This window comes from Halomonas sp. 3F2F (genome assembly GCF_014897805.1).
Taxonomy (GTDB): domain Bacteria; phylum Pseudomonadota; class Gammaproteobacteria; order Pseudomonadales; family Halomonadaceae; genus Vreelandella.
Genome location: NZ_JABUZE010000066.1, coordinates 1 through 57,671, shown reverse-complemented (window position 1 = coordinate 57,671; position 57,671 = coordinate 1). Strand labels below are relative to the sequence as shown.

Here is a 57,671-nt window from a genome sequence, read left to right as displayed (position 1 = left end):
TTGCCTGCGACATAGGCACCAATCCCAGCACCGATCAACATCGCCGGAACCAGCCACCAGTAGCCGCCAATACCTGGCCCGAGGGAGGTAAAGAACACCGCTACGGCCATACCCACAATGCCGTACCATACGGCACGCTTGGCTTTCTCCTGATTACTCAGGCCGCCTAGCGATAAAATAAATAGCACACTTGCCGCAATTGCCGCGGCAGATACGAATCCTTGTCCTAACATCTCGTTTCTCCGCCGCTTAGGATTTTTGGAACATGGCAAGCATCCGGCGTGTCACCAGGAAGCCACCCACGATATTAATCGATGCAATCAGTACCGAAATGGCCGCCAGCACGATAACGACGCCACTGCCTGAACCGATTTGCAAAATTGCCCCTAAAATAATGATGCCGGAGATAGCGTTAGTGACCGCCATTAACGGCGTGTGCAGCGAATGACTCACCTTCCAAATCACCTGGAAGCCAATGAAGCACGCCAACACAAACACAATGAAGTGCTGCATAAATGAGGCTGGGGCTATTTGGCCCAACAGCAGCATTAGCGCGCCACCAACGGCGAGCAAGCCTACTTGACGCTTGGTTTGCGCTTTAAACGCCGCGTGTTCAGTAGCCTTCTTCTCTTCAGGCGTTGGTTCTTTCTCTTTTTTCTTTGGCTTCGCCGCAGCGATAGCTTTTACTTTGGGTGGCGGCGGCGGGAAGGTGACTTCGCCCTGGTGCGTGACCGTAGCACCGCGAATGACATCATCTTCCATATTGTGATGGATGACGCCGTCTTTCTCAGGCGTGAGGTCGGCTAGCATGTGGCGAATGTTGGTGGCGTAAAGCAGCGACGCTTGGGTGGCCATGCGTGAGGGGAAGTCGGTATAGCCGACCACCACGACGCCGTTATCAGATACCACACGCTCGTCCGGCTTGGTTAAATCGCAGTTACCGCCTTTTTCAGCGGCTAAGTCGACAATCACCGAGCCAGGTTTCATGGCTGCCACCATATCTTCCAGCCACAGCTTTGGCGCGGGCCTGCCAGGAATCAGCGCCGTGGTGATGACAATGTCGACATCCGGTGCTTGTTCGCGGAAACACTCTAGCTGCTTCTCGCGAAACTCTGGGCTAGAGGGTGAGGCATAGCCACCGCTTTCTGAACCGTCCTGACTATCTTCAAAATCGAGAAACAGGAATTCAGCGCCCATGGATTCAATCTGCTCGGACACCTCTGGGCGCACATCAAATGCACGCACCACAGCGCCAAGGCTAGCCGCGGTACCAATCGCCGACAAGCCCGCCACACCCGCGCCGATCACCAATACTTTGGCAGGGGGAACTTTACCGGCGGCGGTTACCTGGCCAGTAAAGAAGCGGCCAAAGTTATTGCCCGCCTCAATCACCGCACGGTAGCCCGCGATATTGGCCATTGAGGAGAGCGCATCCATTTTCTGCGCTCTGGAAATACGTGGCACCATGTCCATCGCAATAACAGACGCGCCCTGAGCTTTACAGGTTTCCAACAGTGCTTCGTTTTGTGCTGGCCAGAAGAACGCAATCAGCGTCTGACCTTCACGTAAATAGTGAGCCTCAGTTTCCGAAGGTTCACGGACTTTAATCACCACGTCCGCATCACGCCACAGCGCTTCCGCGCTTTCCACAACGCTGACACCCGCGTCGCGATACGTGTCGTCATTAAAGCCCGCAGCAGCCCCTGCGCTGGCTTCCACCAAGCACTCATGGCCTAGCTTTTGAAGCTGTTTTGCGCTCTCAGGAGTAAGCGCTACACGCGCTTCTCCTTGAGCTGTCTCTTTCGGTGCGCCTATTTTCACACGCTTTCTCCCTTGGTTAGCCCATTTCCAGCGTCATGACCAAAACAGTCATATTTTCACCCTTGGTTATTGGACGCTGGGCATTATTACTGACATGCGTCGTCGCGCCAGATAGCAGTTTAGGATCTAACGCGGCGACCGCCAGTTACTATTCAACCTTCGATTCAATTGGGTTGTTTAACTACAACACTACCCTTTTTAACAACGATTCCCCACCAAAAGTTAGAGAAAACTACTTCCAAAGTACCGCATTCAATTCGTCCTACCCATGATTAACTGAAGTAGTGGGTATGGCAATAATGATTAACCTCCAAAAACGCCCACAACAGTACTTATAACGACATTTGTCACGACGTTTGTAACGACACTCACAACAACATGCTTAACAACGCAGGAGAGTCACTTATGTGGACTAAACCGACGTATCAGGACATGCGCCTTGGCTTTGAAGTAACGCTGTATATCTCTACCCGCTAATCGCTAGCGACTGAACCGCGGCCCCTACCTGCCTTATTGGGTTTATATCAGGTAGGGGCTTTCACCCGGGATTCATAGCACATCCACAGCACTCACGTAGGAGGTCAGTCTATGCAGATTTTAGTTCTTGGGGCTGCCGCAGGCGGCGGCTTTCCCCAATGGAATTGCAACTGCCCTAACTGCTACCACGCTCGCCTGGGCAGTGCCAATCATCAACCTCGCACTCAATCATCGATTGCGTTAAGCGTGGATGGCAAGCAGTGGTTGCTATGCAATGCGTCCCCAGATATTCGCGCTCAGCTCAATACCAACCCGGAATTATGGCCAAGTGATCTGCGTGGTAGCGGTATTCGTGGCGTGCTACTGGTAGATGCCCAAATCGACCACGTCACCGGGCTACTCTCCCTAAGAGAAGGCTGCCCGTTAGAGGTGTGGTGCACGCCTAATGTGCATCGCGATTTATCGACTGGTTTTCCGCTATTCCCGATGCTGGAACACTGGGGCGGACTACGCTGGCAGCCGATTGAGTTGGAAGATCATCAGGAAGTTGTCGAGTTTTCGATTCCCTTTCTGCCAGATATCGCGCTCACCGCCTTTGCACTACACAGCAATGCCCCGCCCTACTCACCACGGCGCGGCGCGCCCTCCTGTGGCGATAATTTAGGGCTATATATTGTTGACCGTCGCAGTGGCAAATCGCTGTGCTACGCCCCTGGGCTTGGCAACCCGACACCGCTGGCCATGCGTTTCTTAAACGCCGCAGATGTAGTGATGGTGGATGGCACCCTGTGGGAAGACGACGAAATGCAGGCACTTGGCGTGGGCACCTCCACAGGCCAACAGATGGGTCACCTCGCGCTCAATGGCAGCAGCGGTATGTGTGCGCTATTGAACGAGCTACCCAGCAGCACGCAGCGTATTTTGATTCATATCAACAACACCAATCCGATTTTGGACGGCGCTAGCGATGCAGCGAAAACATTGCAGGCCGCAGGCATCGAAACAGCTTACGACGGAATGAAACTGACGTTTTAGGTCGACGTTCACAGACCTTAAACACTCTCTTATCTTAGAATTATTGAGTATTAATCTATTAACATCCAGACCTAAATCTTAGATTAAAAAAGCACTAGGTTAGTAGAATTTAAAAGATAGTAGGTCGATAAAAGGTGCAAAAACAGGTCCTGACAAAATTAAACCAAAATAAGCATATAACTTTATAAAATAATTCAAACAGAGCGAGCTATAACCAAATAACCTGTTTCATTAAATAAATTCTATGCATAAAAAATGGCTAAAAATAAAAGCCATTTAAATCAGCAATATATACATTAGATATTACAAAAATAACCAGGAAATCGACTATGGCGATGACAGCGATAACGCCCAGTGCTTCTGCCACCCCGCTCAGTCGGGAGGCGTTTCGTGAAACGCTAATGGGTAAAGGGCAGTACTACCATCTTAATCACCCCTTTCAACAGGCGATGGCCAACGGCGAGCTTACCCAGGAACAACTGCAAGGCTGGGTGGCTAATCGCTTTTACTACCAGTTGATGATTCCCCAAAAAGACGCCGCGCTGCTGGCCAACTGCCCAGATGCTGCTACCCGCAGGCGATGGGTGCAGCGCCTGCTTGACCATGATGGCCACGCCGGAGATGAAGGCGGGATTGAGGCCTGGTTAGCCCTAGGTGAAGCCGTAGGGCTACACCGTCATACACTGCTTTCCCAGGAGCGTGTGCTACCCGGGGTGCGCTTTGCGGTGGATGCCTACCGCCACTTTGTCGCCCGAGCCCCCTGGCAGGAAGCGGCGATCTCATCGCTTACCGAGCTATTTGCGCCGCTTGCCCACCAAAACCGCCTGGTCACCTGGCCTCAGCACTACCCGTGGATTAACGAGCAAGGCTATCGCTATTTTCGGAAGCGGCTCAGCGAAGCCCGCCGAGACGTCGAGCACGGCCTGGAAATCGCTTTAGGCGTATGTACCACGGTGGCGCTGCAGCAGCGCGCGCTGGATATTCTGCAATTTAAGCTCGATGTGCTATGGAGCATGTTGGATGCCATGACCATGGCCTATCAGTTAGACCGCCCGCCTTACCACACCGTCACCCGCGAAGCGGTGTATCACCGTGGGCTTGAGCAGTCACTTTACTAGGCAATGATCGACTAGCGTTGGGGAATTCACCATGTCACAGCAACTCGTCATATCACATCAAGATATTTACCAGCTGCGACGCGGTTGGCGCTTACAGTGGGAAGCCATTCAGGGCTGCCACGTCATTCTTTATCCCGAAGGCATGGTCAAGCTCAGCGCGACTGCCGGTGCGATTCTTGAGCAGGTTGATGGCCATCACTCCATCGCCGATATTATCGCCACCCTACAGCAGCGCTACCCAAGCGCGGAGTCCTTAGCAGACGATGTCGTGCAGTTTATCGAGGAAGCCCGCGGTAACGGCTGGCTAGCCGTGAAGGAGGTTCATTGTGGTTAATAAAACGACCTCACCGCCCTTATGGCTGCTGGCGGAACTCACCTACCGCTGCCCACTGCAGTGCGCTTACTGCTCTAACCCGTTGGAATTTACCCGTTACCAAAACGAGCTGGATACCGACGCGTGGTTTAGCGTGCTGCGCCAAGCCAGGGCGATGGGGGCGGCACAGCTTGGCTTTTCCGGCGGCGAACCGCTGATTCGTCAAGACCTGGAAGCGCTGGTAAGCGAAGCACGCCAGCTAGGCTTTTACACCAACCTGCTGACCTCCGGCGTGGGCCTCACTGCCCAGCGGGTAGACGCCCTGGCAGAAGCGGGCCTGGATCATATCCAGATTAGCCTGCAAGCCGCCGACCCCGAACTTGCTCAAGCGCTGGCAGGCTCTACCAAGGCCCACGCCAACAAGCTAGCCATGGCCAAAGCGGTCAAGGCCGCTGGCTACCCCATGGTATTAAACGTGGTCTTGCATCGGCACAATATCGATCAAATTGGCGACCTGATTGCCCTCTGCGATGAGCTAGGCGCGGATGCGGTTGAACTGGCCAACTGCCAGTATTACGGCTGGGCGTTTTTGAACCGCCAGGCGTTGATGCCTACCCGTGAACAGCTGGTACGCGCCGAGGCGGAAACCAATCGCTGGCGTGAAACACTCGCGGCACGTGGCCGCGATATGTCATTACTATTTGTGGTGCCGGACTACTTTGAGCAAGCGCCTAAAGCGTGCATGGGTGGTTGGGGCAGTATCTTTATGACCGTTGCCCCAGATGGCGCCGTGTTGCCCTGTCACAGCGCCAGGGAGCTACCGATGGCATTTCCGAACGTCAAAGAGACGTCGCTGCAGGACATTTGGTACCAAAGCGATGCGTTCAACCGTTTTCGCGGCACCCAGTGGATGCCTACGCTCTGCCAACAGTGCGACGACCGCGACAAAGACCATGGCGGCTGCCGCTGCCAAGCCTATTTATTAACCGGTGATATGAACGCCACCGACCCGGTGTGCCAGCACTCTCCCCAGCATGGGTTGTTAGAGAGCCTAATCGCAGAAAACAGCCATAACACACCCGATCAAGCGACGCTGATTCCCCGCAATGCCCGCCAGTCAAAGCAGTTGCAGGGTCAGGCTGAAATTCAAAGCGGCTTGAGACAGAATGGCTTGGCAGCGCCTTCGCCCCGCCAACCACTTGAGCTGATTTACCGGCAATAAGCCTGTTTATCCGTAATAAATCTATTGATTAGTAATCAACCTGGCTATCAGCAACAAACCGATTAAGGCTCGCAGGTAGCTCGCTCAGCATGAGCGGGCAGCTGCGGGCAAACGGCTGCTAACGAATGTCCACTCGCTTGCCAGCCATCCACCCCATTTGGGTACCAATAGAGCTCTTCATAGCCCATTGCCTCAGCGCGCCGTGCAGCGTTCCAGGAAAGCCAGCAGTCAGCACGGCAGAAGAACACTAGCGGCGCGGCTTCAGCGTGCTTACGCTGCGCATCCAGTGCTGTGGTGAAATAATCAATCCACTCCTCTTCCAAACTAGCTGCGCCCACATTAGGCAGCCAAATACTGCCTGGAATCGTTAAGTGCGCACTGTCCTGAAGAAAAAGACCGTTATGCCAGGGCAGCGCGTAGACATCCACCAGAATCACTGGCGGTGACGCCAGCAGCGCTTGAAAAGCATGGTCATCTAACGTGGTCACCCCTGGAAGCGGTGCGGTAACAGGCGCTTTAAAAGGCGGCAAACGATAGCCTTCTTGGTTAAATGTCGCGGTGGGCGCTTCAGCGTGTACCGCTCCACTGAATACACCCGCTGCCCACACCACACAGAGCATATAGCGGCGCACAGAGTACGCCGAAGGTTGTGTCGACATGGTGACATTACTCCCAATCAAACGGGCAGGCGGTACAACCCTCCATTTGGGCCATTTGGAAGTTGCCGTAGTGGATGCGTGCACCGGTCATATCAGCATCATTGAGCCGCGTGATGTTCATTTTTGCTTCTTGCAGATTAGCATCGCGCAGGTCCGCACCGATCAGGTTGACCTTATTCATCCAGGCCATTTCCAGATTACTGCCCATCAACGTTGCTCCTTGCATGCTGGCCCCGGAAAGCCGGGCAAACTCAAGGTTAGCGCCGGTCAAATCGGCATAATCAAATGTCGCGCCCTGGGCATAAATACTCCAGCTATCCAATCCAACCAAACTGGCATGGGAAAGATCGGCGCCGCGTAAATGCGTGTTGGGCATGCGTGCACGATTGAGGTTGGCATGTCTCAGCGATGCCCCTTCAAAATCAACGCTGCGTAGGTTGCTGTGGCGGAAATCCGAGCCTTCTAGGTTACTGCCCGCAAAGTTAGCACCCTGTAGGTCAAGATTGGAAAAGTCGCCGCCGGATAAATCCATATTGGCGCACTGAGTACCTGGCACCAACTCACAGCCGTTATGCACTGGCGGTTGATACGCTTCAACATAATCGTCGGCTACAACGCTGCCTATCGCGCTAAGGCAGAGAAAAACCGCCGTTGCTTGACGGCTCCATAAAGGCAGAGCATTGCGAGTTATCATTGTTATTCTCTCCATTACCGTTAACGTTATTCAAAAAAGGGCGGCAAAAGCCGCCCAAGAGGGGTCGATAACTTAACGGTTAGCCAAATCTTGAACGAAAGACGGCAGCTTAAAGACCCAGAACGAACCGCCCTGAGCAATCGGCCGCGTCAGTTCAGCCATATCACCGCCCCATAGCGGAACCGCGCCGCCATAACCTGCGGTAACACCAATGTACTGTTCACCGTCCATCTCCCAAGTAACCGGTGGTGAAATGATGCCGGTACCTACCTGGAACTTCCAAAGCTCTTCACCGGTTTCTGCATGGAATGCTTTTAAGTAACCATCGCCAGTACCGGTAAACACCAGATCACCGTGGGTAGCTAGCACGCCTGCCCACAGCGGCATAGGCTCTTTATGCTCCCAAGCGTACTCACCGGTGACCGGATCAACAGCGCGTAGAATACCGACGTGGTCGTCGTACATACGCTTAATGCGGAAGCCCATACCCAGGTAAGCTGCGCCTTCCACGTACTCAACTTCCTCGGTCCAGTAATCTTCTTTCCAGTGGTTACCCGGTACGTAGAACAGGCCTGTGTCTTCGCTGTAAGCCATTGGGTTCCAGTTTTTACCACCAAGGAAAGGTGGTGAAACTTCAACAGGCTCAGAACGGGTTTGTCCCTCTTCCAAGCGCGGTGGGCGCTGGCCTTCAGCCTCAACCGGGCGACCAGTTTCCAGGTCAATATGGGTAGCCCAGGTAATGTTATCGACAAACGGGAAGGCGTTGATGAGCTCGCCGTTGGTGCGGTCAGTGACATAGAAGAAGCCATTACGGTCAGCGTGGGCTCCTGCATTCACCGTTCGGCCATTCTCATCTTCGTACTCAAACAAGACGATTTCGTTATTGCCTGAGAAGTCCCAGGTGTCGTTGGGCGTGTGCTGATAGAACCACTTCACTTCGCCAGTCGAAGGGTCGATCCCTAGCTGGCCAGAGGTGTAAAGGCTGTCGTAGTCAGACGGGTCGCCGTCTTCCGAGGTGCGTGCCCAGCCATTCCAGGGAGCAGGATTACCGGCACCAATGATGATGGTATTGGTATCAGGGTCGAAACTGGCGCTCTGCCACGGCGCACCGCCACCTTGGCTCCAGGCTTGTACTTTGCCGGTTTCGCTGTCTGGGTCATCGGGCCAGGAGGGCGCGCTAGCATCACCCGTTGGGGTACTCTCTTCACCGTTCAGACGCCCCATATGGCCTTCAACAAAGGGCCGCATCCAAATCTCTTCACCGGTATCAGGGTCACGGGCATACAGCTTACCCACAATGCCGAACTCATCTCCCGAAGAGCCATGAATCAGCAACACGCGACCTGTTTCGCTATCTTCTACAATCGTTGGCGCACCGGTCATGGTGTAGCCCGCGCGGTGGTCACCAAAGCGCTCGCGCCACACCACCTCACCGGTGTCTTTGTTCAGCGCCACGATGCCAGCATCCAGCGTGCCGAAGAATACCTTATCGCCGTAAATGGCCGCACCGCGGTTCACTACGTCACAGCAGGGGCGAATATCGCTGGGCAGGCGATGGTTGTATGACCACAGCCGCTGGCCAGTGCGCGCATCAATAGCAAAAATACGTGAATAGGAGCCAGTGACATAAATAACGCCTTCATGAATCAGCGCCTGAGACTCCTGGCCACGCTGCATTTCATCGCCAAACGAGTGAGACCACGCTGGGGTCAGCATCTCGACGTTATCTGCGTTAATTTGATTAAGCGGGCTATAGCGCTGTGCTTTCACGCCCATGCCGTACATCAACACCGTTTCAGTGTTGTTATGGTCATTGAGAATATCGTCCCAGGTCACCTCGCTGGCGTGGGCTGTCAGCGCAATGCCCCCGACGCCTAAGGCAGAAGCGTAAGCAACGGCGGCGGTGAGTGTACGCAGGCGAAAGGGCCACGAAATTTTGCGGGCTGACGTGTTGTTATTGATAGCGTCTGTCATGGGTTTTCCATCCGAGTAATGATCACAATGCAATGGCTGCAAAGCGGCCAAGCTGCTGCTTGCGTGGTGCCAGCAAGACTAAGTCCAGCTTAGAAGCTCAGATAACAAACCAATCTACCCCTCCAGTCGCGTTCTCATCCTGATTTAGCACTACTTCCAAAGGAGGAGCCTAGCGATGCCTAAGGTGCTATAGGTTCGGAAGGCCTGCCTGCCTAAGCTCACTCAAGTGACGATACATTGATCCTCTGAGGAGCATTTCCCATGACTATTACAAAAACCGTACTGACAAAAACAACCTCCGCAAAACTGCCCTTACGCCTCAGCAGCCAAGTGGGTGCTATCGCCCTTGCCGCGTTGCTGGCTTCGCCGCTGGCCTGGTCTCACGGCAGCGTGACCCCTCAAGCCGTTGATATTAAAGACCTCGAGCGCTTAGGCGACGAATGGCGGGAAGAGAACCCCTACCGGGATCATCCCCAGCAAGAGCTCGCCATCGATATTGGTGCCCGCGCTTACAACAGCAACTGTGCCGCTTGCCACGGACTAGAAGCGAAATCCGGCGGCATCGCTCCCGACCTGCGCGAGTTGGAAAACGGCGCATGGGGCGATGAGTGGTTCAAAGAGCTAGTCACCAATGGCGCCGAGCGCAACGGCCGTGTGCTAATGCCGCGCATGTCCGATTACGTTAGCCAAGAAGGGCTGTGGGCCATTCGCACATGGTTAGAAACGGTAAGTATGGAAACGACTGGACAATAATCCCAACGCTGGGAGGCACCATGGCAACCCTAACCTCCATCATCACGTTACAACGGCTCGCCGCGACGTTCGCCGCACCCCTTACCCCCGCACTCGCCGTGCTTTGCTGGCTACTGCTCGCGCTGCCGACCACCGCATTGGCCACAGCGAGCACGGCTGAACAGGATCCGCTTAACTCCTTTATGTGGCCTGTGTACCGCGAGCGCTTTCTGGGCGATGCCCCCGTGGTGTTTGATGAGCGCGTCACCGTTAGAGCGCCGGGGTTCGCCGAAGACTCAGGACAAGTACCCATTGCGCTAGATGCCAGCGCCTTAGAAGCCAGCGGCGAGCCAATCACTGACATTATTGCCTGGGTGGACCTCAACCCGATTCCCCGCCTGTTCCACTACTCACCTATGAGCCATGGAATAGCCAAGCTATCGTTAAATATTCGCTTGGAACAAGCCTCCGCGGTGCGTGTAGCAGTGAAACAGGGGGATACCTGGCATGTGGGTGGCACCTACATTGAAGCGGAAGGCGGTGGCTGCACCACCCCCGGTATTGCCAGCGCTGACACCGACTGGGAAACCACCTTCGGCGAGCTCCAGGGTCGGCTGTTTGCCAATGAGGACGAACAGCGCCTGCGGGTGCGCCTTTCTCACCCCATGGACAGCGGCTTAATCCCCAGCCAGCCCGCCTTTTATGTGCAGTCGTTTGAACTGTTGGATCAGCAGGGCCAGCAAGTGGCCGCCCTGGATATCGATGCATCAGTGAGCGCCAACCCCACCTTAGGGCTGCATATGCGCCCCTCTCCAGGCGGTTATGTGATTGGCGCGCGGGATAACAACGGCAACCGCTTTTCTATTGGTCTGCAGCCATGAAAGCTGGTTTTCTGGCCACCTTCAGTACACTGCTGATCACGCCGCTGGCAGCCAGCGAACCGGTGATGTTCTGCGAACGTCCGCTAACCGCCCAATCGATCGCGGAAAACACCTGGATGGTGGAAGGTGTAAAAGAGGAGCTCTCCACCAGCAACTGCGGCCATATAGGCAACCAAGCGTTTATTGCTACGCCCAGTGGTGTCATCCTTATCGACAGCGGCAGCAGCCCACACTTTGGCGAAGCACTCAAAACACTCATTGCTCAGCACACCGCTCAACCCGTTCGCTGGGTGTTGAATACCCATCACCACCCTGACCACTTTTTTGGTAATGCCGCCTTCGACGAGGCACAGCACCTCACCTTAGCCAGCACTCGTACGTTGATGGCCCGCGACCGGGACGCACTGATCGATAACGTAGAGCGACTAACCGGACGCAGCTTGGAGCGCTTGCCTATTGCCCTACCCAACGTGATCGAGGCCGGCGAGATAACCCTTGGCAACTACCCGCTCACGCTTTTCGCCATGAGCGGCCATAGCGGTGGAGACCTAGTGATTATGGATCATGCCACCGACGTGCTGTTTTTGGGCGACATGGGGTTCTACCAACGTGCTGCTGCCACTGCTCACAGCCCAAGCCTGCAACAGTGGCTGGAAGAACTGAATGATCTGCGCGCGCTCAACGCCAGTATCGCAGTACCGGGTCATGGCCCCAGTGCGCCGCCCGAAACGATCATTGGCCAAACCACGCATTACCTGGAATGGCTGGACCAACGTCTCAGTGATGTGGCTAGCGAAGGGCTAGGTGCCAATCATGCCTTGGCCGTTGAAATTCCCAGCATGTTTAGCACCATGGCACTCAGCGAATATGAGTTCACCCGCAGCGTAATGCAGCTTTACCCACACTACGAAGCACGGTTGCTGTGGGGCGCCCCACACTAAGGAGCACATCTATGCTGCTTACCCTGGCAGATGCTGCCGAACCTACTGACACCTTGGCCGAGTTACACAGCGACGCCCAATCTATTTATTGGCTCGCTCGTTGCCCGCAAACGGGCGGCATGCAACTTTGGCAGTGGCGCGCCGACAGCAACGAGACGCCGCGCTGTGTAATAGAAGAGGCGCTGGGTAGCCGCGTGAACCAGTACGGCGGCGGCAGCTACACGCCCCTGCTAGGGGGCGTCGTATGGGTGCGCCAGCACGATCAAGCCATCATGCAGCTCGACCGCCACGGTGCAAGCTACTGCTGGCAACAGCGCCCACAAACAGCCTACGGTGGGCTGTGCGCCGACTCTAAACGTCAGCGAATGATTGCGGTAGAAGAGGATCAACAAGGTCAACGGCTGGTCGCCATTACTAACAGCAGCAGAATGGGCGATAACAGGCAAGTGTTGGTTGAAGGCGCTGACTTCTATGGCGCAGCGGTATTAAGCGATGATGGCAACTACCTCGCCTGGGTCAGTTGGTCGCTGCCGCACATGCCTTGGCAACGCAGCCAGCTACATCTCGCGCGGGTGACCAGCACAGGTCAGCTTGAAATACTGGAGCATTGGGATTTCGGCGCAGCGATTAGCCAGCCACAGTTTGGCCCCCACAACGCGCTGGTCTGCATGAGCGATCACGCTGGCTGGTGGCAACCCTGGCAGGTAAACCTGGCTACCCCTGTGTGCCTGAGCAATGCCCCGGTGGACCACATCACCACACCGTGGCAGTTGGGTGAGCGCCAGCACCTATGGCGAGACAATCGGCAGGTTTACTGCCAACTGTACCAGGGGGCAGCTCAGCTTTATCGCCGTTGCGGCGAGCAGGTTGAAGTACTGCTACCAGACCCCGGCCGCGTGGCAAGCATCACACTAGCAAGGCACGGTGACTACGCCATTGTGCAAAGCGCTACCAGCGGCGCCCAGCTTATACGCTTCAACAAAAATGGCTCGCGTAACTGTCTAGTAGGTAAGGTCGAGGGTAACGTAACGCAAAACCTAGTGACTGAAAATTCCGCCACCGCACAATGGCTGGAAACCCCTGTTGGCAACGAAGGCGAAACGGTTCACGGCTTTTTCTACTCAGCCTTAGCCAACCGTGCTGCGCCGCTGATTGTGCGCGTTCATGGCGGGCCCACCGCCGCCGCCTACCCTATTTATGACCCGCTAGTAGCCTATTGGCAACAGCAGGGCTTTCACGTATTGGATATCAACCCACGGGGCAGCGGCAACTTTGGCCGCCGCTACCGCGAATGTTTAGCCGGCCGGTGGGGCATCAGCGATACTGACGATGTCATCGCCTTGGTCAACGCCGCCTGCGCACGCTTTGCGATCGATACAGCGCGCTGCTTTATTCGTGGCCAAAGCGCTGGCGGGTTTACCGCCCTTAATGCCTTGGCGGCCACGCCGCTGTTTGCTGCGGCCACTAGCCTGTACGGGGTAACCGATGCATTAACGCTAGCGGCAAAAACACACCGCTTTGAATCCGGCTACCTGGGCTGGCTAATCGGAGACGAGACCCTGCTCGCCCAGCGCAGCCCTAGCTACCACGTCACCCGTTGCCAGCGACCATTACGGGCACTGTTTATTCAGGGTGGCAAAGACGCCATCGTGGTGCCAGAGCAAACTCATGCCATGGCGCGGCATATCGAACTCCACGGTGGCGAGGCACAAACACTGCTGTTTGATAACGAATACCACGGCATTCGCCACCCCAAAGCTCGCCAAACCATGCTGGCCCGCGAGCTAGCCTTTTATCAATCTAGCCACCTAACGACAGCACCAAGGTCGTAGCGCAACAATCCCTGAAGGTGCTTAAGATAATGGTTAACAACGATAAACGAGACCGCCCCATGACTTCGCCGCTCACACAACTTCGTAAGTTTGTCGCTCCTGAAATTATTTTTGGCGACGGGGCACGCCACGCAGCGGGCAACTACGCCACGACATTCGGGGCAGAAAAGGTACTCCTGGTCTCCGATCCCGGCGTGCTGTTAGCAGGCTGGGTCGCCGATATTGAAGCCAAGCTGTTGGAAGCCAATATTGCCGTTGAGCGCTTTACCGCCGTATCACCTAACCCGCGGGTCGATGAGATTATGGCCGGTGCCGAGGTCTACCGTGAAACCGGCTGCAAAGCAATTGTGGCAGTGGGCGGCGGCAGCCCCATGGACTGCGCCAAAGGGATTGGCATTGTCACCGCCCACGGTGGCCACATTCTTGATTTCGAAGGTGTGGATACGATTCGCGTGCCCATTCCGCCGCTAATTTTTATTCCCTCAACAGCGGGTACTTCGGCGGATATTTCCCAGTTTGCGATTATTTCCGACCAGCAGCGACGCATGAAATTCTCAATCATCAGCAAAGCCGTAGTGCCTGATGTGTCGCTGATCGACCCTGAAGTCACTATGACCATGTCGCCCTATCTCACCGCGTGTACCGGGGTCGACGCGCTGGTGCATGCCATCGAAGCGTTTGTTTCAACCGGTAGTGGCCCGCTTACCGATGCTCATGCCTTAGAAGCCATGCGCTTAATCAGTAGCCATCTTGAGGCACTGGTGGCGAACCCAGCCGACGGCGAGCTGCGTGCCCAAGTAATGTTGGGCAGTATGCAAGCGGGGCTGGCGTTTTCAAACGCCATTTTGGGCGCGGTACACGCAATGTCGCATAGTTTAGGCGGCTTCCTGGATTTACCCCACGGCTTATGCAATGCCATGCTGCTAGAGCACGTGGTGGCTTATAACTACGAAGCCGCCCCAGACCGCTTTAAGCGGGTTGCCGAGGCCGTGGGTATCGACTGTCGGGGGTTGTCACAGCAGCAGATCAAAAAAGCGCTGTTTCAGTACTTAGTCGACTTAAAACATGCCGTTGGCCTGGGCGGAACCCTTGGCGTGATGGGCGTCTCACGCAGCGACGTGCCTTTTCTCACTAACCATGCGTTAGGTGATCCCTGCATCCTGACCAATCCACGCCGTTCCAGCTCAAGAGACGTGGCGGTGGTTTACGAAGAGGCACTATGAAAAAAGCCAGCGATCCCTCGGGCTTTTCGGTCAGCGACCTACTCGGGCTTGGCCAGCAGTCGGCGCGTAAAAGCTACTATCGCGAGCTTTCCGTACGCTTAGAAGAGCTTGAGGTGGAGCGCAACCGCTACAAATGGCTGTTCGAAAACGCGCTGCACGGTATTTTTCAAGCATCGCTGTCCGGCAAACTGCGCGCCGCTAACCCGGCGCTTGCCGCCATGCTTGATGATAGTAGCGTGGTGCATACACTCGAGCGCTGCGCGCGCTTTGACGCACTGTTTGTTAATGCATCTACAGGGCAACAACTGCGCGACCTGCTGCTCGCGCAAGGCCACGTAACGGGCCAAACCACCTGGTTGCAAGGTGCATCCGGGCATCAGGTACCCGTGGCAATTACACTAATACGTAAGCCCGCCGAGCTTGCCGGGGACGAAGACCTGATCGAAGGCTTTGTGGCGGATATTACCGAGCGTGAGCGCGCTCGCCAGCATTTAGAAACCCTCAACACCCACTTGGAAGCACGGGTAGTTGACCGCACCCAAGCGCTTGAACGGCTCAACGAGGAGCTTAGAAGCACTCGCGATGCCGCAGAGTTTGCTAACCAAAGTAAAGACCGCTACCTAGCCGCCGCTAGCCATGACCTGCTACAACCCATGAACGCTGCACGCTTATTGGTGGCCTCGCTACAGGAGCGACTGACCGACAGCGAGAACCTGGCTTTGATTGAGAGTGTGCAAAACTCATTGGAAGGCGCCGAAGCGATTCTTTCCGATCTGTTGGATATTTCACGGCTGGATCACGGCCAGGTACAGCCACAACTACGCCACTTTAAACTCGACGATATCCTCAGCAATCTGGTTGATGAATTTTCCCCGGTGGCGCAACGTAAAGGACTAACGCTGCGCTACGTGCCTTCTCATCAAGCGGTGACCAGCGACCCTTATCTACTCAGCCGCATTGTGCGCAACTTTCTTGCTAACGCCTGCCGCTATACCCAGCGTGGCGGTATCTGCCTGGGTGTCCGCCGTCATGGCGACGACAGCCTAGCCGTGCAGGTTGTCGATAGCGGTATTGGTATTCCCGAAAGTGACTACCAGCTTATTTTTCGCGAGTTTCACCAACTTAACGCTACCCGTGCGCGGGACCGCCAGGGCGTTGGCCTGGGGCTTGCCATTGTAGAACGGATTAGCCAGCGCCTTGAGCATCCGCTCACTGTGCGTTCTGCACCCGGCCAAGGCTCCTGTTTTGCTGTTACGGTGCCGCGTGCCGGCGGTATTTCCTTTAGCCAAGCCCCCGCTCCCAGCGCGCCGCCCTCCGCTGACGATGAGTTTGAAGGTCTTCGCGTGCTGATCCTGGATAATGAGCCAACAATTTTGCAAGGCATGGCGCTGCTGTTAACTGAATGGCAGATCAGTTGCGATACTGCCCTGGATATCGATACCGCTAAAGCCTGCCAGGAAGCACCGGATATGCTACTGGTCGACCTGCACTTAGATGACAATATGACTGGCCTGGAGGCTATTCGCCAACTTCGCCAGCACTGGCACGACCCGCATCTGCCAGCCGCTATTCTCAGCGCCGACCGCTCTGACCACTGGCAGCGCCGCCTGCGTCATGCCAGCGTGCCGCAGTTAAACAAACCCGTTCGCCCCGGCAAACTGCGCGCGTTGCTGCGTAGCCTGCTCAATGGCTAGCCTAAGTTTCCAACAAACCTGTATCTCCCTGCCTAACGGGGCGCAGGGAGTGCTGGCCCAGGCGCCCCACTTAACCCGCGCTCACGTTAGTATCGCCATTGCGGCGGGCTATTTGGATGAGCCGCGCACCCTGCCAGGGCTGGCTCATCTGCTCGAGCACGTGCTCACTACCGCGCCGTTGGAAGCGTTTTCTAACATCAGCCTACTTACTTGGTTTTCCCAACACCAAGGCAGCCTGAACGCCCATACCGATGACTACGTCACCGATGTACATTTCTCGATACCAGCAGAGACCCTAGAAGCAGCGGCGCTCACTGTTGCCAGCCAGCTCGCCAGGCCTGCGTTTTCGCCATCCGTCATTTGTGCCGAAGTCGCCGCCATCGACGCCGAGTGGCAGGCCCGCCAGCACAGTTCGGCAATGCAACGGCTGTCGGCCATCGCCACGCTCAGCGATTCACAGCATATTGGTGCAGACTGCCGTCACGGTAACGCGCAAACCCTAGGCAGCGACACGGCACTATTACTTGATGCGCTCACCGCGTTTCACCGCGATCACTACCACGACGGCCGCGTTAGCATCGCCATTATTAGCCCTTGGGCCACGGAAACGATGACCCGCCTGGTAAAACGCATGGCAACGCTGTTTAGCCCACCCACACCCAGCGCTCCTTCGCTTGCCATTACGTCCCGTTGGAGCCGCCTGCCACACGCGAAGATAGCCAGGACGGGCAACGCCATTGAGCTACTGTGGCCGCTGCCTTCGGCCGTCGCTCGTCATCAACTTACCGCCCTTGGCGACACTGCTGATCGGTTAAATCAAGGCTTCCTAGTGGAGCAGTTACCTGGCTCGATTACCGACTACCGCGCAACGCTGGCCCCTAGTGGGACGACAGACGCCTTTAGCTTGACGCTAAGCGGCACTGCGACACAGGAGCAGGTGAAAGCCCTTGCGGCAGCCCTAAGTGAGCGCTTAGCAGCCCTGCTCGGCACAATACCTAACGATCATAACAACCGTTGGCAGCCACCCGCTGATACGGTGCAGTTGGCCCCGGCTTGGTTTGCACACGCCCGCCACCAAGCGCTAGCTCGTCGCTTTACTGCGCAGCCCTCTGAACATCAGCCAGACGCAAGCCCGTTTGCCGCTAACAATGCCCGTTGGCTATTAGATAACGCGTCTCCATCGCCCTCACCACCCGCTTTTGATAGACAACCAGCGGCTTACCCCGCCGTGCAGCACTGGTGCGGGCTGTACGGTGTTAACGATGATTTTGCGGCACTTGTCACCACTGCCTGGGCGGCCTGCTTTGTGCCCGAGGCGATCATCGTATCCAGTCCGCTCACAGCTCAGCGGCTGGCGCTTCAGGCTATTGTCTTCAAGCAAGAGAACTCGCCCCACGGCAGTTGGGTGATAACGGTGGGTAGTCAAGCCAACCACGCCATGGTAGCGCTGTTGGAAGATGCCGTACTGGCTGTTTCTAAGGCTCAACAAGGGCTGCAGGCTCAGCAGTTGATACAGCGCTTAACACCATTGCCTGCCACGCCTGCGGTGTGGGTTTCCCATAGCACAGGCGCCGCTGCCGTTTGCCACGCGCTAGCAAACCTGGCGAGCCACGTCGCAATACGCGCGGAGCAGCCTCCCCCTGCTAGCCTACCGACCAGTACCGCCATCATGCGGACACTAAGCCTACCGGGCACCCCCAGCCAACGATTACTCTTAGCACTTGCGGAGCAGCATCACAGCGCGGCTTTTTTTCAGCAGGCACGCTATGACCATCACTTGGGGTATGTAGCAGCGGTTCGCAGGGGCGACGGCGCGCCCTGCTCACTTGGCTATGTCGTGCAAGCGAGCAATGCAGGGCAAGTCAGCAAAGACGCGGGCTCGGCAGGGAGGAAGCCGATAGAGGAAAAACTACGGTCGATCACCGACGCCCTCTGGCAAGAGTCTGATAGCGTTCTGCAGGCGCAACTGCCAACGCTAACACCGCCTGAAACGCCACTCGCAGCGCTGACTCTTCAGTGGCAAAGTCTCTTGGCAGGTACCCATCAGCCACTGCATCGCCTTGGACAACAACGCATCGATTCACAGGCACTTACCAATTTACTTTCTCAGATAAACACCTTGGGCCACTGGCAAACCCACTGGCTGGATAGCGCTGGCCACTATTTTGTCAGCGATTGAGGAACTGGGAAAAATCGATATCGTTGGCTGATAAAATCGCCTGTACTCGGCTAGTCACACCCAGCTTGCGCAAGATCGCTGACACGTGGGCTTTCACCGTGGTTTCTGCAATATTAAGGTGATAGGCAATCATCTTGTTAGATTCACCGCGCGTCATATGCTCCAACACTTGTAGCTGCTTGCGGGTCAGCAGGCGCAGTTGTTCCGCGGTAAACCCTTGGTCCTGATGGCGACGCTTGCGGATACTGTCCGGTGCGCGCATGGCATCGGCAGGTAGAAAGATATTGCCTTCCAACACCTGGGCAATGGCGTGGCGCATTTGATCACGGGGCAGTGACTTGGTGATAAACCCCGCCGCACCACAAGAGACTGCCTGCAGAATAATCTGCTTATCCTCTTCCGCAGACACGATCACCACCGGAATCGTAGGCTGCTCATTACGCAACTGCAAAAGCCCTGTTAACCCGTTCATGCCGGGCATATTTAAATCTAGCAATATCAAATCAAGATCAGGATCTTGCTGGGCATGGGCGAGGGCCGAATCAAAGTCTTCTACTTCGATAACCTCAGCATCTGCGTAAGCTTCACGGATCACTCGCGCCATGGCATCGCGCACCAGGGGATGATCGTCGGCAATCAGGAGTTTATATGTCGCTGTCATTATTATGGTTGCCTGTAGTTTAGCTAAATCCCGCTTACTGTGTCTTTTATAACACTCTACTAAGTCATCTCGACTAAGTCACCTCGACTAAATCACCACTACGGAGTCATCCGCCTTTAGTGAAGCAACTTCCCACCACCAAGCGGAGCCCGGCTACTGCTCAGCGGCTTTCTGCTTAAAGGTGCTAGCGAATTCGATCAGCGATTGCGTCAACCAAATGAGGGCAGGATCGTTGGCATGCAGCCCATGCTGAATCAGCGTCATATTAAGGGCAGGTAACTCTTTAGGCGGCGCGACGATCCGCACCGGCAGCATGGTGATAAATCGCTCGGCCATTTGGCGTGGCAACGTCATGATCGCATCAGTGAGCGCAACGACCCGCGCTGCCGCAATATAATTTAAGTTCTTTGAAATCACTCGGCGGTTTAAGTCGTGCTGCACTAAACAATTATCGATATTACTGGGTCTTAAACCGCTGATATCAGACAGTGCCACATGGGACTCACAGGCAAACTGCTGAATATTCAGTGCATCACCTACGCGCTCATTGTCAGTCGCAGCCAAGCAAACCAACTCCTCATCCATCCAAAGATGCTGTATGACACCACTGGGCAGCACACTTTGGCTATCCAGCCCGACCACCATATCCACTTGGCGCTGTTCCAGCCCTTCACTCAGTACGTTGGGGGTGATCAGCTCAATGGAAAAGCTGATATCCGGCGCGTAAGCCAGCAATTGGCTAAGAAACGCCGGATACATCACCTCTTCAAAATAATCCGTGGTGGCCAGGGTGAAATGCCGCTCGCTGGTGGAGGGTAAGAAGTTGATCGGCGGGGCGAGGCCTTCCTGCAACATGGCCAGTGCCTGCTGCACGACTGGCAACAGCGCCAGCGCACGAGGCGTTGGCTGTAGACCATTGTTGGTACGTATTAATAATGGGTCATCCAACGCGTCCCGCAGCCGTTTTAAGGCATGACTAAGGGCGGGCTGGCTTAAATGTAGCTTTTCCGCTGCTCGTGTCACGTGACGCTCACGCATTAGCGCTTCAAATACCAGCAGAAGATTCAAATCAAAATGACGAAGCGAACGCATAGCGCCTCACTATTTATCCAACGAATGGTTTCATTCTAAACATTCATTTCATTCATCGCTAAAAATTCCTTATCGTCGCGCTACTTCAAGCCCTATCCCCCTGTTTTATTTCTACTGCACGCCATAGGAGTACACGCTCGGTGACCCCATCTCAGATCATGCCAAGCCTGTTTGGTGATGTTATCTCTACCTTTATGGGCGTGCCGAAGGCCACGGATCCTAAAACGACCGATGCTGAGGTCGTGGTCAGCGGTGTGCCCTTTGATCTAGCGTGTTCAGGACGATCAGGCACCCGCATGGGGCCAAACGCCATTCGTCAAAGCACTGCTAACCTGATCTGGGAAGGCAAACGCTGGCCTTGGGACTTCGCCCTGGAAGAGCGGCTGCGGGTATGTGACGCGGGCAATCTGGACTACGCCTACGGTGAGCCGGAAAGCCTAGTCGATAACCTTGAGACCCACGCATTGCGGTGGCTAAAAGCCGATAAAAAAATGCTGACACTGGGCGGCGACCACTATATCAGCCTGCCCCTGCTACGCGCTCATGCTCGGGTGCATGGCCCACTGGCACTGATTCATTTTGATGCCCACACCGACACCTACGAGCAAGGCACGCGCTTTGACCATGGCACTATTTTCCACCATGCCCTAAAAGAGGGCTTGGTAGTGCCTGAGCACTCGCTGCAAATTGGTATTCGCACCAGCTATGATCGTCATAACCACCCTTATGAAGTGCTGGATGCAGACTGGGTAAATGATCACGGCCCTGCCGCCGTACTGGAACGCATTCGTGCCCGTGTTGGCCATCATCCAGCTTATATCAGCCTGGACATTGATGGCTTAGACCCTGCCTACGCGCCAGGCACCGGGACACCGGTATGTGGCGGTATGTCTACCGACCTGATGCTAAAAGTGATCCGTGGCATGGTCGGCATGCCGTTAATAGGCATGGATGTTGTTGAAGTAAACCCCGCTTACGACCATGGCGATATCACATCACTCGCCGCAGCCACGTTAGGGCTAGAGTTTTTATATACGCTGGCCGCGTCTAAGCGTGTTGAAAGGTTAAGCGTGTAAATCTCGCTTCACGTTGCCGCCTCTTCACTCACAGTGTTGAGGCGGAACAAGGTTGAGAAGTAGTTGAGCAGTAGACGGCTCCTGCTGATCATTACTCTTCACGCACCAACGTCGCATCAAAAGACACATCAATATCCATGGTATTGCTGTGATCATAGTCGTCTGACATAGACGCCAAATAGGCAAGCGACGTTGCAACACGCCCTTTTACTCGGCCAGTGTCACCATCGACATCCAGCAGCTCTATATCAATGGGCACATCTTGTTCTGTGCCGTAATGGGGCAACATTCCACTTTCAGGAAAATAGCTCACTGAGGCAGCACCCGCGTTGCCATTCATCACTATAAAGCTAATGCTAAGCGTGCCCTGGGTTTCAAATCGCGGTTCTCGATGCCCTTGGACAGTGACATTCATCATGCCCGGCATCAGCTCAGAAAAATTAGCCGTAGAACCTTCCGAGTGCGTAACGACATGCCACTCCTTAGACTCTCCATCTAGCGTGCCGCTGATCTCATCGGCAACGGCGTGCCCGCCCACCCACATAAGCCCACCCAGTAACAGTGCACCGCTCACGTATCGCTGTGGATTTATCATTTATTTTTCTCCTGTTTAATCACTTGTCTAATTCGGCGCCACTGATTTTATTGCTGGTTATTATGCTGGCTGAAACGGGGTGAGTTCGCCTTAGTGCACAGCTAGCGCACTGCTTCTTTTATTATAAAATTCAGCAGATTACTGTCTCGGCCAGGGCTGTTGATCACTGGTAGAGAACATTAGCGCAGTATCGCCTGCACCGAGGACAATCAGCCGCTCCCAGAGCGCACGGGTATGATCATCCATCAACTGGTCGTGGTGAATGACGAGGTCTAATGCGTCGTCCTGCCCCAGCCCCCTTTCTATATAAACCTCAATAAAGGGTTCCCCTGCTGCAACACTTTCCGGCCACTCTGGGATACGCCAGCCAGCGTGACCCTGCTCATCGCGTAGGCTCAGCTTCTCTAGGCCTACCTGTAGCACCGATAGCTCCAGCGGCCCCTGGTCGAACAGAGGCTCGATCGGCTCGAATTCTGGCCAATCACGCACTGCTTCGTTGAGCGAGTCGACGTCACGACAAGAAAACTCGAAGCAGTCAGCATCGTGCTGTTGTGACAGCTCGCGTCGGGCCACATGAACGAGACCTGCAACCTGCCCCATAATAGGTCGAGTAACCAGCCGCCAAGCAACGTCCGGCGTCTGACCAAATTCTGCAGCAGGAGCCACCTGCTTCTCGCCATATATCTCGATAAGCTCGGCGCGACGCGACGGCCCAAGGTTAAAACGCGAAATCTCGACCAGTTCAGCTATCAGTGGCGAACTCAACTCAGGGGTCACATTGGCCTGAGCATAGCGTAGCCGATAGCGGACGTGTGGAAGCACAGGCTCTTCGTTGAGCACTACCAGCAGCGCCTTACCCAATGGGCCAATATCAGCGTCGGCCAAGAACACACTGTCGCTGCCGCCATTATCGGTTAGCGCCTCACGCAGTTGCTCCTCTAACGCCGCCGCCTTCTGGCGCTGCCATGTGTCTTCTGGAATAAAAACCGCCGCGACATCCTCCAGCGAGGCGGCTTTTTCCAGCCGTTGATCTGCCGCCATTTCACCGCCATAGACAACACCACAGGCACCAAATGCAGCACAAAAAGCCAAAGGACGCAGACTCAACATTCAGCTCTCCTCACTCAATCGCTCAGAGCGGCGACGTTAACGAGCACTTTGCTCACGCACAGCGGCAAGATCCCAGTCACGCATTAAGTCGACGGCGACATCCTGGGATTCCAGGTTTTCACCCTTCACCTGCATCATAATTCGACCATCGAGTAATAGCGTCACTTCTGCACGGGAGCGTTCAGGCTCCCACTTCACCACTGCCGCTTCACGCCCTAAACGAACACGCTCCATATTAGGCTGCGCGGCGATCATTGCCGGATTATTAAACATTGCCCCCATGCTTTGTATCAGCGGGCTATCAAGCATCATGCTCGCGGTTATCTGACCATCGCCGTCATCTTGTTGATAAGTGCGCTCAAGCGACGTACCACCAGCGCCAAACATGGCAGCGGCTCCCCCTCCTGCGCTACCGGAGGACGCTTCATGTGCCGTCCAACCATCTGGTGCATCAGGGAACGTTTGGGCAATCAGGCCTGACATCATCTTGCGCATGTCTTCAATAGCAAATTCCAACTCGGTAATTGCCGCGCCGTACTCTTGCTCTTGATAGAGCTCAAGACCTAGCTCGATCTGTTCAACGACCTCATCCGCTAATACGCTTTGTGCGGCTGGAAGCATTAGGACGCTAGCCAGTGCAACAGCCTTGAGACGATGTGTCGACAAGATAATATTAGATTTCATGCCTCTTCCCTCTTAGTAGATATTGTTGGTTATTTCGAAGCCGTTTTACGATTTATCTGACGCTACTTTCTTATGCCTGCCCCCTATCGAATGCGCTCGCTTCATTTGTTTGTGTTGTTTGCTCAGAGGCAACTTTCTGTTTTAACTCACGGAATTTTTTTGACATACCATCCAGTTTAGCTTCCCATTCAGGGTCTGGGGTTTGGCCTTCGATGACGTTGAAGTAGACCTGCATCATGCAGGTCACAGCCAGCGGCTCGAATACCGCCGCTTTAACGCTCCAGGCAAACAACAGAGCAATCAATAGGCCCGTCGCTGACCAGCCTCCAGGAATCAGATACGCTACCAGCGCAGCCGGTGCCAGCATTACCAGAAAGACCAAGAACGACAGCAGATAGATGATTAATGTTAGCCAGGCGGCATTCTTCATCATTGGCTTTAGGTTCTGCCCATAAAGTACTAACGCATCTCGCGAGCTTGCCCATGTATTGGTTGACCGCGTCCGGATGCAATACGCCAGAATCACTTCATCGATAAAGCCTATGGCAACACGTAAAAAGGCTTGCACAATGCGTAAAAACTGCTGCGCCCCTGGAATTGGCAGAATCCGAAACACTGTCCTGACGATGCCAACCAGTGACCTGAGTACTCCCTTGATCAATTGATCCACCACAAACAGGGCACTAGCCTGGCCGAACCGCTGCTTAACCACCTGGCTGGCATGCTGAATTTGTCCACGTCCTTCGGGTAGCGACTGCCCCGCCAACAACTCGACCAATACCGCAATATGCCCTGCTTTAACGACATACAAGAGGTACTCACGCAGCACATACATCACCGCACCAACAATCCCAAAACCAATGGCACCACCCCAAAAAGTTGAAGCCGCGCGAAAACCTTCGTCACCAAAGCCGCCAACGCCCCAGCCGACACCAGCGCCAACGCCCGTCATCAGTACATAGGCCAGCGCAACGCCAAAATAGACCACTAAGCGAAAGATAATAAAAGGTAACGTTCTGAGCATCAGGCCAATGGCCTGACCAAGCCGAAAATCCCACATAAGCATGTATCTCTATTAGTGAAGACGTTAAATAACGTGTCGTCATCAATAACGTTAAAACATGCACAGCAGTGGCGCCCCCTTCGTTTGAAGAGGGTTAACGTGGTGACGGCATGTTATTGCGTCAACACTTTGCTAAGGTGAATGAATAAAGCAGCTCTCTAATAAGAAACATTAACCAAGCGATGGCGAGTGCTCCCATGCCCCTACTCTATTTTTTATCAAGTTTGCTGGCTGCCATACTCGCTCCTTCAATGCTGTACGCCGATAGCCATCATTCAGCGGCGATAGAACGCCTGCTGCCTCCCCCCTCTGGGCCAGTGCTGCTGACCATTGACGGAGCAATCAGCCACACCAATATCGACAATAGCGCCCAGTTCGACGCACTAATGCTTAGCTCGCTAAATTCCTATACGCTCGCCACAGAGACGTCGGTCTCCGACGGCGTTAGCTACTTTGAGGGCTTTCTATTGCGCGACCTGCTGGAATGGGTAGGCGCCGACGGTGAACAGGTCATTGCTACCGCGCTGAATGACTATATTGTTGAAATTCCACTGAACGACTTCTATCAATATGATGTGCTGGCTGCCACCCATATGAATGGCGAAGCACTAACCCCTCGCGATAAGGGACCGCTATGGATTGTCTATCCGCGCAACGATCATCCAGAGCTGCAAGATATCCGCTACGACTACCGCTGGGTGTGGCAACTTAACGGGCTGACCGTGGAATGATCCGTTTTCCGGCTCGGGCACGTATTTACTGGTTGCCGCTGGTGGCCATTGGCCTGTTCATCACTCTTTTATTTTTCTCTCTGCTACGCCTGTCTGGGGTCGAGAAAGATATGCGCAGCAACGTTGATGAGAACATGCTGTGGGTGATCACTCAGTCCCAGTTAGCAAGCCATCGCCTGCAGGAAGCGGTACATCGCCATGCCATGGGGCATACTGATGCTCAGCCAGAACAACGCCTAGATGTGCTCTACAGCCGCCTAATCCTTATGGATCAAGGCCCCCAGCGTCGTTATATTCAAGCCTTAGGCTTTGAACCGCTACTGGATGACACCCTTGAGCAGTTAGCGCACATTGACAGCCTGCTACCGCTATTCTTGCTGGACGAACTACCCTCTGACGATATGTACCGCAATATTCAGCCGCTGCTTACCACATTAAACCGCATGGCCAATGCGGTCATGATGGAAGAGTGGGAAGCTACCGGTGAGCGGCTGGACGACTATCGCGATAGCCTAATGCAGGTGATTTACTCAGCCGTGGGCATACTGGTCACTGGCCTACTGTTAGCCCTGTTATTGCTATGGGCGCTTAGCAAACGCCGGCAGGCACAAGAAGCGCTTACCCAGCACCTTGATCACTTGGAAGACGTCGTCAGCGCTCGCACTCAGGATCTGGAAGATCAGCGTCGCAGGCTGGCAGATTCAATAAACACAGCGCCTGATGGCTTTGCGGCCTTTGATGCCACCGGGCAGTTACAGTTAATCAACGCGCGTTTAGCGCAGTTACTCCCTGAGACAGAATGCATCTTCTCTCCTGGCTCTCCCTTACATGATGTTGTAACGAAGCTCTGCCAAACCTGCGTTAGCACGTCGGCAGTACTGCCTCTTCACCAAGCCAGCGCACAATGCGATATCGAACTTGCTGGCGGCGAGTGGCGACAGTTGACGTTGCGCAGAACGCAATCCGGTGGACACGTCATGCGCCTTGCTGACATTACCTCTTATAAAGCAACAGCGATTGCCTTGGAAAACGCCCTGGAGCGTGAGCGAGGCATAAGTGATTTCTACCGTAGCTTCGCTGCCATGGTGTCCCATCAGTTTCGCACCTCACTGGCAGTGATTGATTCAGGCCTGCAGCGCTTGATGCGCCACCACTCGGGCTACTCGGCAGAAGAGCGGGCTGCCCGCTATCAACGCTTGCGTGATACCGTCGCCCATATGACTGAATTGGTTGATGCCTCGCTGCTGACTGCACAGCTAGACGCGGGGCAGGTAAGTAGCCATCAACAGCCCCACGACCTGATTAAGCTGGTCAGAAAGGCATGCCACTTACATCAGGAAGCGCTCGGCACTACTCGGCTACTCATTAACGTGGAGATTCCGCCGGGATTAAAAACGTTGCAGGTAAGCTGTGACAAAGCGCTAACCGAACACATTATTGATAACTTGCTGACCAACGCCTGCAAATATTCACGCCTGGGAAGCCCCATCAATGTCGAACTATCACGTGATGCAAACGGGGCTTACTGTCGTGTCAGTAATCAGGGAGATGCCATTCCTGATGCCGAGCAGTCGCATATCTTTGAACGTTTCTATCGTGGTGCCAATAGCACCGGCCAGCAAGGGCTTGGGCTAGGACTCAACATTGCCCGCACGCTGGCACATATTCAACAGGGCGAGCTGACATTGCTCCGTTCAACATCTGAGACGACTACCTTCCAACTCACCCTGCCCCAAGTACAGACACAGGCAGATCAATGCGGTACTCAAGTTGATAAGGAGTTAGCACGATGAATGAACGTGCGCCGTTGGTGCTATGTGCTGAAGATCATGAAGAGCTGCGCCGCGATTTATGCGACGAGCTGCGCGAGGCGGGCTACCGCGTTGTGGAAGCTAGCGACGGAGAGGAAGCGCTGGCACATTTGAAGGCGATGCCCGATGTAATTCTGTGCGATATCACCATGCCGCGCCTGAACGGCTATAACCTGCTACAGCAGGTGCGAAATGAATTCCCAGAACTTGCGGATACACCGTTTATCTTTTTGACCGCGCTTTCAGACCGTTTTGACATTATCGAAGGCAAACGCCTGGGTGCCGACGATTATCTGGTTAAACCGATTGACTACGATCTGCTGCTGGCCACGCTAGAAGCGCGACTGCGACAGGTAAGCCGTATGCGCGCCAAAAGCACGCGAGAGCTCGACCATTTGCGCCAAGGTATCCACCACTTACGCAGTGAAATCAGTGAGCACGCCTTTGCTGCAGCCAAGAGTGCACTCGACCTGATGGCCGCCGGTGTGGTGCTGTTGGATAACCGCGGCCAGCCACTGTTGACCAACCGAGCGGCCTTAAGGCTAAACCTCGACAAGCCGCCATTAAGCGGCATTCCTAGCCTGGAAGGCATTAGCGACACGTCCAGCCAACAACTACATCAAGCCGTGCGCAGAAGCCTAGCCGCCAATCGGCTTAGTGCTGAAAGCACTGATTGCCTACGCCTTTCCCGCTTGGGCGGGCACAGCGACCTGATGCTGTTTATCTGCTCACTCGCCAACGGTGCGGCAAACGCTGATAGCCCCGCGGTAGCTGTCATGCTGATTGACCCGAATCAGCGCGTCCAACTACCGGAGCCACTGCTTGCCGAGCTATTCGGGTTCACCCCCACCGAAGCGACTATCGCCACACACTTAGCCGAGGGGCAACGCAAGGAAGATATTGCCGAGCTGTTGGGCGTTTCCTCGACAACGGTGGCCTTCCACTTACGCAACCTGTTCCAAAAAACCGACACTCGGCGGCAGGCGGAATTGATCGCGGTGATTCTGGCCGGCTCAATGAGTCTATCTATTCAACGTTAAGGTCAGCGTATTGAAACCATGATTAATCGTGAAGGCATTTTCCAAAGACCAGACCAAGTGATCGACATCACGGGTTGGGATGTTCACAGAGATTATGAAGTTTTCCCAGTCGGCGCTCGTGATAAATCGCTCCGCGTCTGCCCTGCCTCCCCCCCATATGATTTCTGCCTGCCTGGGCATCGATATTTATTCAAAGAAGCTATAAAAAGTGCGAAAAATTCAGACAAGCCCCGTTATCCAAATCAATACTGGGCTGAAGTGATCGCTTTTCATATCGGTCGATTAATGGGTCTTACACTGCCACCCGTTTTTATTGCAATTGACTCTGTTCGAAACGAACCAGGCACCGTTAACGAGTGGTTTATTGGCTATGCAGATAGTAAGGAGGCTCGCTACTTTCCAGGCGGAGATTACTTGCAACGTCGCATATCAGGGTTCGATAGAGATAAAGGTAGACAGCACAACTTAACCACTATTATTGAGTTAAGTCGCTTGTTAGAGAGAGGCGGGTGGCTGGCTGATGACTGGAGAGAGTACTGGGGACTTTGCCTATGTTTCGATGCGTTAATTGGCAATACTGATCGCCATCAGGAGAACTGGGGAGTCATTTGGGGAGAAAATGGCCCATCCGCACGCTATACGCCTTACTTTGATAATGGCACTAGCTTGGGACATGAATTACAGCCGCGTAAAATGCATAGCATGATGCATGATTCCCACCAGCTAAATGCTTACCTTAGAAGAGGCCGACACCACATGCGATGGGCTAAAGAAGACCAAAACCGTCTACCGCTAATCCAGGGTGTTGCACAATATTGCCAACAGTTCCCTATCGCGCGTCCAATACTGATAGAACGATTGCAGCGTTGGTGCGATGATGACCTTAGAAAAATTCTGAATTACCTAACTTGCTTTGACCTCCCACACCCCTTTACCCAACAGCGTGCTGACTTCGTAGCGTTTTTGACTCTGACAAGGAGAGAGCGCCTGCTGCAGGCCCTGGAGAAATAGTATGACCCGCTTAATCGAACATCTAGTGGAACCACACCGGCTGCTGCTTTATTGGCAGGCGCGTGAGAGCACAAGCCGCTCTCGCTATTTAGTGGGGGAACTGATCAAGCGGGACGGTAAAGTGGTTCTCCTGTACGACCTAAATAGTTCTGAGATGGTCGAAGCAAAACGTATGGGCTTTAGAGGCTACCCGGCATTTCCTCTAAAGAAAACTGAGTACAGCAACCAAGTGCTGGAAGCATTCACTCGCCGCTTGCCGCCACGCAGTCGCCGTGACTTTGGGCGCTATCTCGAGCTACGCGCCATTCCAGCGAATGCTACTATTAGCGACTTCGCCTTGCTGGGCTACAGTGGCGCAAAACTACCCAATGACGGTTTTGAAGTTGTTCACCCTTTCGACAACCCACCTGAGGCCTTCGAGGTATTAATCGAAATCGCTGGGTTCCGTCATGAGTCACAGCTTGAGATAACTGATTTACAGGTAGGTGGCAGTATCCAATTTCTTCCCGAACCTGAAAACCCTGTAGACACTGGTGCCATTTGCATCGCAAGCGCCGGGCACAAGCTGGGCTATGTGCCCAGAGGACACCTCGACATGCTTCACCGTATGTTAGCAGAGGGCGCAATCCTTGAAGGGGAAGTATTCCGTACCAACGGAACATCAGAACGCCCGCTTGTCTATGTTTTGACGCGTATTTTAAAGGGCGACCTACCTATCCAAGCACTAAAAATGCAGGCTTAGTTCAACTCATCTGTTCTACCTAAGGCCCCCACCTCTTGGCTTATGAAGCGGTGGGGGCAAACAGAACTACCCTTGAGAAGCCGCCAGTGCTTGATCAATATCTGCTAACAGGTCGTCGATATGCTCAATGCCAATCGACAAGCGCACCATATCCGGCGTAACGCCTGCGGCCTTTAACTCCTGCTCATTTAACTGGCGGTGCGTGGTAGATGCTGGAATCGAAGAGCAGCTTTTAGCATCACCGATATTAACCAAACGCAGAATCAGCGCCAGGGCATCGTAGAAACGCTCACCGGCTGCCTGGCCCCCCTCAATACCAAAGCTAAGAATTCCCGAGGCATGGCCGTTCATATAATGCTTGGCCAGCGCATGGTCAGGGTGATTTTCCAAGCCCGCGTAGTGCACCCATTTCACCAGCGGATGGTTTTCCAAATGCTTGGCAACGGCTAACGCATTGGCACAAATGCGTTCAATACGCAGTGACAGCGTTTCCAGCCCCTGAAGCAGGTTCCAGGCCGCCTGGGCAGAAAGCGCCGCGCCCATGTTGCGCAGCGGCACCACGCGGGCACGGGCAATAAAGGCAGCATCGCCTACATCGCGGGTATAGCTAACACCGTGATAGGAGATGTCTGGCTCGTTTAGTAGCGGGAAACGGCTGGCATTTTCCGCCCAGGGGAATGTGCCTGAATCGACAATCACACCGCCCACCGTGGTGCCGTGGCCACCGATATATTTCGTGGCCGAGTGAACGACAATATCCGCTCCGTGCTCAATGGGACGACATAAAAACGGCGTAGCGGTGGTGTTATCAACAATCACCGGCACCCCATGGCGATGTGCCGCGTCAGCTAGCTTTTTCAGGTCCACCACGCCACCGGATGGGTTACCGATGCTCTCGCAAAACACCGCTTTGGTACGCTCATCAATTAACGCTTCGATGCCGTCGATATCATCTTTATCGGCAAACCGTACTTGGATGCCTTGGCGTGGCAAAGTGTGGGCAAACAAGTTGTAAGTGCCGCCATACAGCTCACTAATCGAGACGATATTATCGCCCGCTTCAGCGATGGTTTGGATCGCATAGGTAATCGCCGCCATACCAGACGCCACTGCCAACCCTGCAATGCCACCTTCTAGCGCGGCCACCCGCTGCTCCAGCACGGCGCAGGTTGGGTTCATAATGCGCGAGTAAATATTTCCTTCCACTTTCAGATCAAACAGATCCGCCGCGTGCTGGGCGCTATCAAATGAAAACGACGTGGTCTGGTGGATCGGCACAGCAACAGCGTTTTGTGAATCAGGCGCATAGCCATGGTGGAGGGCAATGGTTTCAGGCTTCATAAGAACGGCTCGCTAGTTGATGAAGAGTCACCCTTGATCCTAAACAAGCGCCACTCTGAAGGCCAACGTCGTTTAGTCGAGGTAATAATCCTGATATGTCAGATATTGCACTTATCTCTCCCCATATATTGCTAGAAGTATAGAGCCACCTATTGATGTACAGTATAATTAGCCTGTTAAAATAAGCCTCATGTTAGACTCACGACTTCCATCATTTATTCATACCTATCGACAAAGGAACTGGCGATGCAAACAACGCCTCTAGTACGCAAAACGTCCTGCACCTTAGGTTTAGCTGCCGTACTCACTCTCAGCGGCTGTCAATCAGGTGCAGACATGGGCGGTATGCTCTCCGCTGGCACCGGCCTAGCAGGCGCTGTCACCATGAGTGACGAACAGATGCAACAACTAGGCGATCAAACGATTGCCCAGCTTGATGCCGAAAACCAGCTTGTCGCCAGTGACAGTCAATATGCCGAGCGGCTGGCAAGCCTGACCCAGGGTTGGGAAAATATCGACGGAAACGATCTTGAGTACAATGTCTATCAGTTGGATGACATCAACGCTTTTGCGGTACCCAACGGCTCTATCCGGTTACATACCGGCCTAATGGACGCAATGACAGACGACGAAGTGCGTTACGTTATCGCTCATGAAATTGGCCACGTGGCGCTAGGACACTCCAAGCGTGCTTTCCAAGTTGCTTACGCAGCATCGGCTGCGCGTGAAGCCGCCGCTGCCAGCGGAAGTGCTACTGCAGCGGCACTGTCAAGCTCTCAACTTGGTGAGCTGGGCGAAAAACTGGTGAATGCCCAGTTCTCTCAACGTCAGGAAAATGAAGCTGATGACTACGCTGTTGAGCTGATGCAGCAGTACAACCTGAATACAGAAGCCTCCCTGACTGCGCTACGCAAATTGGAAGCAGCATACGGCAACAACAGCAGCTTTTTCTCCAGCCACCCCGCCCCGGGTGAACGGGCCGAGCGCCTTGAAGCTACGCTAAACTAAGCGCAGCCTACTGCTTCACCACGTATTACTTCAACGCTCGCTACTCCATTGCCTTGCCAAGTAAGCGCCTCTCGGTCTTGCTTGGCAACGGCATTAGCCTGTTCGCGACCATTTGCCCCCTACCACCCACTACCCAACACAAAGCAGCCGTTTGCCCTCACGGGAGCCGCGTGACGTTTCACCCGTCGCACCTCGTTTTTGTGCGTTAGTGGCCAATCCTAGCCCTCTCAAAAAACATTCTAAATAATAGAATGGTTCGAGTATTTTTAATCAATTTTATAATTATGTTAGCCTGCTTACAATATCTCTCGTCGTCCTATAGCGATGAACAGTCATCGCAAATGTAGCGACGTTTTATTTAACGTGAGGTTAAAAGTTATGAAGTTAATCAATACAGTAGCCGCCGCCGCTCTAATTTTATTCTCTGGTGCAGCACTTGCCGAGCGCGGCTCTGGTGAAGCCAATAAGATCTCCTACCCTGATTCATCAGCGCAACACCAAACCGACGCGAGCACGTTCAGTGCTGCTGAGTTACCAATTAGAAATTCGAAGTAATCAGCAACCTTCCTAAATCAGGAATTTGCTAATGGGTGGGCCTTTTGGTCCACCTTTTTCATCGATGGAAAGAGCGGTATATGAGCACCGATGCCCCCCGCATAGATGCAAATGCTCGCTAGTAATCTCTAGAGACTTGCTGTTAGGTCTTTATTAAGCCCCCGTAAGTTAACTCCAATTCACCACGAAGAAACGTCTCTTGTTGTTCGCCATTCGAACAAAATGTTATTTTCTCGCCTCGTATCCACATCGACGCAGCCGAGACACTCATGAGTAATACCCTACCAGAAGATGCTTTAAAGCCGACGGATCGTGATTTTGTTGCCGCTCTGGCTAGCGGGCTGGAAGTCGTGATGGCGTTTGATGAGACGCACACGCGGATGACGCTCAGCGAAGTCGCCGAGCGCACAGGAATGAACCGCGCGAAAGCACGGCGATTTTTACTGACGCTCCACGCCCTTGGCTATGTACGCAAACAGCAACGCTACTTCGAGCTAACCCCCAAAGTGCTACAGCTGGGCTACTCCTATTTAGCGTCTAATAATTACCGAGGCGTCATTCAGCAGTACCTGGAGGATATTACCCGCCAGTGTGGTGAGTCTTCATCGCTTGGAGTGCTCGATGGTGACGACGTTATCTATCTGGCCCGCTCAGCTGCTCCACACCGCTTAATGGCAATCACGCTTTCCGTCGGCACCCGCCTACCAGCGGCATACACATCCATGGGTAGAGTGCTCCTTGCCCAGTTGCCGGATAGCGAGCTGGATAACTACCTGAGCCAGCTCACCTTAACGCGCTATACCGACAAAACTATTACCGATAGCGCATCACTAAAAGCGGCGATTCAGCAAGCGCGGGAACAGGGTTATGCGATTACCGATCAAGAGTTGGATTCCGGTCTGCGCTCGATTGCTGTACCCGTATTTGATACCCATGGGAAACTGGTCGGCGCGATGAATATCAGTACCAATGCCGCCCGCGTGGATATGCCTACGCTGCTAGAAACTTACCGGCCGTTATTGATGGAAAAAGCACAGCTCATTCGCCAATCGGTGAGTGTGTAGCCAAAATGAATGCTTAAGATGGTTCAGGCTATGGTCAAACGGCAAGTCCTCGTCTTTGGATGTCTGGGAGGGCTTGTCTATTGCCTGTTGACATCAAGACGGTTGCAGAAGAGACCACGACATCAATATGCTAAACGTCGCTACACGCTCTCAATTGTGACTCGATCAAGTAGTCCCCACTACTTAGCCGGCGCCTCTCCTGAACCACCAATATCCACGCATGAGTGACGCCAACGCCACCTTGGAAGCCGGCACAGCTAACCGGTCTCCCTCTCCATCTCGCCACATTGACTAAATAGAATGAAAACACTCCTCTACCAACGGGCGTATTGCCTTTAGTAACACATCATTCCCATCAGCCGTTCTCCACCCTAGCTCAACCGAAAAATGGCCCAACGGTAGCGGACAGGGCAGCACCTTCAGCCCTGTCATGGCAGCAATTGAAGTGGCAGCATGCGCCGGTATGGTGGCAATCGCCGACGTCCCTTTCAGTAAGTAGGGCAAGGCAGCAAAATGCGTTGTGGCAGCGACGACGCGGCGCGACAGTCCCCGTTCTGCCAATACTTCGTCGACGATACCCACAAAACCACCCGATGACACCAGGATATGCTCAGCGGAAACGAAGCCTTCGATATCTAGCACTGCTGTCGCCCAGTGTTCAGGATCCACTACACAGGCGTAACTCGCCTCACCGAGTAGACATCGGCTCAAGCCACTTCTTGCCAATCCTCCTGAGCTAATCGCCAAGTCCAAGTTTCGTCCTGCCAGGGCATCAGCGACCACTTGGCTGTGAGCTTGCCGGAAAACCAGGCGTAAGCCGGGCATTGCGTGCGCCGCACGCTCGATCAGACGTGATCCAATGGCGATTTCAAAGTCATCGGAAAGACCAACTGTCACAGACCGCCCCTCGAAACTGCGTCCTAATGGCGACACCATGGCAAGGCTTTGGCGGATTTTTTGCAGCGCCTCTGAAACAACGAGCTTCAACTGTTGAGCAAGCAGGGTCGGCGCCAGCCCGCGCCCGGTGCGCAGAAACAACGGATCACCATAAACGTCTCTCAAGCGCTTTAATGCCGCACTCACCGCCGATTGGGTCAACCCTAGCCGCGTTGCTGCGCGACTCGCACCGCCCTCTTCATAGAGAGCTTCAAATACCTTGAGTAAGTTCAGGTCCGTTTTTGCGATATCAACTTTATTCATAACAAACAGAAACAAGCCTATCTTCATTAATATCGCTATAGCTTATAGCATTTTTTGTTATCAACTTTTGACGCGTTTTTCCCAAAGGTACCCAGCATGACGCAAACGACCGTTGCCGCTCTCCAAATCGGCTCACTCCCCTCAGGCAAAGCCGCTACACTCGATCTCATCCTCTCCTATGAGTCTGCCATTATTGAAGCGGGTGCCACCTTAGTGGTGTTGCCCGAAGCCGTACTCGGTGGCTATCCCAAAGGGGAGATTTTCGGCACTCGGCTTGGCTACCGGCTGCCCGAGGGCCGTGACGCTTTCGCCGCTTACTTTGCTAACGCAATTGATGTTCCTGGCCCTGAAACAGAAGCTCTTGCTGATCTCTCGGCGCGTACCGGGGCAACCCTCGTGGTAGGCATTATTGAGCGTGATGGCAGCTCGCTCTACTGCTCAGCGCTATTCTTCGACCCTGAACAGGGGCTTATCGGCAAGCATCGCAAGCTGATGCCAACAGGCACAGAACGATTGATTTGGGCTCAAGGTGATGGCTCCACCCTAACCACTGTGAATACCCAAGCAGGGACTGCAGGTGCCGCTATCTGCTGGGAAAATCATATGCCGTTGCTGCGCACCGCTATGTACGCCAAGGGGGTTGAAATATGGTGCGCCCCCACAGTGGATGAACGCGATGTCTGGCAAGCATCCATGCGCCATATCGCCCACGAAGGGCGCTGTTTCGTCGTTAGCGCCTGTCAGATCCAACCCTCTCCCGCCGAGCTTGGCATTGAAGTAGCAGATTGGGACAGCAATCGCCCGCTGATTCGCGGCGGCAGTCTGATCGTTGGCCCGTTAGGAGACGTGCTTGCAGGACCGATGCGCGAACAGGCAGGCTTGCTAACAGCGCAGGTAGATACCGCCCAACTCATTCAGGCACGCTATGACTTTGATGTTGTTGGGCATTACTCCCGCCCTGATGTATTCGAGCTAACCGTCGATGAGCGGCCAAAGCAGGGGGTCGTCTTTAATTGCTAACGGTCTGTGCCACTGGCAGACGTTACGTGGGTAAGATGAACTGCACCTATCCCAGGTAGCGTTAGCCATTAAACGCACCGCCAGGACATATGCGTAGTGACGCTCAGCAACTGACTGCCTAGTGATACTTAACAAATAGTTCGCAGAGTAAGTTTTATAGAGTTCTGAGTAAGTAGTCACTCAGAACTCTATGCTTTGTTACTATTTGCTCGACGGCCCCAGGAAACGCGTTTCACTAACACGCGTTACCGATGGTTCTTCCAGCGATGTAAAGCGCAGCTCAATGGGGTGGCTGGGTTGAGTCAAAACACCCTCATCGGCGCTGAGAGCAACCCGTAAGCGGCGAGTCTCGTTAGCCTCTACGTCAATGGTTTCCATGCCTTGTAAGCGCAGCCCTGGCAAGCCGGATGCCGTTAACACATAGCGGTGAGGATCGGTATCTTGATTGCGCAGCGTTACGTTGTAGTAGTTGACGATGCGTCCACTTTCGGTGCCTTCAAACAACGCTTGGCGATCTCGCGCAATATCAACATCAATGGGTACTCGGGTATTCAAGAAGCCAACGAGTAGCGCCACCATAGAGAGCAACGCCACAGCATAAGCGATCAGTTGAGGGCGCCAGAAACGGGTGCCTTTTCCCTCCAACGCGCGCTCCGTGGTATAGCGTACGAGGCCAAGCGGTTTATTAAGCCGTGCCATGACGCTGTCACAGGCATCAATACACGCGGCGCAGCCAATGCATTCGTACTGCAGCCCATCACGAATATCGATCCCTGTTGGGCATACCTGAACACACAGCTCACAATCGATGCAGTCACCAACACTGGATGTCTTAGCAGCTTTTTGATGATGATTACGGCGAGGCTCACCACGCGCAGCATCATAAGAAACAATCAGTGTATTAGCGTCGAACATTGCCGACTGAAAACGCGCGTAAGGACACATATGGAGGCAGACTTGGTGGCGTAGCCAACCCGCATTCAGGTATGTAAAAACCGTGAAGAAGCCGATCCAAAATAGCGCCCAGGGGTGCGCATTCAAGCTGACAAAGTCCACCACCAACGCTCTAATCGGCGTGAAGTAACCGACAAAGGCGATCCCCGTTGCCAGCGCGATCAGCAACCAAGCCGCATGTTTAGCGGTTTTGCGCCACAGCGTGTCAAAGGTACGTGATGCGTTATCACGACGTATGCGACGGTGCCGTGGCCCTTCCAAGCGATGCTCAAACCAGATAAACAGAAAGGTCCAAACGCTTTGCGGACAGCTATAGCCACACCACACGCGCCCCGCCGCTACCGTGATCAAAAACAAGCCAAAGGCGCACAGCACCAAGATCCAGGTGAGCAAGATAAAGTCTTGTGGATAAAACGTCGCCGCAAAAATATGGAACTCTTGGGCAGCAAGGTCAAACCATACCAGCGGCCGGTCCCCCCAATTAACCCATGGCAAGCCAAAATACAGCGCCATTAACAACCAGTTTGAGTAACGCCGGATGCGTTGAAAGAAGCCGCCAATTTCTCGCACATAAATATGCCCAAGCTTGGATGGCTTATTACTGGGTGGCTTGTTACTAGCAGGCTGATGACGGGAATCATTAGCAGAAGGCGAGTGGTATTCAACCGCTGCCTCAGTGGTTAGGTTTTGCAATGGAATGCGTTGCGTCATACCGATATCCAGAATAGAGGGAGTGGAGGTCATACGGTCGAGGGGCGTCGCCGATTATTAACCACCACTATCCCCACTACGCTGACTAACAAACAGGCGCAGTTTTAGATAAATATTGCGTATCAGTTGCGTCGAAACAGCTTATAAATTCACCTTCTGATATGCTTTTTATTAATGAATTTGAGCCTGTTTTAAATTTCCCACATGCGTCACAGTGGCATTTCCCTCTAGCAGAGAGTTTCACTTGTGCCACTTAAAACTGTGATGGAGTATCCTGGGGCTATCCTCAACGCACCGACGGTTTATCCCATGAAACGTTACGAACAATTTGCCGATGAGATCGCCACGTTGATTCGTCAGGGCGTGCTTGGCCCTGGGGAGCGAATTCCCTCGGTTCGCTAGGCCAGTCGTCACCATGGGATCAGCCCATCCACGGTGTTTCAGGCGTACTACTTACTCGAAAACCGCGGTCTCATCACGGCACGAGCACGCTCAGGCTATTTTGTTCGTGAACATGCTCGGCGCTTGCTGGGCGAGCCACGTGTGACGTTGCAGCCCACTGACCCCGCGGAAGTAGAAGTCAGTGAGCTAGTGTTCTCGGTGCTCGACTCACTGCAGGATGATCGAACGGTGCCTTTTGGGTCAGCTTTCCCAAGCCCTGAGCTTTTCCCGCTTTCTCGGCTGAGCACCAGCATGACACGTGGTCTGCGCGAGCTTTCTCCTCAGCAGGTAGTGGCCGACATGACCACCGGGCATGTCGACCTGTGCCGACAAATCGCCCTGCGCTACATGCTGGGGGGAATTCAGCTTCCAATGGAAGAGCTGGTGATTACCAATGGCGCGATGGAAGCGCTCAACTTAGCCCTGCAGTGCGTGACCCAACCTGGCGATTTGGTGGCGGTTGAGTCCCCGGCGTTTTATGCCAGCCTGCAAGTATTGGAGCGGCTAAAACTGCGTGCAGTGGAGATTCCAGTGCATCCGCGCGAGGGTATCGACCTTGATGTGTTAGCGGAGCGGCTAGCATCGTTACCTATCAAAGCCTGCTGGTTTATGAGTCATCTGCAAAACCCGCTCGGCGCCAGCCTAAGCAATGAGCGTAAGCAGACCCTTTATCAACTATTAAAGCAGCACCAAGTCCCTATGCTAGAGGATGACGTGTATGCCGAGCTTTACTTTGGCAGCACGCCACCTGCCCCAGTGAAGGCGTTTGATGATGAGGGGTTAGTGATTCACTGCAGCTCTTTCTCGAAATGTTTGGCGCCTGGCTATCGCGTTGGCTGGGTAGCCGGGGGGCGCTACGCCGAAGCTATTTCAAGACTGAAGTTAATGACGACTATTTCGCCCTCCATTCCCGCGCAGGCAGCCATTGCCGACTATTTACAGCACGGCGGCTATGACCGTCACTTACGTAAGCTCCGCCACGCTCTGGAAGCCCAACAAGGTAGTATGCTGGCGTCTGCAGACCGCTACTTTCCCACCCAAACGCGTATTACCCGCCCTGATGGCGGCTACTTTTTATGGGTAGAGTTTCCTGAAAAAGTTGACTCACTACGCTTATTTAACATGGCGCTCGACCACGGTGTTAGCTTAGCGCCAGGCCCCATTTTTTCTGCAACCCAGCAGTTCCGACACTGTGTACGCTTAAGCTATGGCCACCCGTGGACAGCACGCAGCGAGCGGGGCATGACCCTGGGGCAGTTATTAACTCTTTTTTAACCCCCTTGTTTTAATCCTCCCTATTTTAACAGCCCTGTTTTAACAACTCGATTCTAGTAGACCGGTCACAACTTATTGCCGCCATGTTGCTTACCTCGTGGCGCTCTCAATCAACTGATATGGTTGTTTAATAAAAATCTGAGTCTGTTATGAAATACAGCAGACAATAGACTACTCCGATGAAGCCACACAGCGGCTATACCGGCCCGCTATTGAGTTAAAGAGGGTGGCTGTCACCGGAGGAAGCACCATGTTCGGAATTGAGGCCGTTGACCTGGCCAGAATTCAGTTTGCCTTTACGATTTCCTTTCACATTATCTTTCCTGCCATCACCATCGGGCTAGCCAGCTACTTAGCGGTATTAGAGGGTCTCTGGCTTAAAACCCAACGGGATACCTATCGCCTTCTTTACCATTTCTGGTCAAAAATATTCGCCGTTAATTTTGCGATGGGGGTGGTATCCGGCATTGTGATGGCGTACCAGTTTGGGACCCACTGGAGCGGATTTTCCGCCTTTGCAGGCAGCATCACAGGGCCCTTGCTCACCTATGAAGTGCTTACCGCCTTCTTCCTTGAAGCCGGGTTTTTAGGCGTAATGCTATTTGGCTGGGAACGTGTCGGCCGAGGCTTACACTTTTTCGCTACCTGTATGGTTGCACTCGGCACCATCGTGTCGATGTTTTGGATTCTCTCCTCCAATAGTTGGATGCAGACACCTCAAGGGCACGAAATTGTTAATGGCGCGGTGATTCCAGTTGACTGGATGAAGATTGTCTTTAACCCCTCGTTCCCCTATCGACTTGCCCATATGGCCCTAGCCGCCTTTTTGAGTACAGCCTTATTCGTCGCTGCCTCCAGCGCTTGGCTGCTGCTACGGGGTAAGCAGTCTGCCGAGGTACGGACGATGCTTTCCATGGCACTCATTATGCTGGCAATCACCGCTCCGCTACAGGCTGTGGTGGGAGACTTTCATGGCCTCAATACGCTTAAACATCAGCCTGCCAAAATCGCCGCTATCGAAGGGCATTGGGATAACAGCAGCGGCGAGCCCACCCCACTCATTCTATTCGGCTGGCCCGATATGGCGCGCGAAGAAACCCGTTTCAAACTGGAGATCCCTGTGCTGGGAAGCCTGCTGTTAAAACATAGTTTGACCGAGCAGGTGCCCGCCCTTAAAGAGTTCGCCCCACAAGACAGACCCAATTCGACCATCGTGTTTTGGAGCTTTCGCTTGATGGTGGGGTTGGGCGTATTAATGATTTTGCTTGCCATCGTGGGCAACATCCTGCGCCTCAAAGGTCAACTTTATGGCTCCCATAAATTTCTTATCTGCACCCTATGCATGGGGCCAGCAGGTCTGGTGGCACTGCTAGCGGGCTGGTTTACCACAGAAGTAGGCCGACAACCCTGGGTAGTTTACGGGTTATTAAGAACCACCGATGCAGCATCAGCGCACAGTGCTGTTCACCTCAGCATTAGCTTAACTATTTTTGTGGTGGTGTATCTGGCGGTTTTTGGCACCGGCGTTGTGTACATGATGCACTTGGTAAACAAAGGCCCAAGCGAGCCCTCCACACCTACGCTAGGCGGCCCGGGCCATCATCGCACGCCAGCTCGCCCTCTCTCGGCGGCCAATGAAACGCTGAGCACAACTCACTAATTAGAACGGGGTGCACTATGGGAATTGATCTATCACTCGCCTGGGCCATTATCATTCTGTTTGGGTTGATGATGTATGTAGTCATGGATGGGTTTGACTTGGGCATTGGCTTGCTCTTTCTGCATGTTCATAACGAGCAAGACCGAGACATTATGATGAACACCGTTGCGCCGGTGTGGGACGGTAACGAAACGTGGTTGGTGCTAGGCGGAGCAGGGTTGTTTGCTGCGTTCCCCCTCGCCTACGCAGTCGTGTTGGAAGCGCTGGCTATTCCGCTGATCGTGATGCTGCTAGGGCTGATTTTTCGCGGCGTCGCCTTTGAGTTTCGCTTCAAGGCCTCCCCCGAGCGACGGCATGTATGGGATAAAGCTTTCATTGGCGGCTCGCTGCTGGCAACGGCAGCCCAGGGCATTGCATTGGGTGCTTATATTCAAGGTATCGCTTTCGACGGCACTCACTACAGCGGAGGAGCGCTGGATTGGCTAACGCCATTCTCGCTATTTTGCGGTATCGGCTTGCTGTTTGCTTATGCTCTGCTTGGCAGCACTTGGCTGATTATGAAAACTGAAGGGCTCTTGCAACAACGGATGTACCAGATCACCAAACCGTTAATCATCGGGCTACTCATTATGATCGCCCTGATAAGCGTATGGACACCGCTGGCCTATCCAAACATTGCGTCACGCTGGTTTTCGTTACCCAACCTACTGTGGTTCTTACCGGTGCCGCTATTAGTAGCTATCACCGGCTGGTGGCTGTGGCGTGCCATTACTTATCAGCGCAACGCGCTTCCCTTTATTTTGGTACTGGGGCTGGTTTTTCTAGGCTATAGCGGTTTGGGCATTAGCTTGTGGCCAACCATTATTCCGCCGAATGCATCTATCTGGCAGGTTGCCGCTCCGCCCCAAAGTCAAGGCTTTGCCTTAGTGGGAACACTGTTTATTTTACCAATTATTTTGATGTACACCGCATGGAGCTACTACGTCTTCCGCGGCAAGGTGAAGCCGGGTGATGCCTACCATTGAACAAGCTGATGTTGATCAACGTACTGGTATTAAGGAACGTACAGGAGCAATGCAATGAAATCACTCGCTAAGCGTTTAGGCTGGTTAATGACCCTTTGGTTGTCGAGTGTTGGTGTTCTGTTACTGCTTTCACTGGGAATTAAGCTCATGATGGGGCTAGTGGGCTTAACCAGCTAAACGACTGACTTTGTCTGGTCAACGTATTAGGCATGGGGTCATAGGTTATGAATGCTCTATGGCAACGTGCCTGCCACTGAACAATATTCACCGCTGTACAAAATCCGACGTTGTTGATGCCGCCGAAAAATCGCGCAGCTCCCTTACTCTTTCACGCCTCCAACTCCCCACTCGCCTTCATCAAGACCAAAGTATAAGAATTACAATTATCAAAAATTGATAACTTTTTTTTCCTTTGCTTATTTTACTGCGTATCGTTTATCAAAATTTGAGGTAATTTCGATGGGGCCATCCGACCGCATGCTGGCGCTGCTGTGCTGCCTAGCCAATCAAGGAGAAGCAATGACGGTGAAGTCGCTGGCCGAGCTAACCGCTCAGCCAGTCTCGACTGCATACCGCCACCTGCGCCAACTTTTGGCCTGGGGCCTAGTCAGCGAGCGCGAGGGTGGCACCTATGCGCCAGGCCCTCAGGCGGTGCGTCTGCACCAAGGTTTCGAACACCACAACGAACTGCTTCGCTGGGCTCGCCCGGTGCTGATCGAGTTGACTGAGACCACCCAGGAGAGCTCAGCGCTGCTGATAGCAGTACGTGACCACGCCCTCTGCGTAGAGATGATCGATAGCCCACAGCCGCTGCGCTGCTGCTACCACCGGGGCCAAGTGCAACCGTTACTCAAGGGTGCCAGCGCTCGGGCGCTGTTGGCCTGGATGAGCGAAGAAGAGCGTCAAATGGCACTGATGCTTCGCTCGGCGGCGGAGCGGGACGATGCCCTGATCGGCCTTGAGGCTATTCGCCAGCAGGGCGTAGCGATCAGTCTGGGCGAAATAGATCAAGGGGTGTGGGGCGCCAGCGCGCCAGTGTTCAACGGCCGCAGTCGCCTTAAGGCTGTGATCAGTGTGATGGCCCCCAGCGCCCGGGCTCAAGACCGAGCCGAGGCCCTGAGCGAGGCCACGCGCCTCAGTGCACAACGATTAGGAGAACTCCTGCAGTGACACAAGCAGATAATGAGGCGGCGCTGATGGCGCCCTGGCAAGGCCGGGTCGATAACACGGAGACAGGTGACGCACGGCGCTGGCATCAGGTGATGCGTCCGGTTTCTCAGGCCAAGGCGCCGGGGCGCGCTTTGTTAGGTTTTTGCTCTGATGCTGGCGTCGCCCGCAACCAAGGACGGACGGGGGCCAGTGAAGGCCCCCTGGCGCTGCGTCGCCAGCTAGCTAACCAGGCTTATCACCTAACGGCACCGCTGTATGATGCCGGCGATGTGGTCTGCCAAGGCGACAACCTAGAGAGCGCCCAGCAAGCCTTCGCCGGGCAGGTGTCCGAACTGCTCGAACAGGGGCATCGGGTTATCGGCTTAGGCGGCGGCCACGAGATCGCCTTCGCTAGCTTTTCGGGGCTGCTAGCTCACGCCCAACGTCAGGCGACGATGCCGCGCCTAGGCATTCTCAACCTGGATGCTCATCTTGACCTACGCCAGGCCGAGCGCGCCAGCTCCGGCACGCCCTTTCGGCAGTGCGCCGAGCTGTGCCAAGAGGCGGGCATCGACTTCCACTACACCTGCCTTGGCGTGAGTCGTGGCGGCAATACACCAGCGCTTTTCGCCCGCGCCGAGTCGCTGGGAGTGGAGTGGGTGCTCGACGAGCAGTGTCGCTCGCTGGACAGCCCCGCGATGAAAGCCGCTCTGGAGCGGCTGCTGACACAGGTCGACTGGCTCTACCTCACCATCTGCTTAGACGCCTTACCAGCCTGGATTGCCCCGGGCGTCAGCGCCCCTTCCGCCCGGGGCATCGAGCTGTCCCTGGTTGAGGATGTCATTGATCATCTAGCCGCACGCGTTGCGCTGCCAGTAGTGGACGTAGCCGAGTTCAATCCAAGCCTGGATATAGACGCGCGAACGGCCCGTGTGGCGGCCCGTCTGGTCGAGCGCCTGGCGCGCTAACCAACGATTAACCGGTCGTCAACGGCCACCCCTACCCGACCGCCCTGAGCGGCACACAACAACTCATGGAGCATCAACATGCACTTTACTCTGGATGCCGTGTCCACCACGGCACTGGCGCTGATATTGCTTGCATTTGGCGCCGGGCTTAAGCGCCGGCTCAACTGGCTGGAACACTTCTGCGTCCCTACCCCAGTGATCGGCGGTTTCGGCTTCGCCCTGCTGGCCTGGCTGCTGCGCGATCTTGGCTTGGTTACCTTCGAGCCTTGACACGGCGATGCAGAGTCCATTGATGATCGCCTTCTTCACCACCGTGGGCCTGGGTGGAAGCCTGGCGCTGCTCAAGAAGGGCGGTAAGGCGCTGGGCATCTATCTAGTGGCCTGCTGGCTGCTGGCGCTGATGCAGAACGGCGTGGGCATTGGCATGGCCAGCCTGCTTGGCCTCGACCCGCTGATCGGCCTGATGGCCGGAGCCACCTCCTTAGAGGGCGGCTTTGGCGCAGCAGCGGCCTTTGGCCCTGAGGCGGAAGCCCTGGGTGCCCAGGGTGCCACTACTGCCGCCATTGCCTCTGCCACCTTCGGCATGATTGTCGGCGGTGTGATCGGCGCGCCCATCGCCCGCTGGATCATCGATCGTCGGCAGATTCCGGTTGTCGCCGAGGACGTGCATGATCTGGAGAAACTGCAAGCCGAGGAGCGCCCCACCCAAGCGCCCATCGACAGCCGTACCCTGCTGCGCGTGCTGGCCGTTGTAGTACCGATCATGGTACTGGGAGTGTGGTTCAAAGAGGCCCTGTCAACTCACCTAGGGGTCATCCTGCCGAGTTATGTGGGCGCCATGTTTGTCGCCATCCTGCTACGCAATCTTAATGATCGCTTCCACTGGGTCAGCATGCCAGACAACGCCCTCGCCACCCTGGGCGACGTAGCCTTGGGCGTCTTCCTGACCATGGCAATGATGAATCTTAAGATCTGGCAGCTCCAGGAGATGGGCGGCTCACTGCTGTTAATCCTGCTGGTGCAGACCTTGGCCATCGTCTTCCTGGCCGTGGTGGTGCTGTTCCGTCTGCTGGGCCGCAACTACGACGCCGCAGTGCTTACCGCGGGCTTTATTGGCCACGGTCTAGGCGCTACTCCCAATGCGGTGGCGAATATGAGCGCGGTGTGCGAGCACTATCGTGTGGTGTCGCATAAGGCCTTCATTATCGTCCCGCTGTGCGGCGCCGTGCTGATCGATATTGTCGCCATCCCCGCCATTACCTGGTGTCTGAACGCCTTCGCCTGATCAATGTTCGTCCGACAACGCTAGCCTCTGGATTCAGCTGGCGTTGTCGTTTTTGTCGCCGATGCCGCGAAGGTACTCATTACCTCTAGCCACACCTCTGCTACCGGTGAAGGCAAACCCTCGCGGCAAATTGCGCTCCCCAGGCACCTGCTCCAACTCCTCCATGGCTTTCGACCGTATAACGCCAATCAGAAACGCATTAGGACACGTTATCCTCTTTAGTAACGGGCTCTTCGATGGGCTCGCCATTCTCATCCAGCAATTGGTGATCATATGCTGCTTGAAGCCCCGTCTCTTCAGCAGCGGACTGCTCCTCTTGCAGTGGTTCTTCTTCAACTGATTCTTCCACCAAGTCTGCCCAGTAATCAATGTGGCCAGGATAAGCTGGCGATATAATCGCCACCACAATACCAACGACAGAAAATAGCGAAAATGCGTAGGCATAACCAAAGCCGTCCACCAGCATACCAACAACCGGCGATCCTACTGCCTGCCCAAGCGCACAGGCCATAAAAGGCAAGACTGGCCCCATGGAAAGCCGCCCCGGCAATAGCCGAATCCCCGTCATCAGATACAGTCCCGTTAAGCTCATGTAAGCAAGTCCAAACACCATGGCGGAAAATATCGCCAATGCTAACTGGCCTGGACTGGCAGCAAGCAACACCAAGCTTGAAGACAACATCATTAACATTAATGCCTGCGTAATAGGAGGGTTATTACGGTCAGCCAAATCACTCACTACGGCACCTCCAAGCCCAGCAAGTCCTACGGCAAACCAAAGCCAACCAGTTTGATTAGGAGGCAACCCACCAAGGGTAACGGCCAAATCAGGCGCAAAAAGCCAGAACGGCGAAGACACAAACCCCATAGCGAAAGCAAAGAGTGATAGCCGGGTAAGGCGCGACCACTGTAGCCGCGTGATTGGCGGTGGCGGCGCCGCATTCGCTGGCACAACCCGAGAGACCGAAGGAATAAAGTACCAGGCAGCAATGACCCCTAAGCCTGCCAAAACAGCAAAGCTAGTGTAGGTAAAGCGCCACGCATCGGCCAGGAAAACGACCGTCGGCACTGCTACGATAATGCCAATACTGGTGCCAGCATTCATGATAGAGCTAACGCGGCCATGCATTGTTCGGATCACCAGCGCCTGCATAGCAGCCGTCAGAGCGGGCATCATCAAGCCGGTACAAATGCCGCAGACAAAAACACCTACGCCGAGCGATAAGGCGCCAGAAGACTGGCTGATAAAGACAAGGCCAGCCACACCAAATCCACCTGACAACACCGCTAAATTACGCGCACCGAGCCGATCGGCTGCAAGCGGTGCGAACAACGTCGCCAAGACAAAACTAATAAACGGCAGCGCCCCAATAATGCCAATCAAGTACGCTGTCAGTTCTAGCTCGGCGCTAATGGAAGGCACAAATAAACCAAACGCAAAGCGCGCAAGTCCATAGCTAATCGCTACCAGCGCTGCACCAAATAGGGCGAACCCCATGTTCGACAAGGTTTTCATACCGAGCACTCCACGGCCGTGTGTGTCTTGTGCATCAAGCTGATCTATCAACTGCGCCACCAATAGCTTACTTCGCTGGGTGATTGCAATCTCCGGCTGTGTGGCTGCCGCAAAGAGGTATGATTTAGTCGATACGCAGAATGCTTAAGTTAAAAATAAGCATTAAAAGAAGGTGACACTGAAAGTTTCACCGCTAGCTGCCAAGGGCGTTGATAACATCGCTAAGAAGTCACTTCGGTTGTATCAACCCATCACCGTTGCTTTGAAAGCAACAAATTTGTCATTAAAACGACTCTTTTCTACCCGCCAAGTCGCTTAGCTTACAAAAAGCCGAATAAAGGCACCGACAACAGTAGGGATAGGAAATGTTTTCAGATAAACAAGTTAGTGAAGCCACTGCTTTGCGGCATCGGCTACACCAGCAGCCCGAGCTTAAATTCCAGGAAAATAACACCGCCGCGCTGGTCGCGGAGCGGCTAAGAGCGCTTGGCTATCGCGTTACCGAAGGTATTGCCACTACAGGCGTTATGGCTGAGCTAGCGACCGGTCACGAAGGCCCAGTGATTGCCTTTCGCGCCGATATGGATGCGTTACCCATCAAGGAAGCCAACACATTTGAGCATCGCTCCCAACGGCAAGGTTTGATGCATGCCTGTGGTCACGATGGGCATACCGCCACGCTTTTGTTGGCTGCCGAGGCCATCATGGCGCTGCGTGACGAGCTGTGTGGACACATTAAACTGCTATTTCAGCCTGGCGAGGAAGGTGGCAATGGTGCCGACATCATGGTCAAGGCAGGGGTATTGGAAAACCCCAAGGTGGACGCGATATTTGGCTACCACAACCGCCCTGGTTTCCCAACAGGCCAACTGTTTGTTAAACCCGGGCCGGCTATGGGCGGTAACGACACTTATAAAATCACTATCGAAGGTATTTCCGGCCATGCCGCCATGCCGCACTTGGCGGTAGATCCTATTTATGTCGGGGCATCGCTGGTACAGCAGTTGCAAGGGTTAGTGGGCCGCCACAAATCGCCGCTGGAAGCAGGCGTGATCACTGTAGCTGCTTTCCATGCGGGCGATGCCGCAAATGTGATTCCTGGCCAAGCCGAGCTGCTAGTGAATATCCGCAGCGACCGCCCCTCTTCACGCGAAGCGCTTGCAGGCAAGCTTAAGCAGGTAACCGCTGGCGTATGCGCAGCCCACAGTGCGCAGTTTCATCTGGAACACCTACACCAGGTGCCCCCCCTGGTTAACGACCCTGCGTGGTCAGAACGTGTGTTAGCGGTTGCCAACAAGCACGGAATAAGCCACGACATTCAGCAGCTGGACTATATGCCCACTATGGGTGCCGAAGATTTCGCGTTCTACCTGCAGGAAGTACCGGGGTGTTTCTTCTTTGTCGGTAATGGCGATAGCGCCTATCTGCACAACGAGCACTACGACTTTAACGATGCTGTTCTGCCGGTCGCAGGCGGGATGTTTGTGGCGCTGGCAAAAGAGCTGTTAGCACGAGCGTAATTCTCTGCAGGCCTCTCATTATTACGATTAAAAAAATAACGTTAAGTAAAAAGGATTAATACGATGCAAGGTGTTCTTTCATCTATTGAGCGTGTGGGTAATAAGCTCCCACACCCGTTTATTCTCTTTGTCATTTTGGCTGGCGTAGTTGTGGTCGTCTCAGCCCTGCTTGCCGCACTCGGCGTTTCAGCGGTTAACCCGCAAACCGACGCAGTGGTGCAGGTACGCAGTCTACTCTCGGCTGATGGCATTGAGTTTATGCTGACCAGCGTGGTCAGTAACTTCGTTAACTTCCCTCCCCTCGGCCTTATTTTGGTGGTGATGTTTGGCATTGGTTTGGCCGATAAAGTGGGCTTAATGTCGACCTTGATGCAGGTGAGCGTGGCGAAAGCACCACCCGCTCTGCTCACTTTCTGCGTTTTTATGGCGGGTATTTGCGGCAGTATTGCCTCCGATGCCAACTACCTGATCCTGATCCCGCTAGCCGCCATGGTGTACTACTCGGTGGGCCGTCACCCAATCGCCGGTGCAGCTGCCGCCTACGCAGCGGCAGGCGCCGGGTTTGATGCCAGCCTGTTCATTACCGTCGGGGATGCGCTGTTTGCTGGCATAACCACGGAGGCCGCACGCTTGGTAGACCCAGACGCCTACGTCTCACCTGTTGATAACTACTACTTTGTGGCCTGCTCAGTGTTTGTGCTGGCAATTGTTGGCACGTTAGTCATCGATAAGATCGTAGAGCCGAGGCTGCAACGCACCCTACCGATAAGCAAAGACTTTAAAACTGACATTATAAAACCGGCATTAACCGACGCAGAAAAGCGCGGCCTAAAGCGGGTAGGTATTGCCACACTGATTTACCTAGCGCTGATCTTAATTGCCGTGGTGCCCGAGGCATCACCACTGCGCAATGAAGAGGGCGGCTTGATCCCCTCGCCCTTTTTGCGCTCACTCGTGCCACTGATGTTTGGCTACTTCGTCACTATTGGCTTGGTATACGGCATCACCACCGACAAGATCACCAGCAGCCGTGATGTACCACAACGCATGGCGGAGTCTGCCAGTGACTTAGCACCTACCCTAGTACTGTTCTTTGCCATTTCGCAGTTTATTGCTTATTTCCGCTGGTCAGAATTGGGGCAATTTATTGCTATTGAAGGCTCCAATATTCTGCAAAGCACCGGATTTACCGGGCTACCGCTAGTAGGCGCGTTTATTGCGATGAGCGCAGTGCTGAACGTCTTTATGACCAGCGGCTCCGCTCAGTGGGCATTAATGGCCCCGGTATTCGTGCCGATGCTGATGATGATCGACTTCGATCCAGCTTTTGTATTGGCAATGTTCCGCATAGGCGATTCCAGCACGAACATCATCTCCCCTATGAGCCCATATTTTTCGGTAGCACTGGTGTATATGCAGCGCTATAAGCCAGATATGGGGCTAGGCACGTTGATAGCCACCATGCTGCCGTTAGCCATAGGCTTTTTGCTCGCCTGGTCAGCGTTTTTGATGTTCTGGCTGGCCATGGGCTGGCCAATTGGCCCAGGCGTATACATGATGGCTAACTGATACTTCAGTACGTCACTGCATCGCCATCATTAACTTCCACAAATAGTCGGCAGCGGGCGAAAGCCTTCTGCCGACTCTACGCACCAAATTGCCTTGGCTACTAGCGGCCATAGGGTGGTCAATGGGAATCGCCTTCAGCAAACCAGCGTTTACTTCGCTGCGTGCAGCAGCAGCCGTCATAAACGACACGCCAATCCCCGCACATGCCAACCTTCGAGACACCGAATGCAGGTTGCAACGATAGGCAGGCGTAGCCAACTGCCCGGCAGCACCAAATAGCGCATTCACGAACTGCTGCGAGCCCGAGGCATCCGGTAAAAAAATCAATTTGTGCTGTAATAACTCCGTGACCGACACGCTATCTTGGCGGGCAAGCCGGTGGGATGGTGCTACCAGCGCGCACAACGGCCCCCGCTCAAAAGAGTGCACTACTAACCGTGGGTCTGAAATGGGGCCGTAGGTAATAGCAATATCCACCTCGTCGCTGGCCACCATCTCATGGGGTTCTCGGGGGTAATAAATCCCTGTTTTAATCTCGATCAGCACGTCGGGATAATGCTCGGAAACACGGCGCATCACGTGGTTGATAAAGCTATCCACAAAGCCATCACCTACCGAGACTACCACCTTCCCCGACTGTAAATTGCGTAACCGAGACAGCGTATCTCCCAGCTCTGAATTCAACCGCCGCTGAGCAAGAAATCCTTCCACTACCAATTGGCCTGCTTCGGTCAACGTCACATGCCGCCCTTGACGCTCCAACAACGCCATGCCCAATTCTCTCTCCAACCCACGTACTTGGCGGCTTACCACAGAGGGATTGATATGCAGATGCTCCGCCGCCGCACGAATGCCACCGCAACTGCTTACCTCAAATAAGTAAAACGCACGTTTATCCAGTAGGGTCATGGTGATCTCGTGTGAATAACCTCGTGCCGATGAGCTCGCACACCAGCTTTTTCAAACCAATAGCAACAAAATGCCCCTATCTAAGGCAGCTTGCTCCCATCTTTTTTATGCTACTTTCGAAATATAAATAATGTGATTTTATAGTGGCAGACCATGCGTGCCTATCTAAGCCAGAACGTGTGCCCTAAAACCTTATTGAGTCAAAAAATCACCCACACGCTCACATAAAGACATGGAACATGGACACAAAGAGTAGAATGAAAATTACTCTGAATGCGATAGGAGCATGCATCGTTGCAAATAGCTGAGATAACACCCTCTGAGGTGCCAATGGAGCTACTTCTTTTAGCGGATCCCTGCGAAGAAGCCATCAAAAGCTACCTATATCAATCAAGATGCTTCATCGCCTGTGCCAAGGGTTCGGTAGTTGGAGTTTGTGTTATCAAGCCGATTTCTGAGGGAGCACTGGAATTGATGAACATTGCCGTTTCACCATCGGTTCAACAGAACGGTGTTGGTACACAACTTCTCAGGCATGTTATCGAAAAAGTAAAGGCATCTGGTGCGCAACGCTTAGAGGTAGGAACGGGTACATTCGGCTATCAACTGACCTTCTACCAACGGCAGGGCTTTAGGGTTAATTGTATTGATAAAGATTTTTTCTTGAAGAACTACCCTGAGCCTATCATTGAAAATGGAATTCAGCACAAAGATATGCTTAGACTAAGCCTGGAATTTTAGCCCCCTCATAAGATAACGGTTAATAACTCAGCATATTCTCTTTAGACTACTCTATAAACAAACGCGAAAACCCCGCACACGGCGGGGTTTTTAAGCTTACCGACTTAGCCGGTAGCTAATATCTCGGTAGGGAGTTTATTCCACAACCTTGATATTAGAAGCTTGAAGGCCTTTTTGGCCCTGAGTGACGTCAAAAGAAACCTTCTGACCGTCTTGCAGGGATTTAAAGCCTTCTGCTTGAATTTCGGAGAAGTGTGCGAACAGATCGTCGCCGCTAACTTCAGGAGAAATAAAGCCGAAGCCTTTAGTGTCGTTAAACCACTTTACGGTACCAGTTGCCATGATCGAAATCCTCGATTTAGCGAAATTAATGCCGGGGAAATACCCGAGTTACAGAGGGTAGAACAAGAGACTTTCACCAGGCTCAACGCTAAAATGCTTCGATACTGCTGACAACGTTCGACTTGCTAACCAACTGCAATCAGTCTGCGCTTCTATATTACTTACGTCAACAGCTAATACCAAAAAGAGCTAAATAAGGTAACAACAGCCTCTATATTGAGGTGTTTATCCTGAACATAAAATAAAGCTTAATCATATATTGAGGATTTAAAACATTCATTACAGCAACTTACAAACTTATTGGCTGGCATATAGCCAGCCATTCTTTTAAAACAATTTTAAAAAATCTTCTTCAAACGCTTAAATCGCACATCAGCATGGCTTTTCCCGCTTCTTCGTCAGTAATCAACTGCGCCTGATAGGGGCCGCTGTCATGGTTCACCAAGGAATAATCAACGCTTGAAAGCCTTTCCTGCACTTCGTCAATAGGCGCTGAAAACTCAACCAAAAGCACGCTAATGCCGTTTGAGTTTCCAAGATAAAAAACGAAGCTTTCAACTGGCAGGCCGTAGTACTCACCGTTTTTTGCTGCTAAACGGTAGCCGCTATAATCTCGGTTGCGCTCAAAGAAATCTATTTCTCCAAGAACTTCTTTATAAACAGTCGGCAGAACAATCTCGTTAACCTCCGGGTAGAGAGAGCCATCTGGGTAAGTCACCAGATTACGGCGTAGTTCGCTCCACTCCTCAGATTGGGCACAACCGTCTTCCCACGACGCAAGTAAGGGCGTCCAATCTACTGTTGAGCCTGACGCAGCAGTTCCATAGAAAAGCGCGCAGCCGAAAACTGCGGCAAACACTGGCTTATAGGTGCGTTTCATCTAGTTCCCTTTTTAATTTATATTTAATCGAACAAGCTGGCAGGCACGGCATCGGGGGCTCCTAGCTCAAGCCATTGCGTATGTTTTTCTGTGTAGAAATTACGTAATTTATCTCCATGCCACCAATGATCAACAGCACGATTTCCTAAATCAAAGGTGATCGCACCCGCCGCTTCAGCTACGGATAACACGGAGTTTTTTGAAACGCCACAGCGCCTCCCAGCTAAACTTGTATACTCCTGGCTCAAATTTGCATCAACAGAAGTAACTTGGGGTTGGCCACCGGATACAATCCAAGCTTTTCCATGTTCACCGTAAACGCTTCCACCAAAACGTACAAACAGATCAGCGAAGTGCAGGTACTTTGTTTCAGCGTCACAAGAAGCCGTGTGAATATTAATTCCCGCACTTCTGGCTAAGCGCTCCATCAGCTCTTCGTTGCCGCTATCAATCACCGTAAAGTAACTAATGAACTCCATAGGATCGACAGGCTCAGCACGAAAGCTATTGAGCAGGATTTGCTGCGTCCTTTCATCACCTCTTAGGACGGCATCATAAAAGCCCATATATAGTGTCGAGAAGGGCATTTCGATTCTAAATGGCGGCTCACCTTGGCTGACTTGCATTGGGCGACACTCACTATCGAGTAAGCGCAGATTGTCACCGATCACTTCCCTCGCCCTTGGCGTCAGGTTTAAAAATGTTGCCACGGTTAACTGCAAAGGCTCAGACGTGCCTGCCTGCCGTTGATCGATATAGTCAGCAAATGAATAGAGCCGCTCATCGTCTTGGCAAGCAACCTGGGCGAATGCACTGGCGGGCAGTGAAAACAGCGATATTACCCCGGCGGTAAATAGGGCCTTAAAATACATTTACTGGCACTCCTGTGGCTTTATAGTGACGCGGCGACTGACATTAAAATAGGGGTTGATGGGGTCTTCAATGGTGGTTGATTCAGCCAATTGATAGCCATCTCCCTCTTGCTGAACGGCTGGCCGCCAACTGCCCCGGCTTGAAATACCTTCTTCTCGGTAAAAGGCTTCAACCATTTCCCAGGCAATGTTTTTATCAACCACAATGTTGGCATTAGGCTCGGCCTGCTCACCTTGGCACTCGTTGGTATTTTCAACGTAGATACCCTGGCTAAACACATTGTCGTATATCAACCAAAACGCGTTTTCTTCCATCACGTTGCCTAAGCTGCCGACAAACATGCGCGCGACTTGTTGAATAGTGTCAACGTTCTGGCCTAATAACCGATAGTGGTCGCCATCTAATAGATAAAACGCCCAGAACCAACGCGCATCAATCGCCGCTGCTTTGGTACCGCGCAAAAATTCCATGTGCGCACTTAACTCTGGTGTTTGCCTTAACTTAGAAAGCAAGATGTCGAGATGCTCTTCAAAGGGCAGTACCGGATGGCCAATTAGCTCCCCATCAAAGTAATAGACAGGGTTACATTCCATGCTCGCGATCACCATATTGCGCGCTAACAGCGTTTGAACGTTCTCCCCGGCAAATAGAAAAGTACGTAACGTCACCTGGAGAGGGTCCATATCGTCGCCATTGGCTAACGCCTGCAAAGTTCCTCGAGGGTCTTCCTGCAAACGAATATCATCGCCATACTGGCAACCATATTGAGCACTTTCTTGGGCAATGTAATATTGCCACGCTTGCTTTTGCTCTTCCGTTAATGCTGATTGTGCGAAGGATTCGACCACCAAATCGTTAGCATGCGCAGCAGAGAATGTTGTTACCCCTACCGCGATGGCTCCCGCCCATTTCAGCGCTTTTTTCATGATCATTCGTGGTTCCTTGTCACTATCACGTCTAGTGTTTGGCCTGCCGTGCTGGCTGGCAGTTGTCTCGCCCCAAAAACGCCATAGCGTAAGTCGTGAGTTTGTGAAAAGGTGAATACGCCTGTATTGGTGTGGCTCTGATGAACCACTAGCCAGTCTCCCTTGGTCAGAACGCCCTGAATGCCTTCCAACGCTGCTTCCGATAGCGTTAAGGCTTGAGGACGATAGCCGACACCCCTGGCGCGCTCACGCAGGCGCTGAACGTCTGCCAAGCTCATACGACGAAGCTGGCTATCCCCTTCTGCTTGGGGCTCTCCATACTCAGGCCCGAAATAAGCAAGGCCATACTGACGTTCATGCCGCGCAAAACAGCTAAGTACCTGTGGCGTACTGGCGGCAGCGGTAAACCGATGGCCCCCTAGCACATCAGCAATTTGGTCGGCCTCACGACGTACTGCATGACAATTAACTTCGCCCAAGAGCGTAGGTTGGAAATGCACCCATAACGCGATGCCATCTTCATTTCGCTGGATAACACGAGCAAAATCAGTTGCAAGAGGAATACTAACGGGGCGTTTCGCAATCGCGTCGCTACCACAGTCGCCATGCCTGGCGGCTCGCCACTGAAGACTATTTACTCGACTAATATCCATCGCTCTTGAGAAATTGGTAAGGCAGGTACCTTCGCCAGTGATCACCGGAGAACGATGGATCGCCCAGTTGCCGTCACTGAGCTGCTGGACATCAATAAGTGCCGCGTGATGGGGCATGTTTTCATGCAGTGTGGCTAGTTGGCTTTCTAGCGGCGTTGAGACGTCTAGATGCATCACACCTAACGGCCTCTCGTTCTCTGGCAAAGCCACATGAGTGCTGTTTTCTTCGGCGGCAGAGGGAGAATAGGGAGAGAGAGAATAAGGAGAAGCCGATAACTCAACTGGCCTTTCTACCGCAGCTTGTTCAACAGAGCCAGATGTTGTTGCTTCACTTTCCTGGTTATCACTTTCAAGACGCTCTATCGCGTTGGAATGCCCGCTTACCAATGGAGGCGCAAGGTAAGCAGCGAAGCGCCCTAACGAATAGATCACCGGCTGAGTGTGGATTACCCAGGTGGCAAATAACGCGCCCCCCGTAGTCATTGAGCGCTGAAATTCTTCGTTAAAATAACGGTACGTTGGAGTTTGCGTCACCGCCGCACTACTCAACATAGGCACCGTTACAATAATCACCAACCCACCCACTTTGATCGCGTGGGGTAACCAGCGATGTCTGGAACCCATGAGAACAGGAATACTTGCGGCCAAACCAATCGCATTCACTAACGCAAAAAACAGTGAAAAGCCCATCGCAATCGGTGGCACAATAAGTGCTCGAACGTACTGTTTACCCTCTTCTTCTCTAGGCTGACCATTCGCGAGCAGTTGAGCGTCATCATATAACCGCTGACGCTCCGCTTCGGCATACGCTAAATAGTGCGGTAACAGCACCTGGTCTCTGAACTGCTCTGGCGTCAGGTCTAACGTGATGACCATCTGCTCATCACGCGGTTGTAACGCCTCGTGTAGTTGATCCTGAATTGGCTGAGAGGCAATAAAGGCGTCGGCATTCAAATCAAGTGGTAGCGATGCACCTAAATGTTGCTGCATGGACTGATCTGCTTGCTCGCCTATCTCGTGAGACTGCTCTGCAATAATCGCCTCAAGAAATCCCTCCCGGTCATTCGCGCGCCAATCACTGGGTAGCTCAATACCCTGCGCCAGCATTGCTTGCCTTACCTGAGCAGCAACGTCATCACTCGCCACGAAGTGTTCGTAAGAAGCAGGCGCACCTAAAACGGTGGCTAGCTTCCCATTCAAATGCTCGTAAGAGAGGTCTTCACAGCGCTGAACGGTTCGCTGCTCAGTAACGAAACGATTGCCACGACGGACATTTTGGGTCACTACTTCGGGGGCATAGCACCAATCTGTAGGGGCAATATAGTGCCCTAAATTGTCGACTACTTCTTTACGATAAATCTCTTCAACTCGAACAACACATTCATTTCTAAAACGGCCACTTTCACACTGCTGTCGGGCATTAAAATAGGTTGCCAAACTGCGCTGTAGGGTCAGCACCTGGCGAGTGAAAGCCTCTTCGCTTCCTTCTACTTGGTTATTTCGCCATTGGCTTAACAGGTCTTCTTGCACATCTAGCCACGCTTGCTCAGCGTAGCTGGAGATCTCTTGCTGGGCCGCCCAATAATTATCCGAAATCGTTTTATACGCGTCCCATGCACCACGAGTAGACTCTTGTAAGTGAATCCGCATAAGTTATGGTGTATAAAGCGAGGCT

The 57,671-nt window shown here is 53.7% G+C and carries 53 protein-coding genes and 1 pseudogene (1 of these 54 running past the window's edge); 33 read left to right on the top strand and 21 right to left on the bottom strand.

What is annotated here, in order from left to right:
- Nucleotides 1-233, bottom strand: the 5' portion of a protein-coding gene (locus INT21_RS07825) for an NAD(P)(+) transhydrogenase (Re/Si-specific) subunit beta (RefSeq protein WP_089040540.1). Its footprint begins 1,210 nt before the window's first position; the window shows 233 of its 1,443 coding nt (coding positions 1-233); its start codon is at nt 231-233; the stop codon falls past the left edge of the window.
- A 16-nt stretch (nt 234-249) separates the two neighbouring features.
- The gene (locus INT21_RS07820; RefSeq protein WP_193059766.1) at nt 250-1,821 is read right to left on the bottom strand and encodes a Re/Si-specific NAD(P)(+) transhydrogenase subunit alpha; all 1,572 of its coding nucleotides are present in this window, start codon (nt 1,819-1,821) and stop codon (nt 250-252) included.
- A 405-nt stretch (nt 1,822-2,226) separates the two neighbouring features.
- On the opposite strand from INT21_RS07820, the gene pqqA reads away from it, so the two are divergent.
- From pqqA to pqqE, 5 genes are all read left to right on the top strand, one after another.
- The gene (gene pqqA / locus INT21_RS07815) at nt 2,227-2,298 is read left to right on the top strand and encodes a pyrroloquinoline quinone precursor peptide PqqA (protein ID WP_009722990.1); all 72 of its coding nucleotides are present in this window, start codon (nt 2,227-2,229) and stop codon (nt 2,296-2,298) included.
- Nucleotides 2,299-2,409: 111 nt separating this feature from the next.
- Nucleotides 2,410-3,333, top strand: a complete 924-nt coding sequence (gene pqqB, locus INT21_RS07810) for a pyrroloquinoline quinone biosynthesis protein PqqB (protein WP_193059712.1) — start codon at nt 2,410-2,412, stop codon at nt 3,331-3,333.
- A 329-nt stretch (nt 3,334-3,662) separates the two neighbouring features.
- Nucleotides 3,663-4,451 (top strand): pyrroloquinoline-quinone synthase PqqC, encoded by a 789-nt coding sequence (gene pqqC, locus INT21_RS07805; RefSeq protein WP_193059711.1) that lies wholly within the window; start codon nt 3,663-3,665, stop codon nt 4,449-4,451.
- A gap of 31 nt (nt 4,452-4,482) precedes the next feature.
- On the top strand, nt 4,483-4,785 hold the full coding sequence (pqqD, locus tag INT21_RS07800; RefSeq protein WP_193067976.1) for a pyrroloquinoline quinone biosynthesis peptide chaperone PqqD: 303 nt from the start codon (nt 4,483-4,485) through the stop codon (nt 4,783-4,785).
- Complete coding sequence (pqqE, locus tag INT21_RS07795; RefSeq protein ID WP_193059710.1) at nt 4,778-5,986, top strand: pyrroloquinoline quinone biosynthesis protein PqqE; 1,209 nt, start codon at nt 4,778-4,780, stop codon at nt 5,984-5,986. Before pqqD ends, pqqE begins: the two co-directional genes overlap by 8 nt.
- A gap of 62 nt (nt 5,987-6,048) precedes the next feature.
- Here the strand turns inward: pqqE and INT21_RS07790 are convergent, their stop codons facing one another.
- From INT21_RS07790 to INT21_RS07780, 3 genes are all read right to left on the bottom strand, one after another.
- Nucleotides 6,049-6,645, bottom strand: a complete 597-nt coding sequence (locus INT21_RS07790) for a rhodanese-like domain-containing protein (protein WP_193059709.1) — start codon at nt 6,643-6,645, stop codon at nt 6,049-6,051.
- A gap of 7 nt (nt 6,646-6,652) precedes the next feature.
- On the bottom strand, nt 6,653-7,339 hold the full coding sequence (locus INT21_RS07785) for a pentapeptide repeat-containing protein (RefSeq protein ID WP_193059708.1): 687 nt from the start codon (nt 7,337-7,339) through the stop codon (nt 6,653-6,655).
- A 72-nt stretch (nt 7,340-7,411) separates the two neighbouring features.
- Complete coding sequence (locus INT21_RS07780) at nt 7,412-9,313, bottom strand: methanol/ethanol family PQQ-dependent dehydrogenase (RefSeq protein ID WP_226912491.1); 1,902 nt, start codon at nt 9,311-9,313, stop codon at nt 7,412-7,414.
- 261 nt (nt 9,314-9,574) lie between these two features.
- On the opposite strand from INT21_RS07780, the gene pedF reads away from it, so the two are divergent.
- Genes pedF through INT21_RS07745 form a run of 7 tightly spaced genes read left to right on the top strand, consistent with a single transcriptional unit; the run spans nt 9,575 to nt 18,795 of the window.
- Entirely contained in the window at nt 9,575-10,066 is a 492-nt protein-coding gene (gene pedF / locus INT21_RS07775) for a cytochrome c-550 PedF (protein WP_051626379.1), read from the top strand.
- A 20-nt stretch (nt 10,067-10,086) separates the two neighbouring features.
- On the top strand, nt 10,087-10,926 hold the full coding sequence (locus INT21_RS07770) for a quinoprotein dehydrogenase-associated SoxYZ-like carrier (protein WP_193059707.1): 840 nt from the start codon (nt 10,087-10,089) through the stop codon (nt 10,924-10,926).
- Nucleotides 10,923-11,867, top strand: a complete 945-nt coding sequence (locus tag INT21_RS07765; RefSeq protein WP_193067974.1) for a quinoprotein relay system zinc metallohydrolase 1 — start codon at nt 10,923-10,925, stop codon at nt 11,865-11,867. Before INT21_RS07770 ends, INT21_RS07765 begins: the two co-directional genes overlap by 4 nt.
- An 11-nt stretch (nt 11,868-11,878) precedes the next feature.
- Nucleotides 11,879-13,699 (top strand): alpha/beta hydrolase family protein, encoded by a 1,821-nt coding sequence (locus INT21_RS07760; protein WP_193059705.1) that lies wholly within the window; start codon nt 11,879-11,881, stop codon nt 13,697-13,699.
- Between the two features lie 59 nt (nt 13,700-13,758).
- Complete coding sequence (gene ercA, locus INT21_RS07755; RefSeq protein WP_125752196.1) at nt 13,759-14,922, top strand: alcohol dehydrogenase-like regulatory protein ErcA; 1,164 nt, start codon at nt 13,759-13,761, stop codon at nt 14,920-14,922.
- On the top strand, nt 14,919-16,616 hold the full coding sequence (locus INT21_RS07750; RefSeq protein ID WP_193067619.1) for a NahK/ErcS family hybrid sensor histidine kinase/response regulator: 1,698 nt from the start codon (nt 14,919-14,921) through the stop codon (nt 16,614-16,616). The genes ercA and INT21_RS07750 overlap by 4 nt, the downstream gene beginning before the upstream one ends.
- Complete coding sequence (locus INT21_RS07745; RefSeq protein WP_193059703.1) at nt 16,609-18,795, top strand: insulinase family protein; 2,187 nt, start codon at nt 16,609-16,611, stop codon at nt 18,793-18,795. Before INT21_RS07750 ends, INT21_RS07745 begins: the two co-directional genes overlap by 8 nt.
- Here INT21_RS07745 and INT21_RS07740 read toward each other — a convergent pair.
- Nucleotides 18,785-19,456: a response regulator gene (locus INT21_RS07740; RefSeq protein WP_089040527.1), complete on the bottom strand. Its 672-nt coding sequence runs from the start codon at nt 19,454-19,456 to the stop codon at nt 18,785-18,787. The genes INT21_RS07745 and INT21_RS07740 overlap by 11 nt on opposite strands.
- A 153-nt stretch (nt 19,457-19,609) precedes the next feature.
- Nucleotides 19,610-20,548 carry a LysR family transcriptional regulator gene (locus INT21_RS07735; RefSeq protein WP_193059702.1) on the bottom strand — a complete coding sequence of 313 codons (939 nt, stop codon included), beginning with the start codon at nt 20,546-20,548 and terminating at the stop codon, nt 19,610-19,612.
- A gap of 158 nt (nt 20,549-20,706) precedes the next feature.
- Here INT21_RS07735 and speB point away from each other — a divergent pair, with 158 nt between their 5' ends.
- Nucleotides 20,707-21,624: an agmatinase gene (speB, locus tag INT21_RS07730; protein WP_193059715.1), complete on the top strand. Its 918-nt coding sequence runs from the start codon at nt 20,707-20,709 to the stop codon at nt 21,622-21,624.
- A gap of 91 nt (nt 21,625-21,715) precedes the next feature.
- Here speB and INT21_RS07725 read toward each other — a convergent pair whose 3' ends face one another.
- The 4 genes from INT21_RS07725 to INT21_RS07710 all read right to left on the bottom strand — a co-directional run bounded on the left by INT21_RS07725 (nt 21,716) and on the right by INT21_RS07710 (nt 25,073).
- Nucleotides 21,716-22,219 carry a hypothetical protein gene (locus tag INT21_RS07725; RefSeq protein WP_193059701.1) on the bottom strand — a complete coding sequence of 168 codons (504 nt, stop codon included), beginning with the start codon at nt 22,217-22,219 and terminating at the stop codon, nt 21,716-21,718.
- A gap of 138 nt (nt 22,220-22,357) precedes the next feature.
- Nucleotides 22,358-23,329 carry a hypothetical protein gene (locus INT21_RS07720; RefSeq protein WP_193059700.1) on the bottom strand — a complete coding sequence of 324 codons (972 nt, stop codon included), beginning with the start codon at nt 23,327-23,329 and terminating at the stop codon, nt 22,358-22,360.
- Between the two features lie 36 nt (nt 23,330-23,365).
- On the bottom strand, nt 23,366-24,013 hold the full coding sequence (locus INT21_RS07715) for a hypothetical protein (RefSeq protein ID WP_193059699.1): 648 nt from the start codon (nt 24,011-24,013) through the stop codon (nt 23,366-23,368).
- Between the two features lie 70 nt (nt 24,014-24,083).
- Nucleotides 24,084-25,073, bottom strand: coding sequence for a hypothetical protein (locus tag INT21_RS07710; protein ID WP_172422634.1), 990 nt, complete (start codon nt 25,071-25,073; stop codon nt 24,084-24,086).
- A gap of 200 nt (nt 25,074-25,273) precedes the next feature.
- Between INT21_RS07710 and INT21_RS07705 the strand changes: the two genes are divergently transcribed.
- Genes INT21_RS07705 through INT21_RS07685 form a run of 5 tightly spaced genes read left to right on the top strand, consistent with a single transcriptional unit; the run spans nt 25,274 to nt 30,411 of the window.
- On the top strand, nt 25,274-25,807 hold the full coding sequence (locus INT21_RS07705; RefSeq protein ID WP_193059698.1) for a molybdopterin-dependent oxidoreductase: 534 nt from the start codon (nt 25,274-25,276) through the stop codon (nt 25,805-25,807).
- Entirely contained in the window at nt 25,804-27,600 is a 1,797-nt protein-coding gene (locus tag INT21_RS07700; protein ID WP_193059697.1) for a sensor histidine kinase, read from the top strand. The genes INT21_RS07705 and INT21_RS07700 overlap by 4 nt, the downstream gene beginning before the upstream one ends.
- On the top strand, nt 27,597-28,658 hold the full coding sequence (locus tag INT21_RS07695) for a response regulator (protein ID WP_193059696.1): 1,062 nt from the start codon (nt 27,597-27,599) through the stop codon (nt 28,656-28,658). The genes INT21_RS07700 and INT21_RS07695 overlap by 4 nt, the downstream gene beginning before the upstream one ends.
- Before the next feature lie 18 nt (nt 28,659-28,676).
- A complete protein-coding gene (locus INT21_RS07690) occupies nt 28,677-29,669 on the top strand; it encodes a hypothetical protein (RefSeq protein ID WP_193067620.1) in 993 nt (330 codons plus the stop codon).
- A gap of 1 nt (nt 29,670) precedes the next feature.
- Nucleotides 29,671-30,411: an HIRAN domain-containing protein gene (locus tag INT21_RS07685; RefSeq protein ID WP_193059694.1), complete on the top strand. Its 741-nt coding sequence runs from the start codon at nt 29,671-29,673 to the stop codon at nt 30,409-30,411.
- 66 nt (nt 30,412-30,477) lie between these two features.
- Here INT21_RS07685 and INT21_RS07680 read toward each other — a convergent pair whose 3' ends face one another.
- Nucleotides 30,478-31,752: an O-acetylhomoserine aminocarboxypropyltransferase/cysteine synthase family protein gene (locus INT21_RS07680; protein WP_193059693.1), complete on the bottom strand. Its 1,275-nt coding sequence runs from the start codon at nt 31,750-31,752 to the stop codon at nt 30,478-30,480.
- A 246-nt stretch (nt 31,753-31,998) separates the two neighbouring features.
- Here INT21_RS07680 and INT21_RS07675 point away from each other — a divergent pair, with 246 nt between their 5' ends.
- The 3 genes from INT21_RS07675 to INT21_RS07665 all read left to right on the top strand — a co-directional run bounded on the left by INT21_RS07675 (nt 31,999) and on the right by INT21_RS07665 (nt 34,379).
- Nucleotides 31,999-32,760, top strand: a complete 762-nt coding sequence (locus INT21_RS07675) for a M48 family metalloprotease (RefSeq protein ID WP_193059692.1) — start codon at nt 31,999-32,001, stop codon at nt 32,758-32,760.
- A 378-nt stretch (nt 32,761-33,138) separates the two neighbouring features.
- Nucleotides 33,139-33,315 (top strand): hypothetical protein, encoded by a 177-nt coding sequence (locus INT21_RS07670; protein ID WP_193059691.1) that lies wholly within the window; start codon nt 33,139-33,141, stop codon nt 33,313-33,315.
- A 269-nt stretch (nt 33,316-33,584) separates the two neighbouring features.
- The gene (locus INT21_RS07665; RefSeq protein WP_193059690.1) at nt 33,585-34,379 is read left to right on the top strand and encodes an IclR family transcriptional regulator domain-containing protein; all 795 of its coding nucleotides are present in this window, start codon (nt 33,585-33,587) and stop codon (nt 34,377-34,379) included.
- A gap of 291 nt (nt 34,380-34,670) precedes the next feature.
- Here INT21_RS07665 and INT21_RS07660 read toward each other — a convergent pair whose 3' ends face one another.
- Nucleotides 34,671-35,606, bottom strand: coding sequence for a LysR family transcriptional regulator (locus INT21_RS07660; RefSeq protein ID WP_226912355.1), 936 nt, complete (start codon nt 35,604-35,606; stop codon nt 34,671-34,673).
- A 69-nt stretch (nt 35,607-35,675) separates the two neighbouring features.
- On the opposite strand from INT21_RS07660, the gene INT21_RS07655 reads away from it, so the two are divergent.
- The gene (locus tag INT21_RS07655) at nt 35,676-36,599 is read left to right on the top strand and encodes a carbon-nitrogen hydrolase family protein (protein ID WP_193059689.1); all 924 of its coding nucleotides are present in this window, start codon (nt 35,676-35,678) and stop codon (nt 36,597-36,599) included.
- Between the two features lie 201 nt (nt 36,600-36,800).
- On the opposite strand, the gene ccoG is transcribed toward INT21_RS07655, so the two are convergent.
- Nucleotides 36,801-38,264: a cytochrome c oxidase accessory protein CcoG gene (gene ccoG, locus INT21_RS07650; protein WP_193059688.1), complete on the bottom strand. Its 1,464-nt coding sequence runs from the start codon at nt 38,262-38,264 to the stop codon at nt 36,801-36,803.
- A gap of 309 nt (nt 38,265-38,573) precedes the next feature.
- Here ccoG and mapR point away from each other — a divergent pair.
- From mapR to INT21_RS07615, 8 genes and pseudogenes are all read left to right on the top strand, one after another.
- Nucleotides 38,574-39,980 (top strand): annotated as a pseudogene (gene mapR / locus INT21_RS07645) (GntR family transcriptional regulator MpaR).
- A 250-nt stretch (nt 39,981-40,230) separates the two neighbouring features.
- Complete coding sequence (locus tag INT21_RS07640) at nt 40,231-41,640, top strand: cytochrome ubiquinol oxidase subunit I (protein ID WP_193067621.1); 1,410 nt, start codon at nt 40,231-40,233, stop codon at nt 41,638-41,640.
- Nucleotides 41,641-41,657: 17 nt separating this feature from the next.
- Nucleotides 41,658-42,665: a cytochrome d ubiquinol oxidase subunit II gene (gene cydB, locus INT21_RS07635; RefSeq protein ID WP_146944482.1), complete on the top strand. Its 1,008-nt coding sequence runs from the start codon at nt 41,658-41,660 to the stop codon at nt 42,663-42,665.
- A 54-nt stretch (nt 42,666-42,719) separates the two neighbouring features.
- Nucleotides 42,720-42,842, top strand: a complete 123-nt coding sequence (locus tag INT21_RS07630) for a DUF2474 family protein (protein ID WP_089040505.1) — start codon at nt 42,720-42,722, stop codon at nt 42,840-42,842.
- A 282-nt stretch (nt 42,843-43,124) separates the two neighbouring features.
- Nucleotides 43,125-43,835 (top strand): IclR family transcriptional regulator, encoded by a 711-nt coding sequence (locus tag INT21_RS07625; protein ID WP_146944484.1) that lies wholly within the window; start codon nt 43,125-43,127, stop codon nt 43,833-43,835.
- The gene (hutG, locus tag INT21_RS07620) at nt 43,832-44,782 is read left to right on the top strand and encodes a formimidoylglutamase (protein ID WP_319022010.1); all 951 of its coding nucleotides are present in this window, start codon (nt 43,832-43,834) and stop codon (nt 44,780-44,782) included. The genes INT21_RS07625 and hutG overlap by 4 nt, the downstream gene beginning before the upstream one ends.
- A 78-nt stretch (nt 44,783-44,860) precedes the next feature.
- Entirely contained in the window at nt 44,861-45,052 is a 192-nt protein-coding gene (locus INT21_RS20565; protein WP_264298801.1) for a sodium/glutamate symporter, read from the top strand.
- Between the two features lie 22 nt (nt 45,053-45,074).
- Nucleotides 45,075-46,067: a sodium/glutamate symporter gene (locus INT21_RS07615; protein WP_264299075.1), complete on the top strand. Its 993-nt coding sequence runs from the start codon at nt 45,075-45,077 to the stop codon at nt 46,065-46,067.
- Between the two features lie 199 nt (nt 46,068-46,266).
- Here INT21_RS07615 and INT21_RS07610 read toward each other — a convergent pair whose 3' ends face one another.
- Nucleotides 46,267-47,583, bottom strand: a complete 1,317-nt coding sequence (locus INT21_RS07610) for an MFS transporter (protein ID WP_193059686.1) — start codon at nt 47,581-47,583, stop codon at nt 46,267-46,269.
- A 365-nt stretch (nt 47,584-47,948) separates the two neighbouring features.
- Between INT21_RS07610 and INT21_RS07605 the strand changes: the two genes are divergently transcribed.
- Entirely contained in the window at nt 47,949-49,103 is a 1,155-nt protein-coding gene (locus tag INT21_RS07605; RefSeq protein ID WP_193059685.1) for a M20 metallopeptidase family protein, read from the top strand.
- Between the two features lie 63 nt (nt 49,104-49,166).
- Nucleotides 49,167-50,672, top strand: a complete 1,506-nt coding sequence (locus INT21_RS07600) for an AbgT family transporter (protein ID WP_095603603.1) — start codon at nt 49,167-49,169, stop codon at nt 50,670-50,672.
- 12 nt (nt 50,673-50,684) lie between these two features.
- On the opposite strand, the gene INT21_RS07595 is transcribed toward INT21_RS07600, so the two are convergent.
- Nucleotides 50,685-51,581, bottom strand: a complete 897-nt coding sequence (locus INT21_RS07595; protein ID WP_038478990.1) for a LysR family transcriptional regulator — start codon at nt 51,579-51,581, stop codon at nt 50,685-50,687.
- A gap of 330 nt (nt 51,582-51,911) precedes the next feature.
- Between INT21_RS07595 and INT21_RS07590 the strand changes: the two genes are divergently transcribed.
- The gene (locus INT21_RS07590) at nt 51,912-52,322 is read left to right on the top strand and encodes a GNAT family N-acetyltransferase (protein WP_038486363.1); all 411 of its coding nucleotides are present in this window, start codon (nt 51,912-51,914) and stop codon (nt 52,320-52,322) included.
- Nucleotides 52,323-52,457: 135 nt separating this feature from the next.
- Here the strand turns inward: INT21_RS07590 and INT21_RS07585 are convergent, their stop codons facing one another.
- The 5 genes from INT21_RS07585 to INT21_RS07565 form a co-directional block, all read right to left on the bottom strand.
- Nucleotides 52,458-52,664 (bottom strand): cold-shock protein, encoded by a 207-nt coding sequence (locus tag INT21_RS07585; RefSeq protein WP_038478993.1) that lies wholly within the window; start codon nt 52,662-52,664, stop codon nt 52,458-52,460.
- A 352-nt stretch (nt 52,665-53,016) separates the two neighbouring features.
- Nucleotides 53,017-53,544 (bottom strand): hypothetical protein, encoded by a 528-nt coding sequence (locus INT21_RS07580; protein WP_193061203.1) that lies wholly within the window; start codon nt 53,542-53,544, stop codon nt 53,017-53,019.
- A 23-nt stretch (nt 53,545-53,567) separates the two neighbouring features.
- Nucleotides 53,568-54,416, bottom strand: coding sequence for a hypothetical protein (locus tag INT21_RS07575; RefSeq protein WP_193061202.1), 849 nt, complete (start codon nt 54,414-54,416; stop codon nt 53,568-53,570).
- Complete coding sequence (locus INT21_RS07570; protein WP_193061200.1) at nt 54,417-55,349, bottom strand: hypothetical protein; 933 nt, start codon at nt 55,347-55,349, stop codon at nt 54,417-54,419.
- Nucleotides 55,346-57,646, bottom strand: coding sequence for a DUF1761 domain-containing protein (locus tag INT21_RS07565; protein ID WP_193067622.1), 2,301 nt, complete (start codon nt 57,644-57,646; stop codon nt 55,346-55,348). The genes INT21_RS07570 and INT21_RS07565 overlap by 4 nt, the downstream gene beginning before the upstream one ends.
- Between the last annotated feature and the right edge of the window lie 25 nt (nt 57,647-57,671).

What these genes read in the sequence shown, in the direction of transcription:
- pqqB (WP_193059712.1), top strand. Translation starts at nt 2,410, where the DNA reads ATGCAGATTTTAGTTCTTGGGGCTGCCGCAGGCGGCGGCTTTCCCCAA.
- pqqC (WP_193059711.1), top strand. Translation starts at nt 3,663, where the DNA reads ATGGCGATGACAGCGATAACGCCCAGTGCTTCTGCCACCCCGCTCAGT.
- pqqD (WP_193067976.1), top strand. Translation starts at nt 4,483, where the DNA reads ATGTCACAGCAACTCGTCATATCACATCAAGATATTTACCAGCTGCGA.
- INT21_RS07790 (WP_193059709.1), bottom strand. Translation starts at nt 6,645, where the DNA reads ATGTCGACACAACCTTCGGCGTACTCTGTGCGCCGCTATATGCTCTGT.
- INT21_RS07785 (WP_193059708.1), bottom strand. Translation starts at nt 7,339, where the DNA reads ATGATAACTCGCAATGCTCTGCCTTTATGGAGCCGTCAAGCAACGGCG.
- INT21_RS07780 (WP_226912491.1), bottom strand. Translation starts at nt 9,313, where the DNA reads ATGACAGACGCTATCAATAACAACACGTCAGCCCGCAAAATTTCGTGG.
- pedF (WP_051626379.1), top strand. Translation starts at nt 9,575, where the DNA reads ATGACTATTACAAAAACCGTACTGACAAAAACAACCTCCGCAAAACTG.
- INT21_RS07770 (WP_193059707.1), top strand. Translation starts at nt 10,087, where the DNA reads ATGGCAACCCTAACCTCCATCATCACGTTACAACGGCTCGCCGCGACG.
- INT21_RS07765 (WP_193067974.1), top strand. Translation starts at nt 10,923, where the DNA reads ATGAAAGCTGGTTTTCTGGCCACCTTCAGTACACTGCTGATCACGCCG.
- INT21_RS07760 (WP_193059705.1), top strand. Translation starts at nt 11,879, where the DNA reads ATGCTGCTTACCCTGGCAGATGCTGCCGAACCTACTGACACCTTGGCC.
- ercA (WP_125752196.1), top strand. Translation starts at nt 13,759, where the DNA reads ATGACTTCGCCGCTCACACAACTTCGTAAGTTTGTCGCTCCTGAAATT.
- INT21_RS07750 (WP_193067619.1), top strand. Translation starts at nt 14,919, where the DNA reads ATGAAAAAAGCCAGCGATCCCTCGGGCTTTTCGGTCAGCGACCTACTC.
- INT21_RS07745 (WP_193059703.1), top strand. Translation starts at nt 16,609, where the DNA reads ATGGCTAGCCTAAGTTTCCAACAAACCTGTATCTCCCTGCCTAACGGG.
- INT21_RS07740 (WP_089040527.1), bottom strand. Translation starts at nt 19,456, where the DNA reads ATGACAGCGACATATAAACTCCTGATTGCCGACGATCATCCCCTGGTG.
- INT21_RS07735 (WP_193059702.1), bottom strand. Translation starts at nt 20,548, where the DNA reads ATGCGTTCGCTTCGTCATTTTGATTTGAATCTTCTGCTGGTATTTGAA.
- speB (WP_193059715.1), top strand. Translation starts at nt 20,707, where the DNA reads ATGCCAAGCCTGTTTGGTGATGTTATCTCTACCTTTATGGGCGTGCCG.
- INT21_RS07725 (WP_193059701.1), bottom strand. Translation starts at nt 22,219, where the DNA reads ATGATAAATCCACAGCGATACGTGAGCGGTGCACTGTTACTGGGTGGG.
- INT21_RS07720 (WP_193059700.1), bottom strand. Translation starts at nt 23,329, where the DNA reads ATGTTGAGTCTGCGTCCTTTGGCTTTTTGTGCTGCATTTGGTGCCTGT.
- INT21_RS07715 (WP_193059699.1), bottom strand. Translation starts at nt 24,013, where the DNA reads ATGAAATCTAATATTATCTTGTCGACACATCGTCTCAAGGCTGTTGCA.
- INT21_RS07710 (WP_172422634.1), bottom strand. Translation starts at nt 25,073, where the DNA reads ATGTGGGATTTTCGGCTTGGTCAGGCCATTGGCCTGATGCTCAGAACG.
- INT21_RS07705 (WP_193059698.1), top strand. Translation starts at nt 25,274, where the DNA reads ATGCCCCTACTCTATTTTTTATCAAGTTTGCTGGCTGCCATACTCGCT.
- INT21_RS07700 (WP_193059697.1), top strand. Translation starts at nt 25,804, where the DNA reads ATGATCCGTTTTCCGGCTCGGGCACGTATTTACTGGTTGCCGCTGGTG.
- INT21_RS07695 (WP_193059696.1), top strand. Translation starts at nt 27,597, where the DNA reads ATGAATGAACGTGCGCCGTTGGTGCTATGTGCTGAAGATCATGAAGAG.
- INT21_RS07690 (WP_193067620.1), top strand. Translation starts at nt 28,677, where the DNA reads ATGATTAATCGTGAAGGCATTTTCCAAAGACCAGACCAAGTGATCGAC.
- INT21_RS07685 (WP_193059694.1), top strand. Translation starts at nt 29,671, where the DNA reads ATGACCCGCTTAATCGAACATCTAGTGGAACCACACCGGCTGCTGCTT.
- INT21_RS07680 (WP_193059693.1), bottom strand. Translation starts at nt 31,752, where the DNA reads ATGAAGCCTGAAACCATTGCCCTCCACCATGGCTATGCGCCTGATTCA.
- INT21_RS07675 (WP_193059692.1), top strand. Translation starts at nt 31,999, where the DNA reads ATGCAAACAACGCCTCTAGTACGCAAAACGTCCTGCACCTTAGGTTTA.
- INT21_RS07670 (WP_193059691.1), top strand. Translation starts at nt 33,139, where the DNA reads ATGAAGTTAATCAATACAGTAGCCGCCGCCGCTCTAATTTTATTCTCT.
- INT21_RS07665 (WP_193059690.1), top strand. Translation starts at nt 33,585, where the DNA reads ATGAGTAATACCCTACCAGAAGATGCTTTAAAGCCGACGGATCGTGAT.
- INT21_RS07660 (WP_226912355.1), bottom strand. Translation starts at nt 35,606, where the DNA reads ATGAAGATAGGCTTGTTTCTGTTTGTTATGAATAAAGTTGATATCGCA.
- INT21_RS07655 (WP_193059689.1), top strand. Translation starts at nt 35,676, where the DNA reads ATGACGCAAACGACCGTTGCCGCTCTCCAAATCGGCTCACTCCCCTCA.
- ccoG (WP_193059688.1), bottom strand. Translation starts at nt 38,264, where the DNA reads ATGACGCAACGCATTCCATTGCAAAACCTAACCACTGAGGCAGCGGTT.
- INT21_RS07640 (WP_193067621.1), top strand. Translation starts at nt 40,231, where the DNA reads ATGTTCGGAATTGAGGCCGTTGACCTGGCCAGAATTCAGTTTGCCTTT.
- cydB (WP_146944482.1), top strand. Translation starts at nt 41,658, where the DNA reads ATGGGAATTGATCTATCACTCGCCTGGGCCATTATCATTCTGTTTGGG.
- INT21_RS07630 (WP_089040505.1), top strand. Translation starts at nt 42,720, where the DNA reads ATGAAATCACTCGCTAAGCGTTTAGGCTGGTTAATGACCCTTTGGTTG.
- INT21_RS07625 (WP_146944484.1), top strand. Translation starts at nt 43,125, where the DNA reads ATGGGGCCATCCGACCGCATGCTGGCGCTGCTGTGCTGCCTAGCCAAT.
- INT21_RS20565 (WP_264298801.1), top strand. Translation starts at nt 44,861, where the DNA reads ATGCACTTTACTCTGGATGCCGTGTCCACCACGGCACTGGCGCTGATA.
- INT21_RS07615 (WP_264299075.1), top strand. Translation starts at nt 45,075, where the DNA reads ATGATCGCCTTCTTCACCACCGTGGGCCTGGGTGGAAGCCTGGCGCTG.
- INT21_RS07610 (WP_193059686.1), bottom strand. Translation starts at nt 47,583, where the DNA reads ATGAAAACCTTGTCGAACATGGGGTTCGCCCTATTTGGTGCAGCGCTG.
- INT21_RS07605 (WP_193059685.1), top strand. Translation starts at nt 47,949, where the DNA reads ATGTTTTCAGATAAACAAGTTAGTGAAGCCACTGCTTTGCGGCATCGG.
- INT21_RS07600 (WP_095603603.1), top strand. Translation starts at nt 49,167, where the DNA reads ATGCAAGGTGTTCTTTCATCTATTGAGCGTGTGGGTAATAAGCTCCCA.
- INT21_RS07595 (WP_038478990.1), bottom strand. Translation starts at nt 51,581, where the DNA reads ATGACCCTACTGGATAAACGTGCGTTTTACTTATTTGAGGTAAGCAGT.
- INT21_RS07590 (WP_038486363.1), top strand. Translation starts at nt 51,912, where the DNA reads ATGGAGCTACTTCTTTTAGCGGATCCCTGCGAAGAAGCCATCAAAAGC.
- INT21_RS07585 (WP_038478993.1), bottom strand. Translation starts at nt 52,664, where the DNA reads ATGGCAACTGGTACCGTAAAGTGGTTTAACGACACTAAAGGCTTCGGC.
- INT21_RS07580 (WP_193061203.1), bottom strand. Translation starts at nt 53,544, where the DNA reads ATGAAACGCACCTATAAGCCAGTGTTTGCCGCAGTTTTCGGCTGCGCG.
- INT21_RS07575 (WP_193061202.1), bottom strand. Translation starts at nt 54,416, where the DNA reads ATGTATTTTAAGGCCCTATTTACCGCCGGGGTAATATCGCTGTTTTCA.
- INT21_RS07570 (WP_193061200.1), bottom strand. Translation starts at nt 55,349, where the DNA reads ATGATCATGAAAAAAGCGCTGAAATGGGCGGGAGCCATCGCGGTAGGG.
- INT21_RS07565 (WP_193067622.1), bottom strand. Translation starts at nt 57,646, where the DNA reads ATGCGGATTCACTTACAAGAGTCTACTCGTGGTGCATGGGACGCGTAT.